We start from the raw sequence: 57,671 nt of genomic DNA on the forward strand, positions 1-57,671 counted from the left end.
GTCTACTATTATTGATTCTATAGTTTGGGATAGTTCTAGCAACACTCTTAGCATTGTTTATATGGGTGCTGACATAGATGACTTAGTTTCGTTGTCTGATAGGTCGCACTTCTGTAGTGATGGCAGAAGCAATAAGCATATCAGATAAAGTTGCAATACTATCTAAAAGACCAGCTACTATAAAAAATATTTATGACATTGAACTTAATATGGATGGAACAAAAACGCCTCTCAAAACACGTAAAGTTCCCGATTTTCAAAAGTATTTCGACATCTTATGGAAGGAGCTAGATACACATGAGGCTTAATAAAAGATCTGAAGGATATATAAACTATATTAAAGGTGTAAAAAGAGAAAAAAGAAATGTATTATTTTATCAACTATTAATTTTAATTGGCTTTATTATAATTTGGGAGATTTTAGCTGATTTAAATGTTATAAATACTTTTCTATTCAGCAAACCAAGTGATATTTACAATTTGTTTATTCAATATGCATCTAGTGGCCAACTATTTAAACACATTGGAGTATCTGTATATGAAACAGTTCTTGGTCTTGTTATAGGAACTGTTTTAGGTATTTTAGTAGCTATTGCTCTTTGGTGGTCAGAAAAATTATCAAAAATATTAGACCCATTTTTGGTAGTTTTAAATGCTCTTCCTAAGACTGCTTTGGCTCCTATAATTATAGTTTGGGTTGGTGCTGGAATAGAAGGAATTGTAGTAACAGCTGTAACTATTTCCGTTGTTGTTACCATACTTTCAGCCTATAATTACTTTATGAATATAGATGAAGAAAAAATTAAGATGTTAAAGAGTTTTGGAGCTAGCAAATCACAAATCCTATTTAAACTTATATTACCCGCAAATACAGGAAATTTAATAAACTTAACTAAGATTAATATTGGTATGGCTTGGGTAGGTGTTATAGTAGGAGAATTTTTAGTATCAAGATATGGAATAGGATACTTGATAGTTTATGGCAGTCAAGTATTTAAGTTAGATTTAGTAATGATGGGTGTATTCGTGTTAGCTGTTTGTGCATGGGCAATGTATGCTATAGTTAACATTATTGAAAAAATATATAATTCTAGATAAATAAAAAATATTATTTAGTAAATTTTAATCATTCTAGTATTTATAGGATAGTTTTCTAGAAATACTAGAATTGTACAATTAAAAAATTATAACTATATAACTTTAATATGTGAAACTGTAGGAATATTTGTGAGAAACATAAAGCAAATTTACCTACAGTTTTTAGTGTATAAAATCAGTAAAATAAGTTAGATATTTACTGATTTTATTACATAAATCCAATAGTACAATTCATCTTTCCATAATATCTGGAGATGTATCATACAATCTTATTTTTTATTGAGTATATTATAATGTAATAGAACAATTAAAATACTGATTACCCTATTTTGCAACTTACACAATTGTATATAAAAGATAAAAAATAATTATCATCAAATTCATAATTTTAAGGCTTAATGCATATAATTATATGTCGGTTAAAGGCGCATAAAAATAAAAGGAATTCATAAGTTATATGTTGTATAGATATTGTAGTAGATGTAATATGTAAGAAATTTCAGCACTATTTATATTCTGTACAAAAAGATACTTGAAGGGAGATTGAAAATGGGAATATTAGAAGGAGCTGCAATGATAAGAGAAATTGCAATTAAAATAGCCAAAGAAAAAGGTATTACAGAACAAAAGGCATGGCCTGAAGCTGTAAAAGAGTTTAAAGAAAAATATGAACTTGTGTTATAAATTTTGATTATAAAAAACTGTCTTGATTTTATTAAGACAGTTTTCATATTTTATGATGAAAATTTTATAAAAAGTTTAATGAAATAAGATTTAATTATTAAAAAAACAATTTAAAATTTATTTTATCTTTTATACTTTTAGCTATAAAACAAATTTGTTTTTAATACTGTTTTTGAGGTATAAATCTTATATATTAAAGATAAGATTTGGAGGTATTTAGTTTGGAAAGTAAACTTGAAAATAGATGTTCATGGCAAGAGTATTTTATGAGATTATGTGAGACAGTAGCTGAAAGAGGTACTTGTGACAGAGCTTATGTTGGAGCTATAATTGTTAACTCAGAAAACAGAATCGTATCTACTGGATACAATGGTAGTATATCTGGAGATAATCACTGTAGTGAAGTTGGTCATGAGATGAGAGATGGTCATTGTATTAGAACCATTCATGCCGAACAAAATGCCCTTTACTATTGTGCTAAAGAAGGCATATCAGTTAAAGATTGTTCTATTTATGTAACCCATTTTCCTTGTTTAAATTGTACTAAGGCCATAATTCAATCTGGAATTAAACATATCTACTATAAAACTGGATATAGGATGGATGAATATGCCTTGAGATTATTACAATCAAGCAATGTGTTATATACAAAATTGCAATTTTAATACTTACACATATTATTCTATAATTTTACAAAATATTTTATATTAGATAATTAAAGTATAAAAAGAAACAAAATTTTAAATTGTGCATATATTAAATAGAAGTTAAATTTAATCATAAAGGAGATGTATAATTTGAAAGTAGTAGTAATACCAGGGCACACTTTAACTGGGAAAGGTACAGGAGCTGTAGGATATATAAACGAAAGTAAAGAAACAAGAATAATGAATGACTTAATAGTTAAATGGCTTAAATTAGGAGGGGCTACTGTTTATACAGGAAAAGTTGATGCATCAAATAATCATTTAGCTGACCAATGTGCTATAGCAAATAAACAAGAAGCTGATTTAGCTGTTCAGATTCATTTTAATGCAAATGTTACAACTTCAGCCCCAGAAGGTACAGAAACTATATATAAATCTAATAATGGAAAAGCATATGCAGAAAAGGTAAATGCTAAACTAGCTACAGTATTTAAAAATAGAGGTGCAAAATCTGATGTTAGAGATCTTTATTGGCTTAATCACACTAACGCAACAGCTATACTAATAGAAGTATGCTTTGTAGATAGCAAAGCAGATACAGATTACTATGTTAATAATAAAGATAAAGTTGCTAAGTTAATAGCAGAAGGAATATTAAATAAATCTATATCAAATTCTCAAGGGGGAGATAAAGTGTATGAAAATGTAATAGTTTATAAGGGGGATGCTGATAAAGTTGCTGCTCAAATTTTATACTGGCAATTGAAAGATGCTTTAGTAGTAGAAGCATCTAGCTATAAGCAAGGTTTAGGCAAAAAAGTTTATGTTGTAGGTGGAGAAGCTAATAATCTTGTAAAAGGTGATGTAATAATAAATGGTGCTGATAGATATGAAACTGTAAAATTAGCATTAAGACAAGTAGGTAAGTTATAAAATAGATATTATTTTATAAATATATAATAAAAAGATGTATCTACTTATTATGTTTATTCATCAATAGATACATCTTTATTTATTTGTACTTTATAAAGTATTTTCTGTAAAATTAGTTTAGTAAAGTTTTAAATTCACAGAAATACTAAAGCTTATCGTATTAATATTTTTTATCCGAAAAAATATTTTTAATTATAGTTAATATATCAACTATGACATCCATATTTGATTTAACGCTGTCTTTAGTAACAAGAAAGTCTGCTGTAACTTCAGTAACAGCCTCTGTTACATCTTTCATATTCTCGCCTACTTCTCCAAAACTATCTACAACACTAGGAAGATTATTTAAAGTTGTATTTATATTTTGAGTATTTTCATTTAATACATTTCCAACAGTATTTAAAATCTTATGTAATTTAGCAAGTACAATAATTAAATAAATTAAAGCGATACACCCAAGCATAGCTAATAATACATATATTATACTAATATTAATTGTTATTGTGTTATTCATTGTTATTCCTCAGTGACACTTACTGGTTCAACAATGTCTATTACTTTATCTTCCTCGCTAGAATCTTCAACACGTTTTTTATTATCTATATAATTTCTTATCTTTTGCTTTGATTCAATGAAATTTCCTTTTCTGTCTTCTAATTTCTCAGACATCTTACCTTTTACATCCACTGTTTTCATGTTTATTTTATCCGCAATTTGTTGAGATGCATCTTTTATATCTTCTCTTGTTTCTTTTCCTGATTTAGGTGCTAGTAATACTCCTCCAACTGCACCAGTAACAGCTCCTAATACGACACCAGCCGTTGCAATTTTAGCTTGTTTGGCTTTTTCAGCTCTTTGTTTAGCTTTTCTTTTATCTTCTATTTTTTTTGATAAGCTCATATCCAATCGCTCCTTATTATAATATTTAGAAATATTATAATACATTTTTTTCCATAATGATATAGTTTCTAACTAAATTTTTAAAAACTAATAAAAAGTTCTTTCTAGTATTTATATATATAATAAGAATTCTAAACTACATTCCAAAAATTCTATAATATAAGTATCTGAAAACTCTTTAATATAAGTCTCCTACTCTTTCACTGTATATCAAAAATTTTGATGCAGTTTCTAAATACAATTCTTCATTAGCGTTTAAACATCTTATTTCTTTTGTGCTAAATATCTCCATATTTTTAACCCTTTTAAATAAATTAATTAAAAAAACAATAAGAGAGGAATTAATCCTCTCTTTTAAATTTAATTAGATTTGGCAGGGCGGCGTATCCTGCATCTCTATTAACTACCCTATAAGCAGCGTATTGGGTGCCTTTTCCAACCTCAAATCTAATAAATAAATATTTACATATATATTTATATTATAACTTATTTGATAATATTTTTCAATGCTTTAGGAAAAATTAATAATATTATGTTAACCATCATATTGTAATACTCTTCCACTACTAATTCTACTTTCTAATTTTGCTTCTTTTATGGCGTATAATGAAGAGACATATAGATATCCCTTTTTTGTATCTAGTTCTGTAGCAACTAATATATAATCATCAAGTTTTTTTACAAATTCTACACTTTTACCAGGTTTTTTAGGATGACTTCCTATATACTCAGGAGATTTTAGCACTGTTTTTATAGTTTCTAGTATATCATTAAAAATGTCTTTACTCAATTGACCTCTATGTTTTTTCTTTATATGTTTTATAACACCAGAAGAAGCATAAATTTTACCAGTATATTTAATTCCAGCGAGTTCAGCTAATTCTTCATCTATGATTCCAACAACTTTGTCTGTAGACATATAAAGCACATTCCTTTCTAAGATAATTTATTGCTAAAATTATTAAAATTAAATATCTATATTTAAAGTATAGTTTATTCGAAAAAGAAAAGATAGTATAATATAGTTTTTTCATATCTGACCTTACATAACCTCTTTTTATATGATTTATAAATGGTAACTAAGGCTCTATTTTCAAATTATTTTTGGAAAATTTTTAGTTTTTTAAGCTTATATTATATATATATATCATTTTTTACTTGAAAATATATATATTCTGAATTATTATAATAGTAAGAATTGAAATGAAATTAGGCAAGGCTGTTGAAAGATTTTATGATTAGATATGGAGAAAGTATAGTAGACTTTTGCTTGTACAGAATAATAATGCATGTTTTATTTTAAAGTGTTCTATGATAATATTATTTTTATATATCAAATAAATTACCAACAGGAGGAAATTATGAACGCTCAACAAGAAGTATATAAAAAATTGGATGAACTAAATATATCTTATGAAATTGTAAATCATCCTGCAGTCTATACAATTGATGAAATGGAACAATTAAAAACACTACAAATGGAGTTTGTTGTAAAAAATTTATTCCTTCGTGATTCTAAGGGTAAAGAGCACTTTTTAGTTGTCTTAGGTAAAGATAAAAAAGCAGATTTAAAGGATATACGCCAAAAAATTGATAGTAAACCTCTTAGTTTCGCTTCTGAAGAAAGACTTGAAAAATATCTAAAACTTACTAAGGGAGCTGTAACACCTTTTGGTATACTAAATGATACTGATGCTATTGTAAAAATTGTATTTGATAAAGATTTATTGAAAATGGATAAAATAGGTATACATCCAAATGACAATACTGCCACTGTATTTTTAAAGTTTGAAGATTTAAAAAGGATTATAGAAAAAAATGGAAATGAAATATACTATGTAGAAGTATAGTTTTATTATTTTACATATAATAAATGATAGATAAAGTGGGTACCTCAAAATAAAAATTTGAGTCATCCACTTTTTTATACAAAAAATAGAAAGGGGGGTTCATAAGAACCCCTAGTATAATTCACACTACTTCCATAGATGAACTCTGTATTTTCAATGTTTAAATCGCCTTTTGGGACAATTGTGAATCATTTGAACTCAATCACGCAGGTATCTCTTTTATTTTCTATTAAGTCATATCATCCCTAAGCGCATCAATAATATTTTCTCTTTTTATCTTACTAATGGCATACAACATTGTAATGAACACTATAAAGAGAACGACAAACACGCTGATTCCGATACTGGTCCATGGAAGTACAAAATCTATATCATCTTTGACCATTCCTTTATGAATTAGCCAGGAAGAAATTACAGCTATAGGAAGTCCAAAGAGCAGCGACCTCATGCCATAAAAGGCACACTCAAAATTCATCATCTTCTGAAAATCGCGTTCAGACATTCCCACAGAGCGAAGCATGGCAAGTTCACGACGGCGTAGCTTGATATTTGTGGAAATTGTGTTGAATACATTGGCTACTGCAATCAGCGAGATCATAATTATAAAAGTATATGCGAACACGTTGGCAATAAAGATGTAATTACGGTTTTCGTCCATCATTCCATACATATTGTACAGGTTATACTCAGCCGTAATCCCTTCGCTCTCGATGATTTTCTCCATTTCTGCAACTGACTGATTGGGATTCTTTGATTTAAAACTCAAGCTTTTAATTCCTTTAGAAATACTTGGAGTCTCAAACGAATCTTTGACCGAATAAGGTGCCAACACCCTGAAGCAGGCTTTCCTCATCTTTGAGTTTCTGACACCTGGTGGAGAATCAGGTGGCACGACTTTTACAAATGAAATGTTTACATTTTGCCTATCGACTGTGTTCGACTTGCTATCAGCTTCAGAAGTAAGTTTAAGATTTATGGAAGAATTTGTGAAGATATCAATAGTATGGTCATCCTCCACCATCATGGAAACGGCAATCATTTTTGCATTTTGCCCAGTGTACTCTTCTGTTGGCAACCCCAGACTTTTGATAATATTCAGATAAGTACTGTCATCAAGAAACTGCATATCTACTGGCATATCAACCGTTTCAGATGGCGAATGTGAACCCTCATAGTTCAAGTAATCATCTGTAAGTTCACTTACTTTAACAACACATGAATAGGTCATAAGTTCTTGATACAAGCCTTCATACACACCATTGGCAGTCTTCAGCTTATCGTATAGCTGTAGCATTTTACTGTCATTCATGTCCTGCGTGGAAAAAATGATGTCCTGGTCAGTAACCTCTGACGCCTGATTTGAAACCTGTTTCAAATCAGCTACCAAAGCACTAGTCGATATGAACAGCACTATGCTTAAAACAAGCGATAGCACAATACTACGATAGCGTTTCTTGTTTCTTTTAAAATTCTTCAGCGCCAGAGTTCCCTCCAGACCGTAAATACGCTGTGCAAGCTTTGATATCCTTACTGCTTTGGATTCAATTTTCACCTCGTTCGTCTGGCGAATACACTCCATCACTGGTTTGCTGGCAGCCTTTCTAGCTGGAATATAAGCCGATATCAAGATGGTAACCATGCTGACCACTGCCGCAACAACGATTGCTGGGATGGACAATGTCAAGGTCAAAGGTACATTGGTGTAGAGAACATTTGCGAAATTTTTGGAGATAACAGAAATAACAAGTCCAATACTAACTATACCAACCGCAACACCAATCGGTATGCCAACAGCACCAATGCAAAGACCTTCAAATAAAACTGAATTACGTAGCTGCTTTGCTGTAGCTCCAACAGATGAAAGGATTCCAAACTGCTGTGTGCGTTCGTTCAACGACATGTTAAACGAATTATATATCAGAAAAATCGAGCCGAGCATGATTATGGCGACCACAATACCACCAACTGAGTACAAAAGCATATTGAACAAGTTATTGTCGGAAATACCCATGAAACGCAACACATTATCATTTAAAACGTAAGCATGGTCTCCAGTACTGTTTGTATATGAATGAACCTGACGTGGATTTTTCAACGTGACAAACAAGCTAAGGCTGTCAGCTTTGACTTGTGCATCCGCTTTGGTTATCAATGTGTATCCTGGTGCGGAAGATTCCTCAAAGACAGGCCTTTGGCAGGTACCAACAACTGTATAGCTTCTCTCGCCTTGTGGAACAAGAGTTTCATCTCCAACAGTATATTGGTCACTCTGACTAAGCTTCTCATTTCCATTCATACGGTTTCCCACAGGCAAAGAAATAGTGTCGCCCACTGCGAATTTGACACCGCCATCTGTTGCAACTTTACCCGAAACAAGAATCTCTCCACTGTTTTCAGGTAATCTGCCAGAAATCAAAGTTATAGGCAAAGTATCAAAGGCTTTTTCGCTGAATCCAGCTATAAAAAGATACGGTTTGTTTGGGTTTTTGTTGCCATCAAGCTTTGCATAGCCAATATTTTCAAATGTTGCGGTATTTGCAACTTTATCATTTCCTATCTGTTTCTGTACGAAAGAGGAATTAACATCCAAAAACTCAACATGCCAACCACCATATTTCTCAATCGAACCATTTACCATATAGTTTTGCAGGGAAATGGCAAGTGTAGCGACTGCTGTAATCATAGCAGCAGACAGAACAACTCCGATAACTGTTACAATCGTTCGTGTGCGTCTCTTTTTCATGTTTTGCAGTGCAACTTTGTTGAAAATGTTCATGGATATACCTACCTCCTTTCATCTCGCGTCACTTTGCCATCTGATATGCAGATAATGCGGTCTGCTTGCAGGGCTATATTTTCGTCATGCGTTACAATGATAAGGGTTTGACGATATTTTTTATTGCTTAATTTCAATAGATTGATAATTTCATGTCCATTTCGGCTGTCTAAACTACCTGTGGGTTCATCAGCAAGCATTACCGCTGGGGCATTCATTAAAGCACGTCCTATGGAAACACGCTGTTGCTGACCGCCAGAAAGCTGATTTGGTAAATGCGTTTTGCGGTCTTTTAGCCCAAGTAGGTCCATCAAGTCATTTAAGCGTTCCTCATTGACCTTTCGCTTGTCCATCAGTATAGGTAAAGTGATGTTTTCCACAACATTCAGAGTTGGAATAAGGTTATGAAATTGGTAAATCAGTCCGACTTGTCGCCTACGGAAAATGGCCAGCTTTTCATTGCTTTGGGCATATACATCCTGACCGTCCAAATACACCTTTCCGCTTGTTGGTACGTCCACTCCACCGATGATATGAAGTAATGTGGATTTTCCTGAGCCAGATGAACCAATGATTGCAGTAAACTCCCCCTTTTCTATTGTAAGCGAAACATTGTCAAGTGCGGTAACTTTGTTCTCGCCCTTGCCGTAGACCTTGCATAGATTTTCAATTTTTAAGAACTCCATTATGTAAGTCTCCTTTCTTATGGTTTAACCATATAATATAACTTTCAACTTACATCTGTGTGACTTTCAGGTGAGAGATTAGTCACTTTGGGAAACGAATTACAAATATCGCGCCACCTTTTTGGTGATTTTTTGCAGTAATCGTCCCTCCCTGTCGTGTTATAATTATTTTACAGAGTGCCAATCCAATCCCATATCCTGTGGCTTCTGCGTTTTTACCACGATAAAATCTATCAAACAAATAAGGTAAATCTTCTTTTTCAAATCCTGTGCCACTGTCATGGATAGTAATCTCAGTAAATAGCGGATTATCCTCACAAACAATCTCAATCTTCCCATTATCGCCTGCACTTTCCATACAATTTTTGAGGATATTCTGAATTGCTTCTGAAAGCCAACCCGAATCACCCTGAATAATCATTCCTTTAGGCACATCTATTTGTAAAGCAATGTTATGCAGTTCAATTGGAATTAGAAATGGTCGAAGTGAGTTGTATATCAAGTTGTTCACATCTATCTGCTCGCTTTGGAAAACTACAATACCTGCGTCTAAGCGAGATAACTTCAATAGGGAAGTAATCAACCAATCCATCTTTACAAATAATTCCTCTGTTTCCCTCACCAATGCCTTTCGTTGATTTTCATCAGAGCTATTTGATAGCAATGACAGAATAATATTCGCGGATGTAAGAGGTGTGCGGAGTTGGTGGGCTATGTCAGCCAACGAATCAGCAAGATGTTCTTTTTCTTTTTTCAGCGCATCGTTTTGTTCCCGAATACATAGTGTCATTTTTGTTATCTCGCTGTGCAGAATGGAAAGTTCGCCCTCGTCCGATTCACCAATATACAGATGGTCAGCATTATGAAGCACAAGATCAATTTGATTAGAAATCTGTGCAATATTTTTATATCGAGCTTTGGTAAAAGAGAAAAACGCTAAACCAAAGGCAGTAACAGAAATAATAGAAAGGATTCCCGCCACCATATTTATTGTAAATCCAAGCGTTACAGTGGTGACAGCCATTAAAGAGAACAAAATAGCAAACTGCTTAAACTCTCTATTTCGAAGCATAATCGTCCCCCAATCTATACCCTGTCCCACGAACAGTCAGAATTATTTGTGGGCTTGCTGGGTCGCTCTCTATCTTCTCCCTCAAGCGCTTTATGTACACAGTTAATGTATTATCATTGACAAACTCACCCGCCGCGTCCCATAATTCATCAAGGAGCCTGCTCCTCGTGATAATACTTTTGGGGTTATTAATAAACACCAACAACAAGCGGTACTCTAAAGCTGAAAGAAAAACCTCATTGCTGTTTTTTTTCACAACGCCACTTGCCATATCGACATGAAGCCCACAGATTTCAAAAGTCGCTTCTGAACGTCCGTTTTTTCGTAGGGCAGTTCCAATTCGCGCAATCAATTCACGTGGACGAAAAGGTTTTGTTATATAGTCATCTGCGCCTATATTCAGCCCAGTAACAACACTCGCCTCATCGCCTGAAGCTGTCAGAAAGATAACAGGAACATCTTGCATTTCTTTGATTTCTGTGCAAACTGTAAAACCATTTCCGTCAGGTAAGGAAATATCAATTAACGCCAAGTCAAATTTATTACTGGAAAGTATGGCAATAGCTTCACCTCGTGTAGGAGCGTGAGTGACTTCAAATCCTTCTGAGTGCAGCAAAAGCATAAGATTTTTAGCGATTGCTTTATCGTCCTCAACCAAAAATATTCGTTTCATTTGTTTTCACCATCCTTTACTTTACTATTTCTATATCGTCCATCAGCTGAAACAAATCACATATTCTTCATTTTTTTGTTTACTTAATCCGCTCAGCAGAGTAATTTCATATCACTATTATGTATGCAATTTCCCAATTTTTCAAGGGTTCTTTTGTTGTTATATAGCTCACGCGTAACACCTCCATTGCTATATTATATTTCTTTTGATGGAAATACACAAGTTGAGGTCTTGGTAAAACTGCTTTAACAAGCATCTTTACATTTGAAAATAGTTCTCCATAATGAAATCAATTTTCGAAAGTTCTCATTTTGCATTGTTATAGAAAGTAACCATATTCCTGTAAATACAGGTTTGATAAATGCCTTACCTATATTTACAGTGTCAAATGTACATGTTTATAGTGTAATAAAGAGGGTGAAAGCAACAAGTGCTTTCACCCTCTTTGAATATATAGCTTGTGTCACCCAATAGAATCCCATAATCACTTGCAACCAAAATTCCACTATTTTTTATTACTTTTTCCTTGCAGAAACAAGTAACATCATAGGTCTACGTAATTCATCTTTCATTTCAGGAATCGTATTTAATAATTTCCCTTCTGGTTGAGGTTCGATTATTTCTAATATCTCAAATCCAGTTTTAGCTAAAGTATTTAGATAAGTAGTTAATGTTTTATGATATTTTATAACTTCTTCCCCTAAAAAATTTGATTTTCGAAGTCCCTCTATAAAATAGTTATCTACTGGCCAGTGTAAATTGTTTCCATCTTTATCACAGTACCATTCTTGAGCTCCATATGCAGTGAATATAGGATGTTCAACTGAAAATACAAAATCTCCTCCGCTTGAAAGACAATTGCTTATATTTTTACATATATCTTCAAATGATTGAATATAATGAAAAGCCAAAGAACTAATTACTACATCAAAGCAATCTTTTGGGAAGTCTATATCTTCAATAGGCATACATATGTATTTTATATTATCAAATTTGGTTTTATTTCTTGCTTCTTTTAGCATCTTTTCTGAAATATCAATTCCAATAGCAGACTCTGCACCATTTTCAACTGCATATTGACAGTGCCATCCAAAACCGCACCCTAAATCTAATACTCGTTTCCCCTCAAAATCAGGTAACATTTTTTTTAGAGTATGCCATTCTCCAGCACCTTCAAGACCTTTTTTAGAGCGTTCCATATCACTGTATTTACAAAAAAATTCATCATTATCATATTTATTTTGTTTCATTTAATTTCCTCCATTTTAACTGTACTTGTTTAACTATATTTGCCAAAATATAAAATGCAAATCTTCACTACTTTACACAATAACATTTTTTAAATTTATAAAATTAAATTATTATTTATATGAATTAATTTAATATCTATTATTAATAAATTTTGTGCCTATATAATTTATATAAAAACATTACTGTTTTAATTTTATATCTTAATTTACAAATAATCAATACAATCTATTTAATATAATCGATTACTTGAAAAATTCAAATATAAAAATTATTTTTAAATTATTGTAGAAATAAATTCTATAGGTATATATTTTTGTAACAACTACAACAAATATTTAATATTATATATTATTCGGATGTCTTATGGGAGGTATTTATTATGTTTAAAAAAATAATCGCAATTGCAAGTTCTATTGTTATGAGCACAATATGCTTAACTGGATGTGATTTTAACTCTAATGATGAAAATGATAAGTCTGCTTCATCTAAAGACTTAGATAAAGTAACTATTGCAGAAGTTACTCATTCTGTTTTTTATGCCCCACAATATGCTGCTATTACAAAAGGATTCTTCGAGGATGAAGGAATAAAGGTTGACCTTATAAATACTCAAGGTGCGGATAAAACTATGGCAGCTTTAATTTCAGGTGAAGCAAATGTAGGCTTAATGGGTCCTGAAGCTTCCATATATGTATATAATCAAAACAAAAACGATTATGCTGTAAACTTTGCACAATTAACTAAAAGAGATGGTAGCTTTTTAGTTGCCAGAGAAAAGATGCCTAATTTCTCCTATGATGATTTAAAAGGAAAAGAAATATTAGGTGGTAGAAAAGGTGGCGTTCCACTAATGACTTTTGAATATGTTCTAAAAGACAAAGGACTTACTATTGGAGAAAATTTAAAAACAGGCAATGTCAACGTAAGAACTGATGTACAATTTGGAGTAATGGCTGGGGCTTTTGCAGGTGGTGAAGGTGACTTTACAACAGCGTTTGAACCTACAGCAACTGCCATGGAAAAAGAAGGCAGCGGATATATAGTAACATCTATAGGAAAAGATTCTGGAGAAATACCATTTACAGCTTACTCTACTACTAGATCTTACATGAAAAATAATAAAGATTTAATTCAAAGATTTACAAATGCTGTTTATAGAGGTCAATTATGGGTTCAAAAAGCTCCTAGTAAAGAAATCGCCGAAGCTATGCAACCTTTCTTTGAAGATATATCTCTAGAAGATTTAGTAACAGTTGTAGATAGATATAAGTCAATAGATGCATGGTCTCAAAACCCTGTATTAAAAGAGGAAGGTTTAAATAAACTAATGGATGTTATGAAAGAAGCTAAGGAATTAGACAAAGAAGCCCCTTACAAAGACATAGTAAATACTGAATTTGCAAATAATGCAATAAAAAATATAAAATAAATATGCATCAGTTTTAACTAAAAACTTACAAAAATTATAAAAAGAGTCTTTTAAAAGACTCTTTTTATAATTGAGATTAAAGTTTATATTAAAAAATAGAAATTAAAGTATCGTAAAGATACCTATATATCTATCCTCTGTATTCTGCTCCAGCATTGATTTTTGTAATTTGAACAGCAACCATTTCCTCATTGCTTCCATTAGTAATTTCATGCCATTCTCCTGTTGGTACAAAAACAGTATCACCTTGTTTTACATCACACTCATGTTCTCCAAGTTTCATTTTCCCTTCTCCTTTTAAGAACACAAATATTTGTTCACCATTAGGATGTCTATGGGCATTAAGAACTTGATTAGGTTTAAAATAATAAACTTCTGAAGTTATATCATTACCAGCAAATACTGGTATTTTTGGTACTGCTGCATCATTATATTGAGCTAAGCTTCCATCTAATAGATTCTTTTTATTTTCATGCATACTATAAATACCTCTTTTCTATATTATAGATTTACTATTATTATTCCAATATAAAAAAATAGTATTCTCCTTATACATAATAGGAATAAAATTCTTTTCTAAATATAATGAATATATGTTATTATATTTTAAATAGTATATATCCCTATGTGTATATAAAAAAGGCATAAAATATATTATTTTATGCCCTTTTTTAATAGTATAGTTTTTTCAATGCTTGTATAAATATAAATCGTTTATTTGTCAGTGAAATGTCAGTAATTTTTTTTGTTTTTTTTATTATTTTTTCATCTTTTTAGGATTCTCATAAACATTATATTTGTATTTATATTTTTAAAATTTATAGAAATCAAGCATATTAATTTACCACTCTAAATAGTTTTCACATTAAATTATTTAAACTTTATATTTTTTGTTTTAGCTATACCATATTTCTACCACAAAGAATTTATCGAATTTTATTTTCATTCAAATCCTTTTCAAATTAAAGACTCGTTGTATCGCATAAATTTCCATTAAAAATATTTGCGTTTCTATTTTTTATTTTAGCAAACTTTTCTTTTATTTTTTTAATTAAATTCATAAATTTCATTTTTATAAATTTCAGCCAAAATTTATCTCTCCGCATTTTGGATTTTAAATGCACTCTATAAAACCACGCGATGTTTTATACATATTTCATACAAACTTCCTTAAAATCTATTTAAATGTGTAATTTGATGTTTAAGCTACAAGCGAATCTAAAAAGTTAACTATATTTATATTATGTAAACTAAATTGATTTTTGAAAGCTTCATTTATATTTTTAAATAATCAAGATAAACTTGAAATTATTTTCATAGTGATTTATATTAATATTATGAATATTTACCAATAGTACTTTAAAGAAAAAAGGGAAGCATTACAATCTATTTAGATTAGTGCTTCTCTTTTCACTTCTTTTCTTCTTTGTTGAGTTAATAATACTTTCGCAGTTATAGTTATGAATAGGCATACTATTATTCTCATAAATTAATCCATCCTAAAAGAAAAATAAATCTTCAAACTTTTTATCTAATGCAATGCATAAAATCAATGCAAGTTTAGCAGTAGGATTGAATTGTCCTGTTTCTATTGAACTAATAGTATTACGTGATACTCCAACCATTTTTGCTAATGCTGATTGAGATAATTTTGCTTCTGACCTTGCTTCTTTCAAACTATTTTTTAATATCAATTCTTCTTTTTCCATATCACTTCTACCTATAACGTATAAATGAATTTAAAAATACATAGTGCAAAAATAATTAAAGCCCCTATACTTATCAGCAAATATTTTTTCTCATTTATCTTTCTGTAAACAACAAAATAAACAACTGATACATAGCCAGTTAATACAGCTAAAATATCATAGAATGGTGTTACTTTTTCAAGACCTCTCATGTCAGATACAACTACTTTGACTGCGAAAACAACACCACAAATAATCGCTAAAGCAATTGAACCAATTGCAGTAGCTTTTTGACTTACTGTGTTTTCAAATTCTTCGTTTTTTTCCAATTTTGCCTTGTTTAAAACAGCTTCTTTATTCATATCAATTCCCCTTTCTTAAAATACTTGTGTAATGTAATAGATAAAACTACTCAATGTTATAATAGAAGAGAGAAGGATAATAAAGCCACTCTTTTTATTTAATGCCTTAAAACTCCCATAATAGTTCCCAGTTAACCAGCCCCATAATATAGTTAATAATAAGGATAAATCAGTTGTTCTTAATTTTATAAGATTTAAGATAATGAGCGGTACTATTATACCTACAAATAATAAAGTTCCATATCGTTGACCTTTATTTAATATGAATAAATATCCCTCATTTGATTTTTCTTGTCTACTTCTTTCTAAAATTTCTTCTTTATTCATCTATATTCTCCTTTTATTGCCAAGTTTACTTGTCATTTATAATATAACACTGCAAAGTTTTATTGTCAAATTAAAAGTATGCAAATCTTATATAGAAATGCACGCTTTTATGATTTACCTTACTATCTTCCAGTTATCGCCTTTCTTCAAGGTCAATTCATACTGTGAAATCTGCATTGGATTTTTACATAAAAAATACTAGATATAAATTTATGATTTATATCTAGTATTTTTATTTGTCACATATCACTTTCACCCATCAAAAACAATTGTTTTCCATATTGCAAAAAATTCTCTTGTATAATATGTTGGAACAAATGAAAGCTTTGACTTACTAGCGTAAAAAGAAATATTTTTATATTCATTTCTAGATGCTAGTATTTTACTCCTAAGAACATGAAAATCAGTTGTTACAATTTTTACTTTTATATTTTTTATTCTTTTTCTACTATGCTCTTCTATCTTTAGCTTTGAATATTTAAAGTTTTCATAAGTATTTGTAGATTTATCTTCTTCTATTATTCTATTGCTATCTATACCATTTCTAACAAGATAATCTTTCATAGCTTTTGCCTCAGTTATATTTTCTCCATTACCCTTACCACCTGATACTACTACATAGCATTCACTATTAACTTTTGAATATTTTAAAGCAGTGTTTAATCTTCCCTTCAATGTAGTACTTGGTGTAGTCTTTTTTACAGAAGCTCCTAAAATCAAAAGATAATCACTTTTTGTCTCAAAACTATTTTTAGGATAAAAGATTATTAAGCTTTCAGTAATCATGAATACTATTAAGAAAACACTAATTAGTATTTTTAGCACTTTATAAAAAACCTTCTTTTCTTTAATTTTCTTTTTTAAGATTCGATAAACAATTAATAGTATTCCTATAACTAAGAAAAATCCACTAAATGAAATACCACCAAAAACTATTTTAAGATAAAAATAGTAAATTATAAATATTAAACCCAATATTAAATTAATCATATTTATATAATCCTTTTTATTTGTTTTTATATAAAGAAATATCTATGCACTCTATAAGACAGTTATATTCTCCATCTATCCAATTAATCCAACTTGCAATTGATACATTTTCTCCAAATATATTTGTCTCTGTTTTAAATTTTGAATCTCTATTTTCTTTTAATCCATTAATCGGGCAGTTATTACAAGGAATATTAGATTTTAATAATGATTTATAACATTTATCTCCTATTTTTATTTCTAAGTCTAAATTTGAGACCTTATTATTAATAAAAATAAGGTCATAAGTATTCGGATTTACTATATATATATAATTATCAATAGAATCAAGAACTTCTTTTAGTGATAGATTAGAATCTTCATATTCAATTTCACCTTTTAGACTTTCTTCTTTCACACTACCATTACTTATATCGGTTTCAAGTTTATTTTCACATATACAATCATTATAAAGTGAATACTTATCTTTTCCTTTATTCTTTGCATAATAAAGTGCCATGTCTGCTTTTTTATAAAGTTCTTCAAATACAGCTCCATGTTCTGGTACGAATGAAATTCCAACTGTACCTGATATCTTATACGTTTTTTTATTTCCAGTATAAGAATTTCTAAATATATTACATATTTTTTCTGCTTTACTTTTAGCATTTTCAAAAGATTGAATATTCTTTAAGAATACTATAAATTCATCACCACCAATACGCCCCACTATATCATTATTTCTAAATATAGGCTTTAGTTGTTTAGAAACTTCATACAAAACTTTATCTCCAAAAACATGTCCTAAATTATCATTTATTGATTTAAAATTATCTATATCAATAATTAAAAAGGCATGAATTCCTGAATTTGATTCTTCTGAATTTAGAAAATCATTAATAAGATTTTCTGTAGTACCCTTATTATATAATCCTGTTAAAGTATCTCTTTCAGCTTTTAATTTTAATTTAATTTCTTCATTTTTCTGTTCGTCGATATCTTTAATATAAGCAAGTGCTTTTATATCATTCGTAATAGAGTCTTTTATTAAATGCATTGTACAAAGTACCCAAATCATTTTATCATCTTGATTCATTCTTCTATATTCCAACTTTATTTCACTTATATTATTTTTATAGGCTTCTAATAAATGTCTACATAAAAATGTATTTAAAAAGACTTCTTTATCATCTTTATAAATAACAGTCTCTGATATAGATTTTACCATTTCAGAGTAGTCATTGCTTGGTTTAATTCCAAATTGTCGATACCAATTTTCATTACCCCTTATAAAAATATCCTTTGATACATTTATTTCATAGGTTATTATTGCTTCTGATAATATAGCGGAATGATATTTGTATGCTTGATTATATCTTATTTCTGCTTCTTTTTGTTCACTTATATCTTCTTGTATCCCAATAGCTCTTATAGGTTTACCATCTTCATCAAAAATAGTAGTTAATGTAATTTTGTTCCATATGTAGCCTTGATCTGGAACTCTTATTTTAACAACACAACTTGCAGTTTTTTCTCCACTTATTATCTTCTCATACATTTTTATAAAATCTTCACTAAAGTCTTTATAAATAATTCCTGCTTCAACTAAGGAATAAGGAACATTTTCATTTATTTTATCAATATTATAATTTTCCATACTCTTATTAGTATTTACAAGAGATTTTGTATTTATATCATACTCAAATATAATATTTGATGTTTGATTTAATGCAATTCTAAATCTTTCTTCATTAATTCTAAGTTTTTGTTCTGCATTTTTTAAATCAGTTATATCAGTTAAAATCCAAATTCCTTTTTTGCTATCATCACTATCAGTAATAAGCCTTCCTTTTAAAGAAAACCATATCATCTTGCCATCACATTTCTTTATTCTATATTCACCTACAGCGATATTTCCAATAATCAACTGATGTCTTAAATTTTCAAGAATCTTTTTTCTATCATCATAAAAAACAAGATTACATGATTTATATTGGAGTTCATCTTCTAACTGTTTACGTGTATATCCAATCATTGATAGATAACCAGAGTTAGCATATTGTATAGTAAAATCTTCATCAAATTCTGTTATAAGTATTCCGCCTAATATATTTTCTGATACCATTTCAAGTTCTAAATTCTTTTGTTCCATTTCTTTTTCTAATTGTTTTGTTTTGGTAATATCTACTGTAACACAATAAAGATATTTTTTACCATCAGGTTCTACTATAAGTTCCCCCTTATCAGATATCCAGACTATATCACCACTTTTAGTTCTAACTCTGTATTCCAATTCAATAGTTTTATTTTTATAAAGTTGTTCAGAGATTTCTTTTTTTACTCTTTCAACATCATCTTTGTGTATTATTTTATAAAAACTATTATTAAATTGCATTTTTATTTCTTCTCTTGTGTAACCAAACAAATCAACAAATCCATCACTTAAAAATTCAAACTCAAATTTTTCATCAACAGTACATTTTTGAACTCCTCCAGGAATGCTATTTGTAATAGATGATATTTCCTTATTGGCTTTTAGAATATGCTTTTGTGATTTATTATTTTTATAGAAGATATATATTATTAGTGCAATAAATAATAAGAACACCTTACAAATTAAAGAAAATGCTAATTGATTTATTTTATCAATATTTTTTCTTACAGTATATTGTGGTATTACTGAGAGAACATACCAGTCATTTACACCTATTGGTGTGTATGTTGCATAACGTTCTTTACCTTTGTATTTATATGAAATAAATCCACTCTTTTTATGTTTTGTATCTTCATATACTTTTTTATAGCTATAACCAGCATCAAAAGAAGCTTCCTTGAATATATCGTATATATTACTACTTGCTCCAACTATAGCATTTGTATGTGAAGATTTCAAAACAAATTGTCCGCTAGATTCAAATATATCTATATATCCTTCACTGTTGAAACTTGTTATGTCAATGAATTCAGCTAATTTATCATTATAGTATGAACCATATAAAACACCAATCACTTTATTTTCTTTGTATACAGGTGTAGCTATAACAAAAGTATCTTTTCCATCAATAGGAGATTTTACTACTTCAGATATGTTACTGTCTCCACTAATAGCTTTCTTAAAATATTGGTAATTTGATATATCAACAACTTTCCCATCGCTAGTACGACTTATTCCATTAGGAGAAGCAATTGATATTCTTTGAAAATCAGATTCTTTTGATATTTTAGCTAATAACGGGATTATCTCAGGATTATCTATAGTATCAAAATATGAAACCATATTCGCTATACTCTTAACAAATGATAATGAACTGTCTAGCTTTATTTTTATAGCATTAGAACTTTGTAAAGATATTTCTTTTAAACTAACTTTATTGTTTTCTTCTTCTTGAACATTAGTTTTAAATGCAAAATCAGAAAAAGAAATTATTGTGAATAAAAATATTAATATAATACTCATTACGCTTTTCAACGATTTTGCTCTTATCACTTACTTACCACCTCCAAATTAAAATTTATTGACCTATATTTTATAGACTAATTTCTCAAACTCTTTAACTGGTAATGGTTTTGAAAAATAATAACCCTGAATAATGTCACAATTTGCTTCCCTTAACATTTCCACCTGACTTTTTGTTTCAATTCCTTCAGCAACGACTCTTATTCCCAATTGTTTAATAAGCGAAACTATACTTTTTATAACAATTTGACTTTTATCAATATTCTTATCATCAATAAAAAAGCCTCTATCTAATTTGATTACATTTAAAGGTATATTTTTAAGCATATTTACAGAAGAATATCCTGACCCAAAATCATCCATTGAAATTATAAATCCAATATCTTGAAGTCTTCTACTTACATCAAATAGAGTGTCCGTATCACCAAACATACTAGATTCAGTAATTTCAATTTCTATTAAACTATATGGTATTTTATATTTATCACATATATTAACTATTTTTGTGATAAAATCTTTTTTTAAAAAATCAACTCTTGAAAAGTTCACAGATATAGGTAAAGGTAAAATACCTTTGTCAAATAAAGTTCTAATTTCTTTGCAAGCTTGTTCTAGTATGTACATATCAATTTTTGTAATAAAACCATTCTTTTCAAATATAGGAATAAAATCACTTGGATATATAAATTCTTTTTCTGTGTATTGCCATCTAACCAGTGCCTCACTTCCACAAAATTTATCTGATTTAATATTGTATTTTGGTTGTAAATACATTATAAATTGATTATTTTCAAGTGCATATTCCATCTCTTTCTCTATTTTATCTTCAAGTAATAACTTATCCCTTAACTTATCGTTAAAAAAAGCAAAATTTATATCTCTATTGTTTTTTATTGATAATTTCGCAAGTGAAGCTCTATCACTATATGCACTTATAGATAAGTTCTTATCCTTAATTTCATAGATTCCAAAAGACAAATTTACAAAGTCATTACTAATAATGATTTTTTTAATAGTATTTACTATATCTTCTTTTGTATTATATTTTAATAAGATATTAAAATTATCAGAACTAACACGAGCAAAAGTCTCATTATCATGAGTCATATTATTTAATGTATCTGCAATATCTTTTAAAATTGAGTTGCCTTTTTTATGGCCATATATATCATTAATTGCTTTGAATTTATCAATATCAAATGTTACCATTGCATGTTTATCATTTTGTGATGCTTTCTTTAGTAAATTTATAGCATCTGATTCAAATTTTCGCCAATTTGAATAACCAGTTACAAGATCTGTATATGCTATTTTTTCTATAGTCTTTTGACTCTTTGCTTTTGAATATAATATGTACAGTATAACACCTAAAAACAAAAATGAAAGTATAATCCATCCAATAATTGTAATCATCATTAAATTGTTTAGCTTTTTAGATACAACTATCTTTGGAACGATTGATATTATAAACCAGTCATTTATTCCTAAAGAAGTATATGCCATATAAATTTCTTTTCCTGATTCTTTAGCCTCTACTACTCCTTTATCTGATATTTTCATATTTTTAAAAGTAAATGCTTTTTTAAAATTAACTTGTGAAAGATTTGTAATATTTGAATTTGAATTTTTGTGATAAGATGGTATAATTATTTCACCATTACTATCACATATAAGTGAAAAACTTTCACCATTAAAAGTTGAAATAGACAAAAACTCAGATACAAACTCAACATCATAATCAGCTGCAATAACAGCAACAATTTTACCATTATTGTATAATGGGACTGCATATGTTTTCGTCAATTTTCCAGTATCTTTATCTATTAAAGGCTTTGATATATTAGCTGTACCTTTAATGGCCAACTTAAAATAATCCCTATCTGAAAAATCTGTTCCAAAAATACCTTTAGCATAGCCTTTGCCATTAGGTAAAATCATACCAATATTATTATAGTTACTATTTTTATTATATGATTCCAAGATTTTCAAAGTTTTTTCTAAATTAAAATTATCTTCTATTTCTAAAAACTTAGAAATACTTTCTAATTCATTTAAATTACTTTTCAACTTACTATTAATTGCAATCTTACTCTCTTCACTAATTTCTGATAAATAATTCTTTGTCTCATATTCTAATACATTATCCATATTACTTATATAAAAAAACGCAAATACACTAAAAAAGAATAGTACCATAAATGCTATTAATATACTTTTTAATATTTGCCTACTATATTTCAAGTAGCTACACCTCACCCTCTCCACTAGTTATATTTAGTTGATTCACTTTATTTTACTATTAAAAACTCTTTTTTACAATTGAGTTTTATAAATTGTTAATAAAGAACATATTAAATAAGTATTATTTATAGGATAATAAAATTAAGGGTATAAATACAGCAATAGCATATTTAATTACATTAGTAACAATAAGACTAATATGATTAAATATGTTATTGTTTATATTTATACCCACTTACATGTAATTTTAAATTTATATAATTTAAATAAGAGTCTATTTTTCTAAATACTCTCTTCTGACTGAAGATGTTTTAAAATATTCAACAAGTTTATTTTTATCATTATTAAAGATAGCATCTTTTATTAAATTCACTTCCATCTCAAAATTTTCTATAGATTTTAATAAATTATCTCTATTTCCTAAAAAAAGTTCACTCCATAGGTCTTCATTCATATTTGCAATACGAGTTAAATCCCTATAGCTATCTCCAATAAATTTGCCTGTATCTCTACCTTCTTCATCACTATTTATAAGAGCAACTGCCATTACATGAGGTAATTGAGATGTAAAAGCTATCATTTCATCATGTTTTTGTGCAGTTAATTTTTTTACTCTTTTAAATCCTATCTCTAAAATTAAATTCTCAACAAACTCCAAGTTTTTTATATTATTTCTGCCAGTTGGAGTAATTATATAATTTGCTTCTTTAAATACCTCATCACTCGCAAAATCAATTCCCTTTTTTTCTCTACCTGCCATTGGATGACCAAATATAAAATCTATATCATCTGGAATAATTTTTAAGACATCATTTATAAGAACTTCTTTTATTCCTGTGGTATCAGTAATTATAGTTCCTCTTTTAAAATACTCTTTATTATTTTCTAAAAAAGTTACAATTAATCTAGGATATATAGATAATATAATCAAATCAGCTTGTTTGAAAAATTCCTTCCCTGTAGTACATCCTTTTTTGATGATTTCTAACTCTTCTGCTTTTTTCAGAGTTTCAGAATCTATATCTACTCCAAACACATCTTCATATCCAGCTTTTTTCAATGCCTTAGCAAAAGAACCTCCTATAACTCCTAATCCTACAACAACAATATTCATTATTCTTATTTCCCCCTAGATTATTTTTTCATTAAATTCAAATTTAAAATTTTTATTAATTGCATTTTTGATATTATATACAGCATCATTTAATGATTTATCATTTAAAATTTCTATATCCGCAGCATTTTTATAAAGATTTATTCTTTCATTATAAAGATTGTATAATTTCTCTTTTCCATCTTGTAATAAGGGTCTTGAATTAATATTTATATCTTCTAAAATTTTTTCTATAGGTCTATTAATAAAAAGTATTATTCCTGCTTCTTTGAGTATTTCTATATTAATATCTTTTTTTATTACACCACCACCAGTAGAGACTACTGTTTTATCGCTAGTAGAAAGTTCTCTACATGCTTGAGTTTCATAATTTCTAAAAACCTCTTCTCCTTCTAAAAATAATTCTGCTATACTTTTTTGAGATATTTTGTTTATATAATCATCCATATCACAAAAACTACAATTATATTCCTGTGCTAAAAGTTTTCCAATTGTAGTTTTTCCACTACCTGGCATACCTATTAATATTACTTTTTCTTTGTTTATCATAATCAATCCCCCTATAAAAAGTTTAATTTTATTTCTTCATATATAATATTTAAAACACCATTATCTATTTTAGTATTCTGCCATATTTCTTGAGATTTTATTGCTTGCCCAACCAACATATATAATCCATTACACGTTTTTTTACCTAGATTCTGACCAATTTCTAGAAAAGAAGTTTTTTTAGGATTGTAAATCAAATCTACTAATATATCAAAATTTTGTATAATAGATTTTGAGACAGGTGATAATCCTATATTAGGGTACATTCCTACTGGAGTTGCATTTAATATTATATCTCCTTTTATATTCTTAAGTTCTTCATAATCTATTAATATAGCTGAATTATTTGATAGCTTTTTATTATCTTTTTTTCTACTTGAAACATAAACTTTATCTATTCCAGAATCAAGAAGGTATGTTATGGCTGCTTTAGATGCACCTCCAGTACCTAATATAACAGCTGTCTTTCCTTGAATATCAATATTAGCTATTTTGAACATAATGTCAAGTCCAAAATAATCTGTATTATAGCCATATAATTTATTCTCTTTAAGTAAAATTGTGTTAACTGCCCCTATACGCTTTGCTTCTGGAGATATAAAATCTAAAAACTCCATGACTCTTTCTTTATATGGGACAGTAACATTTACACCTTTGATTCTTAATAATTTTATAGCATCATCCAACATTGGTATATTTTCTTTTGAAATCTCAAAGTTCTTATAAGCACCTTCAATATTCAATACTTCAAATAACCTCTTATGAATTTGAGGTGAAACGCTATGAGATAGCTTTTCACCTATTAGACCAAAAAAATTCATCTTTCCACCTCCAATCATTCTGTTTTAAAGAAAAAATTACATTTATCTATTCAATTTTATTTCTATATACACCGATAAATTTGAAGTATGCTGTATTACGTTCTATCATGTCTAATAAGCTACATACTTTTGAATCATATATAGAACATTCAAAATCTATATAAAAGAAATATCTCCAAGAAGCATTTTTCATTGGTCTTGATTCTATTTTTGTCATATTTATATTGTTTTCAGCAAAGTATCCAAGTATTTTATAAAGCTTTCCAGCTTCATGCTCAACAGAAAATACAATACTCATCTTATTTGACTCTTCTTCAATGTGTATCTCATTACTAATTACCACAAATCTAGTATAATTATCTGTTATATCATTTATACAAGGACTTATTATTTCTAATCCATAAATCGTTGCGGCTTTTTTACTAGCAATTGCTACCTTTGTTTTATCTTGAAGCCTTTTAACAAGTTCAGCACTAGTTGCTGTATTATTAAAAGGTATCAATTTCCATTGACTATTTTGTTTTAAAAATTCACTACTCTGACCTATTCCTTGTGGATGTGAATATATTTCTTTAATATCTTCAAGGTTTGTGCCCTTTATTCCAATTAAATTTTGATTTATTTTTATACACTCTTCCCCAACTATATAGAATCCATATTTTCCTAAAAGGTCGTAAGTTTCAGAAATTGCTCCTGTAGAGGAGTTTTCTATAGGTATTATTCCATAATTTATTTCTTTATTTTGAAGTGCTATAAAGACATCTTCAAATTCTTTAAATTGTTTTTTTGTGATTTGAGTGTTAAAAAATTTTGTTAGTGCTTCTTCTGTGAATGAACCTGATATACCAGGAAATCCTACTAGGATATTTTTTTTATTAAGTTCACTTTTTAATGACTTATATTTATATAGATTTAACAAATCAAAATTTTCATTTGATGAATTTGAACTGTTTTCATTTTTTTCCTCTACATCATTATCTATTAATCTTTTTTGCAAATTTCTACTAACTTCCATTACTGAATTGAAAAATTGTACAGTCTCTTGTGAATATTTTTTATCTTCTAGATTATCTACTGCTTTACTCAATACTTTTTCTTCTCTATCTTTTTGAAGTATAGTAGTATTATTTTTCATTTTATATCTAGCAATTTCGAGAACTATATTCATCCTTTTTTCAAATAGTTGAACAAGTTCCTTATCTATATCATCAATTTTATTTCTATATCTCGTTAAATCCTCCATTATTATCGTCCTTTCATCAAATCAAAAATTCCAATAGCTGTTACTGCTTCTATTACAGGTACAGCTCTTTGAACTATACAAGGGTCGTGTCTACCTTTAATAGCTAAAACATCATCTTTTTTATCTTTTATATTAACAGTATTTTGTTGTTTACTAATTGATGGAGTTGGCTTAATTGCTACTTTAAAAACTATTGGCATTCCAGTTGTAATACCTCCAACAATCCCACCATTATTATTAGTTTTACTTTTTACTGTATCTTCATCATAGTACATTTCATCATTACTTTGAGAACCATACATGTCTGTAATATCAAATCCTAATCCAAATTCTACACCTTTTATAGATGGAACAGAAAATAGTAAATGTGATAGAGTAGATTCAACAGAATCAAAAAACGGATTTCCAACACCTACATTAACACCTACTACTGCACATTCAATTATACCACCAACTGAATCTCCCTGATTTTTTGCATCTAGAATAGTATTTTTTATAGCTTCTTCTTTTGATAAATCAAGCAAAGGTAATTCTAAATTTTGTAAATTTAATAATTCTTGTCTTGAGATGTCTATATAATTAAAACCCTTATCCTCTATATTCTTGATTTTTTTTATGTGGGCTCCTATCTCTATACCTTCTTGTGATAAAATTTGTTTACATATAGAACCACAAAATACTAATGGAGCAGTTATTCTTCCTGAGAAATGTCCTCCTCCTCTATAGTCATTAAACCCAGAATATTTTATATGACCTGTATAGTCTGCATGACCTGGTCTCATCAAGTTTTTAACTTCTCCATAATCTTTTGAGCGAGTATCACTATTTCTTATAATTGCACATAATGGAGTTCCTGTAGTTTTTCCATCAAAATATCCACTTAAAATTTCTGGTATATCACTTTCATTTCTTGAAGTTGATATAGAATTTTTTCCTGGTGCTCTTCTCTTCATTTCTTTATCAATCTTATCAAGGTCTAACTCAATGCCAGCTGGAAGACCATCTATATTTATACCTATAGCATTTCCATGAGATTCTCCAAAGATGGATATTTTTAAATTATTTCCCCATATTCCACTCATCAATTCTTCCTCCTAACATCTCAAAATCTTTAAAAAAATGTGGATAAGACTTTGATACACACTCAAAATCTTTCAATATGATTGGTTTATCACATCTACAAGAAGCAATTGCAAGTGTCATGGCAATCCTGTGGTCTTTGTGACTCCATACCTCTACACCTCCATTTAATTTGCTTACTCCCTCAATTATCAAACTATCCTCTTTTTCTTCTATATTTGCCCCAAGCTTACTTAACTCAACATTTATTGCATGAAGTCTATCACACTCCTTAATTCTAAGTCTTCCAGCATTGATTATAGTCGTCTTCCCTATACTTAAAGCTGCTACCACAGATAAAACGGGTATTATATCTGGGCATTGAGATGCATCTATCAAAGTACTATTTAGACAATTTGTTATTCCTTTAATTTTGTTGTCTTCTCTTAAAATTTCCACACCCATCCTTGATAAAATCTCAATAACTTCACTATCTCCTTGAAGAGAATTTTCTTTAAGGTCAAGTATGTTAATATCTTCTCCAATAGCATCTGCTGATAAATAAAATGCACCTTGAGAATAATCTCCTTCAACTTTATAATCTATAGCTTTATAAGTTTGATTTCCTTTTATGATAAATTCTTTATAATTATTGTTTACAATTTCTACCCCAAAATCTTTCATAGTTGAAATAGTTAAATCTAAATACCCTTTAGATTCCAGTTCAGTGGTAATTATTATCTTTGAGTCACTATCTAATGTAGGTAATATAAATAATAATCCTGTTATAAATTGAGAACTTATATTTCCTTTTACTCTAAATTCGTCTGGTTTAAGTTTTCCTGATACGATTAAATCCAGTTTATTTTCTTTGTAGTTGTATTCTATGCCTTGTCTGTCAAATATCTCATAATAAGTATTAAGTGGTCTTTTTCCAAGATTACCTCTTCCTATAAATCTTTTTACTCCATCAAAGGCTAAAGATATAGGTACCAGAAACCTTAAAGTAGAACCTGATTCATTACAATCTATAGTCAATTTAGGTTGATTCAATTGATTCTCTTTATTTAAGATTGCTTCTTTAGAGTAGATTCCTGTAATTTCTAAAATGTCTTCTTTTTTTTCTATGGTTGCTCCTAATGATATCATTGCTCTTATAGTAGCTATGATATCATCAGAAAAATCTATATTAGAAATTCTACTTTTTCCATCACTTAAAGCAGCACAAATAACTGCTCTATGTGCCATACTTTTTGATGGAGGAATTTTCACATCTCCTGATAATTTGCTTGGATATATTTTTAAGCTTCCCATCATTTTACCTCCTGAAAAAATTTAGAAGTAGTATCATATATAATACTTTCTCCAATATCCTTTAAAAGTATTATTTTTAGTGTATCACCTAGATTTTTTTTATCAAGAGATATAGTATCTATTATAGATTTATTATCTCCTAATTCAACATCATAAGGTAAATCATAATTTATTAAAATTGATTTTATAAGCTCTGATGTACCTTGTTTTGTAATCCCTTTTTTTTCACTCTCTAATGTTATCTTATACATGCCTACACCAACAGCTTCTCCATGAGTATAACCTGTAAAGTTATAGTGTTTCTCAATAGCATGACCTAGTGTGTGTCCAAAATTTAAAAGCATCCTATCTCCTAAATCTCTCTCATCAGCTTCAACTACAGTTTTTTTGATAAGGCAACATTTGTGTATAATGTATTCTATATGTTGCATCACTTCTTCCCTATTTTTTAAGTTTTCAAGCTTATTAAAAAAAGTTTTATCTTTTATACATCCATACTTTATAACCTCTGCCATTCCATCTCTATAAAATTTTTCTGGAAGAGATGATAATACATCTGGGTCAATAAATACTGCTTTCGGCTGATAAAAACTCCCTACTAAGTTTTTTCCCCTTTCAAGGTCAACTCCAACTTTTCCACCTACAGAACTGTCCACTTGAGCTAATAGAGATGTTGGAATTTGAATAAAATTTACACCTCTTAAAAAAGTTGCTGCTGTAAATCCTCCTAAATCTCCAATTACCCCTCCTCCCAATGTGATAATCAAATCTTTTCTAGTTAACTTAAAGTCAAGTAAACTTTCATATATTTTAGGTAGAGTATTAAATGACTTTGTCTCTTCACCAGCTTCTAATATTATAGCTTTCGTTTCAAATCCAGATTCAATCAAATTATTTTTAACTTCATATAAATATAATTTTGCTACATTTTCATCTGTAACAATAAAAATCTTATTTCCAGAATATATTTTTTTAATTTCTTTACCTATATTTTTTAATATACTTTTTTTTATAAATATATTGTAACTATTCTCTTTTAGATTAACTAATAATTTTTCTTCCACGTTTAACCATCCTTCTATAGATTATATTTCTCTTCCAACTGCTGATGCGATAGTTTTTAGTTCATTTATTAATCCTTCATACTCATCTGGTTTAATTGATTGTTTACCATCACAAAGTGCATGAGCTGGGTCATTATGAACTTCTATTATTAAACCATCTGCTCCAACCGCAATTGCTGCTTTAGATAGAGAGTCAACCATCCATGATTTTCCTGCTGCATGACTTGGGTCAACTATAACTGGTAAATGGCTAAGTTTTTTTACAGCTAAGATTGCACTTAAATCCAAAGTATTTCTAGTGTATGTTTCAAAAGTTCTTATACCTCTTTCACAAAGAACCACACTTTCGTTTCCTCCAGCCATTATATATTCAGCTGACATTAGCCACTCTTCAATTGTAGCAGATAATCCTCTTTTTAAAAGTATTGTTTTATTTGTTTTTCCTAATTCTTTCAATAAATCGAAGTTTTGCATGTTTCTTGCTCCAACTTGAATTACATCTACATTTTCTTCAAATACATCTATATCTTGTGTTGACATTATTTCTGTAACTATAGGAAGACCTGTTTTTTCTTTTGCTTTTTTTAATAAATCTAATCCATCATATCTTAATCCTTGGAAAGCGTATGGAGATGTTCTTGGCTTGAATGCTCCTCCTCTTAAAAATCCTGCTCCTGATTTTTTTACATCTTCAGCTATAGAAACTATTTGTTCCTCTGTTTCAACAGAACAAGGACCAGCTATCATAGTAAGTTTTTTTGACCCAATTTCCATACCATCTACATTTATAATTGAAGGTTCTGGATGAAATTTTCTATTTGCTTTTTTAAAAGGTTCTACTACATGCATAACTTTTTCAACCACCTTATTTGCTTCTATTCTTTTGGCATCTATTTTACTAGTATCTCCAACTAACCCCAAAACAGTTAATTCTTTTCCATCTATAGGATTCACTTCTACACCTTCTTTACAAATAGCTTCTATTAATTTCTTAACTTCTCTCTTATCTGCTCCTACTTTTAATACCACTATCATCTTTACTACCCCCTAATGTTATATTTTTATACTTGAGTTTAAAATAAAAAAGAGAACTCATTAATGAGTTCTCTAAAATAATCTATTAAGCATCAAATCTTACATGACCATATAAAATAATCATTTTTATAAAATTGACCTATGCCCAAGGTTATTAAAATCAAGGCCTCACCAGAAAGGAATTACATGTATTTTTGTAAAAGAAATAGCCAGCGCTAAAATAAAAGCCCCAGAACATAAAATAAAAAAAGCTATAAAGTTTTGCCACTAGTTCTTTTAAAATCCCTTTCATAGTATTATCCTCCATTTTTATAATTTATTAATCTTCTTGTTTAATAATTATAGCAAAGAAAATATAATTGTCAATATTTTCTATAAATATTTTCAATTTAAAATATTTTTTTATTTTCTTAATACACTTTTTCTTTTAATATATTTTTCTAAAATCGTTTAAAAAGCATCTTATTTTTACAATAATTTTTTTATTTTAAATATTATAATTCCAACAAAAACTATGCCTAACATCAAAAGTAATGTTGCTGGATATCCATAAAGCCAGTTTAGTTCTGGCATATACCTAAAGTTCATTCCATATATTCCTGTTATAATTGTAAGTGGTGCAGAGATAGCCGTAAGTAGGGTCAATTTTGTAATTAAGTGATTCGTTTTTTCACCTACTCTAGAAGAATAAATATCTAGGAGTTTATCTGCTAACTCACGTGTTGATAGTGCAAAATTATATAATTTATCAATACCAAAATCTATCCCTTGAAAATTTTCAAGATTATATTTTTTTACATTCGAGTATTTTAAATATCGTATATTTTCTTTAACTATTCTATCTCCAATATATAAAAGTGGTCTGGTGTTTTTAACTATAGTTCTAGTCAATCCTCTTACATCACTTATTCTAGAAACATGATTTTTATGAATATTGTCCATCATCTCATCTTCTATTTCAAGAATTAATTCTTCAACTTTTTCTAAAGATTCAAAACCATTTTTTATAACTTCTCTAAAAATTAAATAATTTATCTTAAAAAGGTTTATGACAGGATTTTTTTCAAGTTGAGAGTTTTTTAAAATAAGATTCTTTACAAATTCAAATAGAAAATGCTCTTCATTTACAACAACTAATATAAAATTATCTGATAAATACATATTTACTTCTTCTATAACAGCTTCTCCATTTCTCAATTCAAAAGTATTTAGGCTCAAAAAATCATAATTATCAAATAAATCAAGCTTTGTTATTTCATCAAATTTAAGACAATCATTAAATGTTATTTCATCTATATCCAAAGTTTCCTTGAGTAATTTTAAATTTTTTGGAGCACTTAATATAAGATATGAATTTTCTGGTATATAAAATTTTGTTCTAAAATCTTTTGCAATCTCTCTTGTATTTAAATTCAATATATACATAAATCTACTCCTAAACCTCAATTTACATTTTTAAAATTATATATATTTATTACTGTAATTATTTTTCACTATTTCAGTAATTATTATTTAATATTTATTTATATTAAATTTATTAGAAAATAAATATTAAATCTTTTATTTTTTAACTTAGACTTTTCTTACAAATTATACCATACTTTTATTTTAAAATGTGTTTAATATTATCAATGTTAAAAAAGTACTAAAAAATGAAATGCATATACTTAAATTAATAATAGCATACACACTTCATTTTAACTTAATCTAAATTATACAATTTTAGAATCCATTTTGCCTATTCATCATTTAGTCTATATCCAACACCAACTTCTGTAATTATATACCTAGGGTCAGCAGGTTGCTTCTCTATTTTTCGTCTTAATGTTGCCATAAAAACCCTTAAAGACTTAGTTTCATTGCCTATAATACTACCCCATATTTCTTTTATTATAAAATTATGAGTAAGTACTTTTCCATGATGCTTTGCAAGTAATGAAAGAATATTATATTCAATTGGTGTCAAATGTACTTCATTATTGTCAACAATAACTTTTCTTTTATCAAAATCAATAAATAATTCACCTACTTCAAACGTAGACCTAATCTCTTCTTTTTGTTGTAATTCTACTTGTGAGTGTCTAAACGCTACTCTGACCCTAGCTAATAACTCTACTATAGAAAATGGTTTTGTTAAGTAATCATCTGCACCTGCATCAAACACTTCTACCTTTTCTCTGTCTTGTTCTCTCGCTGAAACTACAATTATTGGTATATTTGAAAACTGCCTAATAGCTTTTATTACCTCTATTCCATCCATATCTTCTAACCCTAAATCTAATAGAACGACATCTGGAGAATATGATACAGCAATTGATATTCCTTCTTTACCAGTTATAGCCTCTTTAACATCATAATCTTGAGTTGCAAGTGCAGTAGATATAAATTTTCTTATTGTTTTATCATCCTCTACTAACAATATAAGTTTTTTACTCATTTCTTCCTCCAAAACTAAATTTCAAAATTTCATACTATTCATTTTCTTTTGGCAAACTAAATTTAAAAGTTGAACCTTTATCTTTATTGTTTACTACTAAAATTTCACCTTTATGAGCTTGAATTATAGATTTACAAATTGATAATCCAAGTCCAACACCTTTTCTAGAATCCTTAGTACCTTCTTCTCCAGTAAAAAATCGATCAAATATATGCTCTTTCAATTCTTTTGATATTCCAGGACCATTGTCAGACACTTCAAACCAAACATAATCTTCTTTTTCATATACAATTATATTTATCTTACAATCCTCTTTTGAATATTTTAAAGCATTATCTATTAGATTAATTAAAACCTGTTCTATTAATTTGGCATCCATAGGAACAAATAATATTTGCTCTGGTATATTAATATCTATAATTGCATTTTCAATTCTTTTTTTAATATTTTGCAATGACTCTGATATAATTTCCTCAACAAGTTCAGAACGTTTTTTGACTTCTAACTTTCCTTCATCTATCTTAGTCATGCTAAGCAAATTTTCAACAAGTCTTATTAACCACTGAGTATCTTCATATACACCACTAAGTAATTCGTCTATTATATCCTGACCTATAGTATCCTTATTTTTTATAATTGTACTAACTGCTCCAGATATTCCTGCTAATGGTGTTCTGAGGTCATGTGAAACTGCTCTTAAAAGATTGCTTCTAAGCCTCTCTCTTTCTATCTCAAGATTAGTGTTTTCTTTTGCTTCTGATAGAATTTCTCTATCAAGAGCTATTGCCATTTGAGCAGTTATTGTTTCAATTAAACTTATATCTTCTGTATCTAATTTTGAATCAACACATGATATACCAATGACTCCCAAAGTTGAATTCATACCTATAATTGGTATATAATATCCTTTTGAACCAGGAAGTGTATCTGTATCACTACCTGCTACTGTTGAATTAGACAATACCCAACTTGCAACAGCCTTTTCATCTTCTATATCTAAATCATTTTTGTCCTTATTAGCAGTATTTTTTTTATAGAACTTTGATTTCTTATCCTTATCCACATTTAAATAACAAACTATATCTCTACTTAGACTAAGACATAAAAGTTCTATACCCTTATTTACTATATCATCTTTATTCGACAATCTTAAAAATCCCTTAATGATTTGATATATCATTTTTGTATTTTCTTCTCTTTTAGCAGCTGTATCTGCTTCATGTTGTATCTTAGATGTAAGAGTACTAGTTATTATACCAACTATTGAGAATACAACTAATGTTACTATATAATTTGAATCAGCTATTGACAGTGTATATAAAGGTGCTGTAAAAAAATAATTTAACAGTACTATGTTAAATACAGAACTTATTATACCTGTACTATACCCTTTAGTCCACATAGAAACCAAAACTACACCTAACATATATATTAGTAATATATTTTCTCTTATAAATCCCATACTTTGTACTATATATGCCAAAATGCTTATCACTGAAGTAATAATTATAAGTTTTATAAAATCAGTTTTACTAATTTTAAATTTTGATTTTATTGATGAGTTATCTTTTTTAGGTCTATATTTAACCTCTGAAGCAAATTTATAAGGGATTATATGTATATCTATATAATCAACTTCATCTATTAATTTGTCAACTATATCTTTTTTCAGTTTTTTACTCAATTTTTTAGTATTTGAATGATTTCTGCCTATTACAATTTTTGTTACATTTCTTATCTTGGCAATTCTAAGTATCTGTTCTATTACATTTTCACCATGTAAAACAATTATCTCAGCACCCAACTTCTTAGCTAGTTTTAAATTGTTTTGTAATTGTTTTTGCTCCTCAAAAGGCAATTTTGCTGTATTTGGAGTTTCAACATATAAAGCTATCCACTTAGCAAACGTACTATCTGCTATCCTAGATGCAGTTCTAATAACCTTGGCTGAAGATGGAGATGGGCTTATACATGCAAGAAGTGTATCTGATGTAGGTATTACTGTTACATCACCCTTTGATAATCTAGTCATTTGAACTTCTTTATTTACTCTTTCGGCTGTTTTTCTAAGTGCAATTTCCCTAAGTGCAACTAGATTGTCTTTTATAAAAAAATTATCTTTTGCTCTAATTGCCTGTTCCTTTTTATATATTTTACCTTCATTAAATCTTTCAAGAAGTACGTCAGGTTCAACATCTATAAGCTCTAATTGTGTACTTGTATCTAAAAATTTATCTGGTATAGTTTCTTTGACTGATACATTTGTAATTATCTCCACAATATCATTTAAACTTTCTAGATGTTGTACATTTACAGTAGTATATACATTTATACCTGCTAGTAATAATTCTTCTATATCCTGCCATCTTTTAGTATGCCTTAACCCAGTGACATTAGAGTGAGCAAACTCATCAACTAATATAACTTCTGGCTTTCTTGCTAATGCTGCATCTAAATCAAACTCTTTTAATTTTATAGATTTATATTCTATTTCTTTTACAGGAAGAGTCTCTAATCCGTCAAGTAATGCTAATGTTTCTGGTCTAGTATGTGGTTCAATATATCCAACAACTACATCAACCCCTACTTTTTTTAAATTTTGTGCAGATTCCAACATAGAATAAGTTTTACCTACACCTGCTGCATACCCAAAAAATATTTTTAACTGACCTCTATTTAGTTTTTTTTCTTCATTCTTTATTTTTTTTAATAGAATATCAGGATTTGGTCTGTCCATCAAACAACCTCCTTGTACATTTCATTACTATTATAATATCAATTCTAGTATAAAAATGTAGTTAAGATGTATTTTTAATGATTAAGATTATGTAAAGATACAAGTATGTAGTTTAATTGTAAAATAAAAATGCCTATTATTTAGGCATTTTTATTTTTTACACAGTCATTTTTATCGATTCTCTTGTTTTGATTTATATAGATATTTATTTATATTTTATTGAAAATACATTAACATTTTTAAATATACAAATATATCTTTAAATAAAACTATTACTACAATCTTTATTTCAACATGGTTACTTTAAATTCAGTATTTCCATGAACTCATCACCTGTAATTGTCTCTTTTTCTAATAAATATTCAGCAAGTTCATGTAGCTTATCAATATTATTCTCTAAAATCTCAATTGCTTTTTTATGACAAGTCTTTACTATTCTAAATACTTCTTCATCAATTTTAGCTGCAGTATCTGAAGAACAAGCAAGAGAAGAGTCTCCTCCTAGGTACTGATTACTTACTGTTTCAAGAGCAACCATATCAAATTCCTCACTCATACCAAGACGAGTAACCATAGCTCTTGCAATCTTAGTAGCTTGCTCTATATCATTTGATGCACCTGATGTACAAGTATCAAAAATAACTTCTTCAGCAGCACGACCACCTGTAAAAGTAGTTATTTTATCAATGGCTTCCTCTTTGGACATAAGTACACTTTCATCTTCTGCAACTTGCATAGTATAACCCAATGCACCTGAAGTCCTAGGTATTATTGTAATTTTATGGACAGGTGCAGAATGTTTCTGCATTGCAGCAACAAGTGCATGACCTATTTCATGGTAAGCTATGATTTTCTTTTCTTTATCAGAAATCACAGCTCCTTTACGTTGATATCCTGCAATTACAGTCTCAACAGATTCCTCAAAATCTTGTTGCTCTACTACATCTCTGCCAGACTTAACTGCTAAAAGTGCTGCTTCATTTACAATATTTGCAAGTTCTGCTCCAGATGCACCTGATGTAGACCTAGCAATTGCATTATAATCTATATTTGAGTCTACATTTACATTTTTAGCATGTACCTTTAAGATAGCTTCTCGTCCTCCAAGGTCTGGAAGTTCAACTGGTATACGTCTATCAAATCGTCCTGGGCGAAGTAATGCTTTATCAAGACTATCAGGTCTATTCGTTGCAGCTAGTATTACTACACCTATTCCACCATCAAATCCATCCATTTCACTTAATAATTGATTTAAAGTTTGTTCACGTTCATCATTTCCGCCTATTCCACTTCCATTATCACGCTTTTTACCTATAGTATCAATTTCATCTATAAACACTATACATGGAGCTTTTTCTTTAGCTTGTTTAAATAAATCACGTATTCTAGATGCTCCCATACCTACAAACATCTCAACAAATTCAGAACCAGATATTGAGAAAAATGGTACATCTGCTTCACCTGCCACAGCTTTTGCAAGTAGTGTCTTTCCTGTTCCTGGAGGCCCTACTAAAAGTGCACCTTTTGGCATTTGTGCTCCTATTTTTTTGTATTTTTCTGGATTGTGTAAGAAATCTACTATCTCGCTTAGAGCTTCTTTTGCCTCATCTTGACCAGCTACATCATTAAATCTTTTTCCACTTTGAGCAGATACATACATTTTGGCATTACTCTTTCCAAATTGCATACTATTGCCACCCATTCGTTTTTGCATTGATTTCATCATTAAATTACCAAATAGCATAAGAATACCTATAGGTACTATCCATGTAAGTAAAATACTCAAAAGAGGTGAATTTTCTTTAGGAATAATCTTAGTAAATTCTACTTTTGCATCTTTTAATCTATCAACTAGTTCTGGGTCATCCATTCTACCAGTTATGTATATATTTTTATCCTTACTACTAGATGGGCTTATTGCAATTTTATTACTTTCTATTTCAACAGATTTAACCTTTCCTGAATCTAACATTGTAAGAAATTTTCCATAATCAATCTCAACCATTTTTTTATCCATTAGACTTGGAAATATTAAAGCATTTAAAAACATTACTACTATTATTATTATTGTATAATAATAGAGTATTGACCTCTTTTGTGGTTTGTGTTCATCCATAATTTTGTTCTCCTTTAAATTAATTTTATGTTATTTGCAATCAATATGAGTTAAAAGCTTATTTAATTTTTCTAAGCCCTCTATTATATCTTCCATATCTTGCAATTTTTCACTAGTCATATTTTCAAAATAGTCATCAAAAATACTACTTGAAATATTTTCTTGTATATCCAGCGATTTTTCTGTAACTTTAACTTTTACAATTCGTTGGTCTTCTTTATCTCTTATACGATTTAAAAATCCATTTTTTTCGAGTCTTTGACATATTACTGACACATTGCTATTTGTCATATTCAAATTTTTACCTAAATCACTTATTTTTTTCTCTCCATGTTCACATAGTTCTGATAAAATCAAAGCTTGTACTGCTGTAATCCCAAGTGGTTGATAGAACTGACTTAATGAAGTTGTAAATTTGATATTTATATCTCTAGTTAATTCTAGCAGTGCTTTTTTAAAACTTATCTCATCCATATAAATTCTCCCTGTAAAAATACTTTATTTTACTAATATTTTTAACTTTAAATTCAAAAATATTTTATAAATAATCCTTAACACTATAAATATTTAATGTATTAAATATTATAGTATTAAGGATTTATTGTCAATAACAATATTGTAACTTCAGTTATAAATAGTTTATCTTATCTTATTGAAATTTTTGAATAAGATATTTTTAATAAAAAATCGATGTATTTATTTTACACCGATTCCTCTCATTTTAATCTTATTCAAAAATAAAAATCTAAAGTTATTTACTATTACAATAAATTTAATCTTCTGTTAACATATTATATACAAAATCAAAACTTCCTTTATGTGCTCCCAAGGTCGTTTCCATAATACAAACAAATGCCTTTGCTTTTTGCAGTATTTCATCATTATCCCAATCAAACATGCCTTTATCAAATATACACTCAGAAGAAACAAGTAAAAACTCTATTGTCTCTTTTGGATATTTTGTATTGAATACACCTTCTCTTATACCTTGTTCTACTACCTCTGTTAATATAGGTGTAAAATTTAAAATAGTTTTGACTATTGTCTTTTGATGCATCTCAGCATTGTTGGGTTGTTGAAATTGGTTAATCACTTTTTCTTTACTTCCTCCAACTTTAGGTCTTTGAGATATTAATATCTGAAAGAACTTTTCAATAACTGGAATATCTGGATTTGAAGCAATTTCTTTCAACATCTTTATATCATTATCTATAATTCTAGTTATAATTTCATCCATTACCTCTTCTTTAGATTTAAAATAGTAATAAAATGTTCCTTTTGCAATTCCAATCTCATTTAAAATATCATTTACAGTAGTTTTTGTATAACCTTTAGTACAAAAAAGCATTTCAGCTGTATCAAGTATTTCATTTTTACGTTCTTCAGGGTCTTTTATAATTCTCATATACTTTCTCCTTTCAATAGACCAACAGTCGGTTTAGTTTTATTATATAAAACTACTTTTATAATGTCAATTTTATAAAATAAAAATAAGGTATAAAGAAGTATGATAATTACTTTTATACCTTATAGATTCTCATATTTTTTAGTTGCGTTTTATATTATTAGATAGTTTTTTATCCAATTTCTAAACAAAAGTTCTGAATGCTTTTTCCATTTAACAGTTGGTTCTTTTGAAGGATCATCATTTATATAATAATTTTTAGGTATTGAGATTTTATCACCTCTATCTACATCTCTTTTATATTCTTTATCTAAAGTGTATTTATCATACTCACTGTGACCCATTACAAATACATCTCTTGAATTTGTAATTATATAAGGACCAGCTTCTTTAGAATGGCTTACAATGCTCAATTCATCATTATTTTTCAAAGTTTCAATATTTACAGTAGTGTGTCTTGAATGTGGAGCAAAAAACTCTTTTTCAAATCCATCTACTATCTTACTATTTTTATCCACTTCATGCTTAAATACTCCAAAACATTTTTGACTTAATGGAAGTTTTTTTACATTGTAGTATTTGTAAAGACCTGCTTGAGCTGCCCAACATATATATAATGTAGATTTAGCCTTTCTTTTAGAATAATCCATAATATCTTTTAGTTCATCCCAATAATCAACGTCTTCAAACTCCATTTGTTCAACTGGAGCTCCTGTTATTATAAAACCATCAAAAGATTCTTTTTTTGCTTCATCAAATGTTTTATAAAAATTCTTAACATATTCATTACAACTTCTTTTACTCTCTCTTGTTGAGATTTTAATAAATTCTACAGATACATTAAAACCTGTCTTGTCTATTCTTCTAAGTAAATCTAACTCTGTATCTATTTTTATTGGCATTAGATTTAATATAGCTATTTTAGTATCTATATTTTCTTTGTATTCTAAATCTTTATTAAAGTCTTCTTTACAAATTACATCTATTCCTTCATCTAATAATTTATTAATAACAGGTAGTCCCTTTGGTAGTATTAAAGCCATATCTTTTCACTTCTCTTTCTCTTATACTATTAGAAATTTAAAGCTTGATTTAAATCAGCTATTAAATCCTCTACATTTTCTATTCCAACAGATAATCTTATTAGGGAAGGTAATACTCCAGACGCAATTAATTGTTCTTCTGTTAATTGTCTGTGAGTAGTTGAAGCTGGATGTATAACACAAGTTCTTACATCTGATACATGAGTTACTAATGCTGCTATTTGTAGTTTTTCCACAAATTTTTTAGCATTTTCAAGTCCTCCTTTTACTCCAAATGATAAAACTCCACTACATCCTTTTGATAGATATTTCTTGGCATTTCCATAATACTTATTATTTTCAAGCCCTGGATAGTTAATCCAATCTACATTTTTATGTTTTTCTAAAAACTCAGCTATCTTAAGTGCATTTTCACTATGTCTCTCCATTCTAAGATGTAGTGTTTCAATATTTAAATTAGTAAGATATGCGTTAAATGGGCTCAGGCAATTTCCATAGTCTCTAAGTAATTGAACTCTTGTTTTAGTAGCATATGCAGCATTGCCAAACTTCTCAGTATAACTTATTCCATGATATGTTGGGTCTGGCTCAACTAATTCTGGAAATTTTCCATTGTCCCAGTTAAAATTTCCACCATCTACTATAATTCCACCAACACTTGAAGCATGGCCATCTAAGTATTTTGTAGTAGAATGAGTGACTATGTTTGCTCCATATTTTAGCGGATTACAAAGTACTGGTGATGCTAATGAGTTGTCAACTATAAATGGAACATTAATTCTTTTAGCTACATTTGCTATTTTTTCAAAATCTATAACTTCAAGAGTTGGATTTGCAAGTGTTTCTGCAAATACAACTTTAGTATTTTCATTTGCAAGTTCTACTATTTCATCTTCGCTTGCATCTAAATCAAATGATATTAAATCTATTCCAAATTTTTTAAGACTAGGCCCTAATAAATTAAATGTTCCTCCATATACTTTTGAAGAACAAAGTATACTATCTCCAGATTTACATATATTTAAAACTGCTAACATATTTGCAGATTGACCTGATGATACAGCAACAGATGATACTCCTCCCTCTAACAAACTTATCTTTTCTTCAAAAGCTTGAACTGTAGGATTACTTATTCTGGAATACATATGACCATCAGCTTTTAAATCAAATAAGTCAGCAAGTTGGTCTATACTACTATATTTAAAAGTTGTACTTTGATATAAAGGTAAAACTCTTGGTTCTCCATTTCCTGGCTTATAATTTCCTTGCACACATATTGTTTCTTTGTTATACATTTTTGTATCCCCCTTAGATTTTAATTAAGAAAATTAAACTATTTGTCAGATGAGATTTAAAATAAATAAAGCCTGAGTATATAACTCAGGCTCTGTATAAGCTTAATTATACTCATCTCTCAGCTTTCGCCGCAGGATTTAGCACCAATGTATATAAATATACTGGTTGCCGGGTTTCATAGGGCCAGTCCCTCCACCTCTCTGGATAAGATTTATTTAATTTTTCTATGTTTTATATCTTATATTTTTTTCCTAATTTTGTCAACTATTTTTTATATAATTTTCTTTTAAGAAATTTTCCAACCTCTACTTGAACTACAGACATTATAGCTAAAATAACTGTTACAAGCCACTGTGAACTATTTAAAACAGTTAAATTAAATGCATCTCTAAAATTAGGGACAAATAATATAACTGCCATAAGCAAAGCAGAAGTTAAAAATGAGATTAAAAGAAATGGGTTTTTACCACTATTTCTAGTAAACATAGAATCTGTATTTGAACGCTGGCTAAATGCACGCAACATTTGTGAAAATGCTAATACACAGAATGCCATTGTTTGACCTACAGTATGGTTTCCTATATTAAGACCAATTTTATATGCTAAAATGGTCATTATTGCTACAAATATCCCCTGAGTAATAACTCTTTGTACAAGGTTTTTTTCAAACAAACTTTCTGATTTAACAGGCTGATGCTTCATTATATTTCTACTTGGTGGGTCAACTCCAAGAGCAAGAGCTGGAAGAGTTGCTGTTGCAAGGTTTACCCATAGAATATGCACAGCAAGAAGTGGAGTATCCCAGTTTAACAATATTGCAACAAATAGTGTAAGTATCTCTGCTATATTTCCAACAAGCAAGAATTGTATAACCTTTTGTATATTTCTATATACACGTCTACCTTCTTTTATTGCATATGCAATTGTGGTAAAACTATCATCCATTAAAATCATATCTGAAGAATCTTTTGCCACATCTGTACCACTTATACCCATAGCTATACCAATATCAGCAGACTTTAATGCAGGGGAGTCATTTACCCCATCTCCAGTCATTGCTGGTACTTCTCCAATTCTTTTTAGAGACTGTATAATTCTAAGTTTATCAAATGGTGATACACGAGCAAATACTGTCACATTTTTAACAGCTTTATCAAGTTCATCATCACTTAAATTATCAAGTTCATCACCAGATATAACAATATTTCCTTCATTCCAAATTCCAAGTTCATGAGCTATTGTTGTGGCAGTGACTTTATGGTCACCTGTTATCATTATGGTTCTTATGCCCGCTTCTTTACAAGTTTTTACTGCATCAGTTACCTCGGTTCTTGGTGGGTCAATCATACCAACCATACCAATAAATGTCAAATCATATTCTATGTTTTCACTATCTTCCTTTGGTATCGATAAAATTTCACGCTTAGCAAAACCAAGTACACGTAATGCATCTTTAGACATAGTAAGACATAATTCGTGTATGTTTTTTTTGTCCATCTCTGTAATGTTTCTTTCACCTTTTGATGTTAATATTTTGGTACATAAATGGAGAAGTTCATCCACTGCACCTTTAGTATATGCTGTGATTTTTCCATCTATATCATGAACAGTTGTCATACATTTTCTGTCAGAATCAAAAGGTTGCTCAAATACACGTGGATATTTCTCTTCAAGAGCTTCTTGATCTATTCCAAATTTATTAGCCATAAAAATCAATGAACCTTCTGTTGGATCACCTAATATTTCATCTTTTTTATCTGGATTTATACATGCATCGTTACAAAGTGCACCAGCATAAACAAGCTCTTTATATACTAGTGGATGTTTCTCAGACGCAGTATCTATTGATGTTACTTTTCCAGATTCAAAATCGCCATTTACAGCAATATGTGTAACAGTCATTTTATTTAAGGTTAATGTACCAGTTTTATCACAACATATTACTGTAGCTCCTCCTAATGTTTCAACTGCTGGCAACTTTCTAATCAAAGCGTTTCTTTTAGCCATACGTTGCACACCTAGAGCCATTACAATGGTTGCTGTTGCAGGTAATCCCTCTGGAATGATTGATATAGCAAGTGAAATTGCAATCATAAACATTGGTAAGAGAGGTCTCTGATAAAATGCACCTATTGCAAATATAATAACGCATACAATAATACCTATAACACTTAATGTTTTTCCAACAGTATTAAGTTTACGTTTTATAGGAGTATCAAAATCATTTTGTGAATCTAAAAGATGTGCTATATTACCTACTTCTGTGTCCATCCCAGTTGCAACTACAACACCTACACCTCTACCATATGTGACAATTGAAGACGTATAGGCCATATTACTACGGTCTCCTAATACACATTCTTCAGGTAAAATGCCATCTGAATCTTTTTCTGATGGGACAGACTCTCCTGTTAAAGAAGCTTCTTGAATTTTTAAACTAGATGTATCTATTAAACGAATGTCTGCTGGAATCATCGCTCCATCTTCTAAAAAAACAATATCTCCTATTACAAGATTACTTGCTTGAATAACATTTTCTTCACCATCACGTATAACACGTGCTGTAGGTGAATTCATATTTTTTAGTGCTTCCAATGATGATTCTGCTTTTTTTTCTTGAACAATACCAATAACTGCATTTACTGTTACAATTATTAGAATTACAAAAGCTTCTGTAAATTCTCCAAATGCTAAAGATAATACTGATGCACCTATTAATATCAATACCATAGCATCTGTAACTTGGGTCCAAAGCATTTGTAAAACTGTTCTAGGTGGTCTTTTTCTCAGTTCATTTAAACCATACTCTTTAATCCTGTTTTCCGCCTCGGTATCGGTGAGCCCCTCCTCTGATGAGTCTAAACTCTCTAATACTTCATGTGTTGCCATCGAATGCCAAGGCATCTGTTTGTGATTTTCCATTTTGGAAGATCACTCCTTTCTTTTTTTGATTTAAGAATAATTATATTTTAAAATCCAATTCAATTCAATACTCAGTAATTATATTTTACCTAAATTTAACAATTCAATTTAAAGTCTATATAAAAATATCTACTCTTTTACAAACACATACTCCTTATTATTAGATAAATCTTCTCGATATTTATACCCTCCTAAGTTAAACTTTTTTAAGTCGTTAATATCTTCTATTTTATTTTTAACAATATATTTTACCATCATTCCTCTAGCTTTCTTTGCTTGTGTAGATTCGACTTTTAACATATTATTTTTATTTATTTTAAAATTACATGTTACATATGTATGATTGTCATCAATAAATTTTTCCACAGTTTTGCTGTATTCACTTGATGCAAGATTGACAATAGCTGTATTTTCTTTGTTTAATTCGTTATATATACTGTCTCCCCAATATTCATATAAATTTTTAAATTCTCTTATCTGTAACTTTGTCTGCATTTCTAATCTGTATTCATATATACTATCATAGGGTTTTACGACCCCATACAATCCACTTATGATTCTAATACAACTATTTGCAAATTCCTCATCTTGCTTTGTAAAATTCTCTGCTTCTATATTTTTATATTGTATTCCAGCATAAGTTAAGATTGCAGGAGTACCTAAACTGTCAAATTTAAAATTATCAAATCTACTCTTGTTTAATATAGCTAATTTTTCGTTGATTTTCATTTTACTTTTGAAATCCTCTACACTAAAGGTTTTTATATTCTTTGATATTTCTTTTGCTTTATCTATGAAACAGGGCAAGCTTAAATCTCTATCAAATTCTTGTACATTCTTCATATTTTTAGCTGGTGATAACATTATAATCATAAATTTCTACTACTCCTATTTTTCCAAATATTCAAGAATCTCTTGTGCATTTGTATCTGGTTTTGCTTTTTCAAAAACTTTTTCAATAATTCCACTTTCATCTACAATATAAGTTGCACGAACAACTCCTAAAGCAGTTTTCCCATACATTTTTTTCTCTTTCCACACATCAAAAGCCTTAATAGTAGTTAAATCTGGGTCAGAAAGTAAAATAAAAGGAAGCTCATGCTTTTCTGCAAATTTTTGATGTGATTTAATACTATCTTTACTTATCCCAATAACTGGTATATCATTATTTTTAAATCCTTCATATGCGTTCCTAAATGCACATGCCTGACGTGTGCATCCTGGTGTATTATCTTTAGGATAAAAATATATTACCACTTTTTTCCCCTTAAAATCAGACATACTGACTTTATTTCCATCTTTATCTTCTAATGTAAATTCTGGTGCTTTTGTACCTATACTTAACATAAATATCTCTCCTTTTGTTTTTAATCAATAATTTATACTATATTTATATTACTACCCTATATTTCTATATATAAATAAAATATTTTACTTTTTATATAGAAAATTTCATGAATATGTAAATCTTATATACTGAAAATTTCAAGCTTTATTTGATTAGAACATTTAAACTGGAATTTATGTTAAGTAATTAAAATAAGCAGGATTTAATTTATGTATTAAATCCTGCCTATTTATTTTTATTCTTCTAATACTCTAATCTATATAAATTTAAATTCTTCTACATCAAACAGACCTAAATCAGTAAGTCTTATTTTTGGAATAACAGGAAGAGCCATAAATGAGAGTGTAATAAAAGGGTCTACATACTTTGGAACTCCCATTTTTCTTGCTATTTTTAACATATTATCAGTTGTTTCTTGCACTTCATCTGCTGGAAGAGTACTAATTAATCCAGCTACTTTAAGACTTAAGTGAGCAAGTACTTTTCCATTTGATACAATTACATAGCCACCCTGTATATCTCTCAAGTAATTTACTGCAACTATAATATCATCATCATTATCTCCTGCAACTATGATATTATGTGAATCATGAGCTACAGTAGTTGCTATTGCTCCATTTTTTATGCCAAACCCTTTTAATGGTGCAACTGATATGTTTCCAGTCATTCTGTGTCTCTCAACAACACAAAGCTTTGAATATTCTTCATTTGGATTGAAATATCCATTTTTGTTTGGTATAGATTCAAATAATTTATTTGTCAGAATTTGATATGGTACAATTTCCATTACATAATTTTTTTCATTTGACTTTAATTGTATTTTTTCTCTATCAACGTCTTTAAATTTGACTGTATTAAGTAAATCTTTATCCTTAATTTCATAATTATAATCAGAAAAAACTCCCTCATCTATCAATTTACCATCTTTATAAACACTACCTACCTCCATGTTTTCTAAATTGTTTAAAACAACAATATCCGCTTTATATCCAGCACCTATTGCTCCAATTCTATTTAGACCATATGCTCTTGCTGAATTGTAAGTTGCAATTTTAATAGCTTTAATTGGCTCCATACCCAAATCGATTGCACACTTTATATTCCATCTTATATGACCTTGTTTTTCTATATCATCCAAATGTTTATCATCTGTACAAAACATAAATTCTTCAATTGGTAAGTTGTGTTTCAATAATCCCTTTATTATGGCTTCTAAGTTTTTTGCTGCACTTCCTTCTCTTATAAAAATTTTTAAACCTGCTCTTAATTTTTCATACACTTCATTAAAAGTTATACATTCATGGTCATTTTTTATTCCTGCACATACATATGCTTGAAGTGACTTCCCACTTATATTTGGTGCATGTCCATCTGCAATTTTATCTTTAAAAGCCTCTAATTTATCTAAAATTTCCTCTTCCGCAGATATAACATCATTAAAACACATTACCTCTCCTAATCCTAAGATTCTAGGATTATTTATGTAAGCATCCATATCTTTTGCACTAAAAGTTCCTATTCCATTAGTTTCAAATCTTGTTGCAGGGACAGATGATGGTAGCATAATATATACATTTAAGGGTATTTCTTTTGTTGATTCTAGTAAAAAGTCTATTGCACTTGCTCCTTTTACATTGACTAGTTCATGAGGGTCAGCTATAACAGTTGTTGTACCTGACTTTAGTAATTTTTTTGATAATTCAATTGGCATTACCATTGTAGATTCAATATGCATATGTGCATCAATAAAACCAGGTGATAAGTATTTACCACTACAATCAATCTCTATTTTACCACTATATTCGCCGATTCCAACAATTGTATCATCTACTATTGCTACATCTCCTACTATTAATTCTTCTGTGAATACATTTATAATTGTTCCATTTTTAAGTACAATATCAGCTTTATCTCTTCCACTTGCAACATCACACTTTTTTTTCAAATTGCTCATTTTTACAACTCCTCTTAAATTTTTTATATCAATATACTTGTTGTATCATATATTATAGTTTGATTTATTAATATATATTATATATGAGTTTCAATAAAAAGTATTGATTGAAATTTATTCCATAGCTTATTAAATTAAACAAAAATAACATAAGAAACAATAATATTATTTCTCATGTTATTTATAAATATTTTAATTATATTAAATTTTATTTTTTATATTTTTAATACTTGTTACTATATCCATAGTATAGATTTATGTATTTTTATCATTTATATTAAAATCTACTTTCAATTAACCTAAAAAAGCATAAACTATAATTCCTACGATTATAGCTGGTATAGTAGTAATAATCATAGCCCATAAGGAAGATTTTTTATCCATTGCTAAAAGCGGAAAAAGTGCATCTCCATCTTGAGATATGGAATTAGCTATTACTGCACCAAGTGGTATAGTTCCTTTCAAGTAAAATGACATAAGTACAATTTGTATACCGCACCCTGGAATAAGCCCAAGACCTGCACCTATAAATACACTAATTACACCTGTTGATAAAACTAAATTAACTAAGTATTCATCTCCACCTAAAACCAATATTATCAAATCGTAAATAAGATATGCAATAAAAATCCATGTAATAACAAATGAAATTTCACCTACAGAATGTATAAGCATTTCTCTTAGGGAAATTTTCTTATTTTCTTCCTCTTTTTGATTAGAATTTTTAAATACCTTTTTAAAACACCACATATAAACTATTGAGAATAGTATTCCTATAACTGCTATTGCTTCTTCTAGTGAATGTAATTTTTCAATAATAGGAAGATTTATTCCAGAATGAGCAAGAGACATAAATATAAAACCTATTAATACAATTCCTATATAAATTTTGTACCCTTTACCATGTGTTATTATAAATGCAAGTCTATTTGTATTTCCATGAGATTTAGCTAAATTATCCAAAATTATATCATCATGATTATGCGATTCTTCATTATCTTTATGGTAATTTTTATCTGTATTATGTTTTTCTGATTTTCCATATTTATTTAATTTCAATTTTTCTTCTAACTTAAAATAATCTACTAGTTGTCCTGTTATTACTCCTGTAATTGTACTAACTATAGTCACAAAAAAATACATTTTAATATTTGATGAAATAAGTATAAATGCAGCATCTCCCATACTTGCTATTAAGCTTGCAATGATTGCTCCAAAGCTTAGTTTTCCACTTATATATAATGGCATTATTGCCAAACTCCCACCACAACCTGGTATAGCTCCTATCAAAGCTCCTATTAAAGGTTGATATTTTCTATTTTTTGATATAATATTAGTAAAATTACCACTAGTTTTATAGTTTATATATCCAAATAGCAAAATAAAAAATCCAATCATAGAACCCACATGTAAAAATGCTTCTTCAGAAGCAGATATTAACATTTCCATTAATTTACCTCCTATATTAATTTCGCAATAATTATATTATATTTCATTTATTATTGATAATCAATATCATTATATCTTTTAAATTTCTAATATTAAAAAGTGCATATCTTATATTGTTAATTTCTTGCATATTAAGATACACACTTTCTGATATTAGGTTATCTAGTTGCCATATGTAATTTTATATTATAATATAAAATTACATATAGATATTACAACAAATTTTATATATTATACCGATATTACACATTTTTTCATCGTTTACTATATTTATAAATTTTCAATAAATGTTATTACTTCCTCTATTATCCAATCTGGTGTAGATGCTCCTGCTGTCACTCCTAAAGTTTTATACTTCTTAAGCATATTTACATCCAATTCGTCTTTAGTTTCTATTGCAAAAGTTGGAACTAAATCTTCACAAACTTTTACTAACTTTTGAGTATTAGAGCTGTGTTTTCCACCTATAACTATCATACAATCAACTTCTCCTGCTAATGCTTTAGCTGCTTCTTGTCTAGTTTTTGTGGCTGAACAGATTGTATCATTAAATACTATATTTTCTAGTTTATCAGCTAATTTATTAACTATATTTGAATATAAATCTGGATTTATTGTTGTCTGTGCAACAACACAATATTGTTTTGAATTATCAAATTCCATATTCTCCATTTGCTCTACAGCTTTTATTATTATTGCTGAGTTTTCGCACCATCCATTTATACCTATCACTTCTGGATGTTTCATATCTCCAATAACTATTATTTCATAACCCTTATTATGATACTCACTCACTACTGTATGTATTTTCTTTACAAATGGACATGTAGTATCTACAATTTTAAGTTTTTTATTTTTAGCTTCTTTGTATACTTTCTCAGGAACTCCATGAGATCTTATTATCATATTTTCATAATCTGGTATTATATCGATTTCATCTACAGTTTTAAGACCTTTTTGTTCATATCTTGCTACTGCTTGCTTGTTATGAATAAGAGGTCCTAAAGCATATATTCCAGAATCATTTTTCTCTACTTCATCCCATGCCATTTTCATTGCTCTCTTTACTCCAAAGCAAAATCCTGCATTTTTTGCTATTTTAACATTCACAAAATCCCCCCCTTATTTTGAATATTTAAAGTAATTCTGTTTTATTATTTCTAAAACTTCTTGCGACATTCTTTCATGGTCATCATTACTTAACTTTTCTTTAAAATGTTCTTCAAATGATATTGGCTCTCCAAAGTACACAATTACTTTACTAAAAGGTTTATACTTAGATATTATCGATACTGGTACAACCTTAGATTTACTCTTTATTGTAAATAGAGAAAGACCTGCCTTAGCTTTGCCAAAGTTGTCTCCTTTAATTCTTGTTCCTTCTGGAAATATTCCTAATATATAACCATCTCTAATTGACCTTAAAATAGTTTTTATAGTGGATACATCTGGCTTTTCTCTATTTATAGGCATAACATGCAATTTTTTTAATATAAAACCTAGTGGCTTCACTTTAAATAATTCTTGTTTTGCAATAGCTGCTATCTCTCTATTCTTTATAGCTGCAGCTAAAAATACAGGGTCAAGATTTGATTTATGATTTGAAGCCACCACTATATTTCCTCTGTCTGGTATATTTTCGGCACCTATAACTTCATATTTAAAAAACACTTTAGAAAAACATCTAAAAATATTTATTGCAAATCTATAAAAATTCACGTTTATCTCCCTTCAATACTACATTATATTTTCATTTTAGATACATTAAGCTTAAAAACTTATCTTAGATACAACTTCTTGTACAACCTGATCTATAGTCTTTCCTGTTGTATCTATTTCTAGTGCATCCTCAGCTTTTACTAGTGGTGCAAATTCTCTATTTGAATCAATTTCATCTCTCTTTACTATATCCTCAATTACTTCTTTTAAAGTAGTATTATATCCTTTATTGCAAAGTTCTTTATAACGTCTATTTCCTCTTTCTTCTGGTGTAGCTACTAAAAAGAATTTATAATCTGCATTTGGAAAAACATATGAACCTATATCTCTACCATCTAATATTACTGAACTTTTTGTTCCAATTTTTCGTTGAACTTCAACCATCAACTTTCTTACTTCTTTTATCTTAGCTACATTGGAAACATTATTGCTTACTTCTATTGTCCTTATTTCATTATTTATAATTTTTTGGTCTAAGTATATGTTATTATTTTCAAAATCTATATCTGAATTTTTAGCTATTTTAATAACCTCTTTTTCATTATTAACATCAATATTATTTTTTAAACACTTATAAGTAACAGCTCTATACATAGCACCTGTATCTATATAATTTATATTTAGTTTTTCTGATACTATCTTAGCTATTGTACTTTTACCAGCCCCTGCTGGTCCATCCACAGCTATAATCAAATTACTCATATCTACACCTCTATTTTATTTATATTTAATAATCGACTTATCAAAAACTTATACACTAATCCCTGCAAGATATCCAGTTGAAAATGCTATTTGTAAATTATATCCACCAGTTTCTGCATCTACATCTATCACCTCACCTGTAAAAAATAAATCCTTTATTAACTTAGACTCCATTGTAGAAGAATTAATTTCTTTAACTGAAATACCACCAGAAGTAACCATTCCAGTGTTTATCCCTGTAGTTCCATTACAAGTTAGTTTCATATTTTTTATATACTCAATAATTTTAATCTCATCAGCCTTAGATAAATCATTTGCTTTTTTATCACTTAAAGATAATATAGAAAGAATTTCTTTTAAGAAGTTTTGAGGTAATATCTGTTTAAGATTATTTAAGATATTTTTATTTGGAAATTCTCTAATTATATTAGAAATTTCATTGACATCTAAGTTTGGTAAAAAATCTATATTTAATTCTATCTTATCTTTTTCAATAATCTTGTTGATATAAGAAGAGATTATAAGTACACAAGGACCTGTTATCCCAAAATGTGCAAATAACATGTCTCCTGATTTTGATATTTTCTTTTTCTTAATCTTACAAGATATTTCTACATTTCTCATAGATATTCCTTGCAAAGCTTTAATCCATTTTTCTTCTATTGTAAGTGGCGCTAAAGCAGGATATAGTTTATTTAATGTATGTCCATGATTTTGAAGAACCTTATACATTGAACCATCTGAACCTGTTTTTGAATAACTAACTCCTCCAGTTGATATAATGACTTTATCTCCTAATATCTTATCTCCATTATCTAAAATGACACCTTTTATTGAATAATTTGTTTTATTATTGTTATGGTCATCTTGTTCAGTAATTTCTTCAGTTATAATATCCACAACTTTTTTATTATACATTATCTTTACATTATGATTAATTAAGTCCTTATTTAATAATTCTATTACTTCTATAGATTTATCATTCTTAGTATAGACTTTGTGGTCATTTTCTTCTTCAATCTTATATTCTAAATTTTTACTTTCAAGGTACGATATAAGATTTTTATTTGTAAATGTATAAAAGCTACTGTATAGAAATTTTTTATTGTTCACAACCTTATCAAAAAAATCTTCTATCTCTCTATTGTTGGTAAAGTTACATCTACCTCCACCAGTTGCTCTTAACTTTCTCCCTAACTCTCCATTTCTTTCAATCAATATTACTTCATTATTATTTTTCGAAGCTGACAAGGCTGCCATCATGCCAGATGGACCTCCACCAACCACTATAACTTTACTCATAAACTTCTCCTTATAATTTGATACTTACTCAAGTGCAGAATTATTTATTTTTACATGATTTTTTATATGACTTGTATCATTCATCTTTATTACTACTGGACCATAATCTTTAAACTCTACTATATTTAAAGCAGTATTATCTTGCTTAATTCTGTATATATTTTCCATACCTGACTCTAAGAATGATAGTAACATAACCCTCAATGTAATTGAATGTGTAACAAGAACTATATTTTTATCATTGTATTTTTCATTTAATTCCTTTATAAAAGTATCCACTCTTTCTTTTATAATTTTAAGAGTTTCTCCTTCTGGTATATTTACTAAATGTGGCTCATTTCTCCATGTTGAATATATATCTGAATAGTCTTTTTGAATTTCTTTTATTAAAAGACCTTCCCAAACTCCAAATCCCATTTCTCTAAGTGCTTCAGTTTTTTGTACTTCAATATTGAGCTTATCACCTAAAATTTGAGCTGTTTGCATTGCTCTTCCTAAATCACTACTAAAAATATAATCAATCGAATACTTACCAATGTCTTCAGAAAGTTCTCTTGCTTGTTCTATCCCTTGTGGTGTAAGGTCAGAGTTACCATGACCTTGTGTTTTTCCTAATAAGTTCCAGTCTGTTTGTCCATGTCTTACTATATAAAAAGTATTTCCCATATTTCCTCCTAATGTATCTGTCTATTTTTTATTAAATATAAATTGTCACTTCTCAAACTTTAATTATACCATATAATAGTTTACTATGTTTCTATTTTATAACTTAATCTAATATATCCTTCTTAGCTCATACTATTTATATTTACCACAATTTATTATATAATAACAGGTTTTTTCTCAACTTATAAAAAATAATCATCATATTTTATTTATAAAATTCTTCAAATCTATATTCTTGAATTGGATTAAAATACCTATCTCTATCTACTTTTGATAAAAACATATCTAATGGCCTTGCAAATATCCCTGTATCATCATATAGAGTTTTATATAAAACCAAATTATTATTATCTTTTTCTTTTTTATGATAAAAACTTCCATTCATGTCTATATATATATAAATATTTTCATCTAGTTCAGTATGCTTAACATCTAGCTTATACCTAATTTTGTTTTTAGTTGAACCTTTTTCATTGTATGTTTCACAGATTTTTTCTATATCATTATTATCAATGGCTTTGCTCAATCCCATTGTAGCATAATATTTTCCTTTAAAATGTTTATAAATACAAGGACATTTTAATTTTCTTTCATCAATGTTTAGACTATTTTTTGGTTTATCCATTTTACTATCCTCTCCTATATGTATTTTTTAAAAAATATGCTTTATCTTATTATTTTTTATTTTAAAATAAATTTACAAACTAAGTTATTTAAACTTTTTCAAAATACAGCAATTTTTAATATTCAAATTATATATTATAATTTGTCTAATATTTTTACACATCATATAATATATTTAGTTGTTTATGAATTTAATTTTTATTTATATAAATATATTCTACTTTTCTTATTATGTAGTTATATAAAATCATATAGTTATATAAAACTTATCCTATATTTTATTTATTAAAAGCAATGCTTGTCTTATATTTTATCATAATTTAAAGTTTATTAATAATACAATAAAATAAATAAAGAGGCTGTATAAAATACAGCCTCTCAAAGTTAATATTTATAATCATATAATTTTTCTAACTTCTTTTCTAATTTCTTTTTTCTATCTAAACCTAAAACTCTTATAAAATTATTTCCTACAAAAATACAATTATTGCTGAGATAAAATTCACACTTATCTAAATTTACAATATAACTGTTACTGCATTTGAAAAAATTTTCTTCTTTCAGTAGTTTTCTTACACTAGAAGAATTTTCTCCAATATAATAAGTTCCATTTTCTGTATAAATTTTTGATTCATACTCTTGCTTTTCTATGTACAAAATTTCTTTAATGTTAATTGAAAAACGTTTATCTTCGTATTCAATATTAATAAAACATTCCTCTTTCATTACCATCCCTCCAAGTATTCTTATTAATTTAATTTTAGTGTTTTTTATCAATATAATCTATCGGAAATATATGTAAGATTAGTCTATTTGAGATATTTATAAAGTTATTTTTGATACTGACCTACAGACTCTTTTTTTAACATTAATTTTTAAAGTTAAAATAGCTTATTATAAATAACATCAGTAATTATAAATACATATTTCTTTAATAAAATAACTTTTCAATAAAATTGTGTAAAATTATACATATAAAAGTAAATATTGACTTTTATATGTATAATTTAAAAAATTAAGATTTAATTATGAATTTGTTAAAATAATTTTATACTTCTTAATTATCAATTAAAATCTCAATAGACATATTATAAATATATATGTATATTTATGTATTTCTTTTTTGATATTCTGTTACTCCCTCAAGTTATATCTAAGCAAATTTAATAATATAATCTTTTTACTATAAAAACTTGATAAAAGTGTTCCCATATATTTTACACATACATTTCATTTTTTCAAAAAAACAATGAAGTTCATATTTGTAAATTTTTTTAATTTCTGTTGAAAGAATTCGAACATTTGCTTGTTCTGAACTAGAAGCAAATGGAAAACGTAAAACACCTTGCAGAGTAACTGGAGTCTGTTCAGAGTGTTTTTCACTTGAGTACATGTGTTGCAATATAGTTGTTACACATATGTCTAGATATAAAGAACGCATAAAAGTGATTTTGGTTGGTACATAGCTAGGATGTTAACATTACATTTTCTTATATTTACTAATATCTCTCCTTACAAAATAGGCATTTCTTGAAGTTATTAAAAAGTCTATAAGTAATTTTACAAATGTTACATGGTATAGTTATAGACATAAAAAAACAGTCTATATGTTAAAATAAACTGCTCTATAAACTAAAACTTGATAATTTTTTAAATATTATCAGTTCTTCTACCATACAACTTGAGAATACATTTATGTAATCTTACTTATGTCACTAATACGCTCATTTTAGAAAGTCTTAGCATAATCAACTTTATCTACTTCACCAGATAATTCAATTTTCAATCTTTTAAAACAAATAAGCTATAATATATCAATTAGAAATATATACTAAGCTATTTTTATATGTATTAATTAATTTATTATATTATCTTTTTTCTCTTTAATTTTAAGTATTATACGTATTAATGCAAATATTGAGATATTGGATAATATCAATAGTAAAACTATTGCTAGAAAGACAACTCTTCTTTCAGGAGAAATCTTTATAAGATTAATAATATAATCGTAAAGTATAAAAAATGATAATAAATTTGCTATCATTGGAACACATATATACAATTCTTTTGTACTAATTTTAAAATTAGTACAAGAAATTTTATAAATGTATAATAATATAATTAAAATCAATTTTCCAAAAAAGATAGCTTCATACCTGTATAAATTTCCACTAAGTAAAATATTCATATTATCTAAATTGTTCATTGAAACTACTAATAGCATACTCAATGCATTTATACCTATTAACACCATCCAATAAAAAAACAAAACCACTAAACATTTATATATATTGACCTTATAATTAGACTTATAAAAAATAAAAGTTATAAGAATACATATCCATATTCTATCATTAGCTCCTACATTTATATAAAAAGAACCGATAATAAGAAAAATAGAAAATAAGAAAGATATATTTAGCTTCATTAAATTAGTTTTTACTTTACTTGTATAATCAAAAACTTTCTTGCATGCCCATATCTCTATAATAGAAGAAACAATTGTTATAAACGTGTCTAACATAATAACTCCCCAAAAATAATTAATTTATATCTTCACAATAAAATATACCATTAAAAATACATACTAATTATAACATAAAATGGCACTTAAATTTGATATTATCACTTAATGATTTTAATAATAGTATAAAATCAACTAACGAAATATTAACCACTAAATTGTTAACATTACAATTAGAAACAATT

Annotated in this window: 53 protein-coding genes, 1 pseudogene and 1 riboswitch; of the genes and pseudogenes, 7 read left to right on the forward strand and 47 right to left on the reverse strand. The window is 28.3% G+C overall.

Translation table 11 applies throughout. The annotated features are described in order from the left end of the window. Positions 1-116 precede the first annotated feature (116 nt). The 5 genes from IC173_RS16380 to IC173_RS16395 all read left to right on the forward strand — a co-directional run bounded on the left by IC173_RS16380 (position 117) and on the right by IC173_RS16395 (position 3,362). Positions 117-308, forward strand: coding sequence for a hypothetical protein (locus IC173_RS16380; protein ID WP_255287799.1), 192 nt, complete (start codon positions 117-119; stop codon positions 306-308). After that, a complete protein-coding gene (locus IC173_RS16385) occupies positions 298-1,098 on the forward strand; it encodes an ABC transporter permease (protein ID WP_227435206.1) in 801 nt (266 codons plus the stop codon). The genes IC173_RS16380 and IC173_RS16385 overlap by 11 nt, the downstream gene beginning before the upstream one ends. Positions 1,099-1,647: 549 nt before the next feature. Next, positions 1,648-1,782 carry a hypothetical protein gene (locus IC173_RS20775; protein ID WP_009889851.1) on the forward strand — a complete coding sequence of 45 codons (135 nt, stop codon included), beginning with the start codon at positions 1,648-1,650 and terminating at the stop codon, positions 1,780-1,782. 221 nt (positions 1,783-2,003) lie between these two features. Further along, the gene (locus IC173_RS16390) at positions 2,004-2,447 is read left to right on the forward strand and encodes a deoxycytidylate deaminase (protein ID WP_227435208.1); all 444 of its coding nucleotides are present in this window, start codon (positions 2,004-2,006) and stop codon (positions 2,445-2,447) included. Between the two features lie 123 nt (positions 2,448-2,570). Further along, a complete protein-coding gene (locus IC173_RS16395; protein WP_227435210.1) occupies positions 2,571-3,362 on the forward strand; it encodes an N-acetylmuramoyl-L-alanine amidase in 792 nt (263 codons plus the stop codon). Between the two features lie 160 nt (positions 3,363-3,522). Here the strand turns inward: IC173_RS16395 and IC173_RS16400 are convergent, their stop codons facing one another. The 3 genes from IC173_RS16400 to IC173_RS16410 all read right to left on the reverse strand — a co-directional run bounded on the left by IC173_RS16400 (position 3,523) and on the right by IC173_RS16410 (position 5,181). Next, positions 3,523-3,876, reverse strand: a complete 354-nt coding sequence (locus tag IC173_RS16400) for a hypothetical protein (RefSeq protein ID WP_227855872.1) — start codon at positions 3,874-3,876, stop codon at positions 3,523-3,525. A 2-nt stretch (positions 3,877-3,878) separates the two neighbouring features. Next, a complete protein-coding gene (locus tag IC173_RS16405; RefSeq protein ID WP_227482660.1) occupies positions 3,879-4,262 on the reverse strand; it encodes a YtxH domain-containing protein in 384 nt (127 codons plus the stop codon). Between the two features lie 535 nt (positions 4,263-4,797). Continuing rightward, complete coding sequence (locus IC173_RS16410; protein WP_227830545.1) at positions 4,798-5,181, reverse strand: PBECR2 nuclease fold domain-containing protein; 384 nt, start codon at positions 5,179-5,181, stop codon at positions 4,798-4,800. A gap of 442 nt (positions 5,182-5,623) precedes the next feature. On the opposite strand from IC173_RS16410, the gene IC173_RS16415 reads away from it, so the two are divergent. Beyond that, positions 5,624-6,112, forward strand: coding sequence for a prolyl-tRNA synthetase associated domain-containing protein (locus IC173_RS16415; RefSeq protein ID WP_255613419.1), 489 nt, complete (start codon positions 5,624-5,626; stop codon positions 6,110-6,112). A gap of 229 nt (positions 6,113-6,341) precedes the next feature. Here the strand turns inward: IC173_RS16415 and IC173_RS16420 are convergent, their stop codons facing one another. The 6 genes from IC173_RS16420 to IC173_RS16445 all read right to left on the reverse strand — a co-directional run bounded on the left by IC173_RS16420 (position 6,342) and on the right by IC173_RS16445 (position 12,569). Continuing rightward, a complete protein-coding gene (locus tag IC173_RS16420; protein WP_227855873.1) occupies positions 6,342-8,888 on the reverse strand; it encodes an FtsX-like permease family protein in 2,547 nt (848 codons plus the stop codon). An 8-nt stretch (positions 8,889-8,896) separates the two neighbouring features. Further along, positions 8,897-9,574 (reverse strand): ABC transporter ATP-binding protein, encoded by a 678-nt coding sequence (locus tag IC173_RS16425; RefSeq protein WP_227437334.1) that lies wholly within the window; start codon positions 9,572-9,574, stop codon positions 8,897-8,899. 82 nt (positions 9,575-9,656) lie between these two features. Beyond that, positions 9,657-10,646 (reverse strand): sensor histidine kinase, encoded by a 990-nt coding sequence (locus tag IC173_RS16430; protein ID WP_227437332.1) that lies wholly within the window; start codon positions 10,644-10,646, stop codon positions 9,657-9,659. Then, complete coding sequence (locus tag IC173_RS16435; protein ID WP_227855874.1) at positions 10,633-11,319, reverse strand: response regulator transcription factor; 687 nt, start codon at positions 11,317-11,319, stop codon at positions 10,633-10,635. Before IC173_RS16435 ends, IC173_RS16430 begins: the two co-directional genes overlap by 14 nt. 106 nt (positions 11,320-11,425) lie before the next feature. Beyond that, a complete protein-coding gene (locus IC173_RS16440) occupies positions 11,426-11,575 on the reverse strand; it encodes a hypothetical protein (protein WP_227855875.1) in 150 nt (49 codons plus the stop codon). 259 nt (positions 11,576-11,834) lie between these two features. After that, positions 11,835-12,569, reverse strand: coding sequence for a class I SAM-dependent methyltransferase (locus IC173_RS16445; RefSeq protein WP_227855876.1), 735 nt, complete (start codon positions 12,567-12,569; stop codon positions 11,835-11,837). A 380-nt stretch (positions 12,570-12,949) separates the two neighbouring features. On the opposite strand from IC173_RS16445, the gene IC173_RS16450 reads away from it, so the two are divergent. Continuing rightward, positions 12,950-13,999 carry an ABC transporter substrate-binding protein gene (locus IC173_RS16450; protein WP_227855877.1) on the forward strand — a complete coding sequence of 350 codons (1,050 nt, stop codon included), beginning with the start codon at positions 12,950-12,952 and terminating at the stop codon, positions 13,997-13,999. A gap of 130 nt (positions 14,000-14,129) precedes the next feature. On the opposite strand, the gene IC173_RS16455 is transcribed toward IC173_RS16450, so the two are convergent. The 38 genes and pseudogenes from IC173_RS16455 to IC173_RS16635 form a co-directional block, all read right to left on the reverse strand. Beyond that, positions 14,130-14,477, reverse strand: a complete 348-nt coding sequence (locus tag IC173_RS16455) for a cupin domain-containing protein (RefSeq protein WP_227436116.1) — start codon at positions 14,475-14,477, stop codon at positions 14,130-14,132. Between the two features lie 1,021 nt (positions 14,478-15,498). Then, positions 15,499-15,708, reverse strand: coding sequence for a helix-turn-helix transcriptional regulator (locus IC173_RS16460; protein WP_227436112.1), 210 nt, complete (start codon positions 15,706-15,708; stop codon positions 15,499-15,501). 11 nt (positions 15,709-15,719) lie between these two features. Beyond that, positions 15,720-16,049, reverse strand: coding sequence for a DUF6442 family protein (locus tag IC173_RS16465; RefSeq protein WP_227436111.1), 330 nt, complete (start codon positions 16,047-16,049; stop codon positions 15,720-15,722). 15 nt (positions 16,050-16,064) lie between these two features. Then, on the reverse strand, positions 16,065-16,376 hold the full coding sequence (locus tag IC173_RS16470) for a DUF6442 family protein (protein ID WP_227855878.1): 312 nt from the start codon (positions 16,374-16,376) through the stop codon (positions 16,065-16,067). 252 nt (positions 16,377-16,628) lie between these two features. Next, on the reverse strand, positions 16,629-17,366 hold the full coding sequence (locus IC173_RS16475) for a YdcF family protein (protein ID WP_227855879.1): 738 nt from the start codon (positions 17,364-17,366) through the stop codon (positions 16,629-16,631). A 16-nt stretch (positions 17,367-17,382) separates the two neighbouring features. After that, positions 17,383-20,832: a diguanylate cyclase domain-containing protein gene (locus IC173_RS16480; protein WP_227855880.1), complete on the reverse strand. Its 3,450-nt coding sequence runs from the start codon at positions 20,830-20,832 to the stop codon at positions 17,383-17,385. Between the two features lie 33 nt (positions 20,833-20,865). Further along, positions 20,866-22,218 (reverse strand): putative bifunctional diguanylate cyclase/phosphodiesterase, encoded by a 1,353-nt coding sequence (locus tag IC173_RS21045; protein WP_413927116.1) that lies wholly within the window; start codon positions 22,216-22,218, stop codon positions 20,866-20,868. Positions 22,219-22,272: 54 nt separating this feature from the next. After that, positions 22,273-22,998, reverse strand: a pseudogene (locus tag IC173_RS21050) (cache domain-containing protein); the annotation flags it as partial. A gap of 319 nt (positions 22,999-23,317) precedes the next feature. Beyond that, positions 23,318-24,157: a prephenate dehydrogenase gene (locus IC173_RS16490; RefSeq protein ID WP_227483105.1), complete on the reverse strand. Its 840-nt coding sequence runs from the start codon at positions 24,155-24,157 to the stop codon at positions 23,318-23,320. A gap of 15 nt (positions 24,158-24,172) precedes the next feature. After that, positions 24,173-24,706: a shikimate kinase gene (locus tag IC173_RS16495; protein ID WP_227483106.1), complete on the reverse strand. Its 534-nt coding sequence runs from the start codon at positions 24,704-24,706 to the stop codon at positions 24,173-24,175. A gap of 11 nt (positions 24,707-24,717) precedes the next feature. Then, on the reverse strand, positions 24,718-25,527 hold the full coding sequence (gene aroE / locus IC173_RS16500) for a shikimate dehydrogenase (RefSeq protein ID WP_227436087.1): 810 nt from the start codon (positions 25,525-25,527) through the stop codon (positions 24,718-24,720). A gap of 46 nt (positions 25,528-25,573) precedes the next feature. Then, complete coding sequence (pheA, locus tag IC173_RS16505; protein WP_227855881.1) at positions 25,574-26,770, reverse strand: prephenate dehydratase; 1,197 nt, start codon at positions 26,768-26,770, stop codon at positions 25,574-25,576. Between the two features lie 2 nt (positions 26,771-26,772). Beyond that, positions 26,773-27,852, reverse strand: a complete 1,080-nt coding sequence (aroC, locus tag IC173_RS16510; protein WP_227855882.1) for a chorismate synthase — start codon at positions 27,850-27,852, stop codon at positions 26,773-26,775. After that, complete coding sequence (aroA, locus tag IC173_RS16515; protein ID WP_227823870.1) at positions 27,830-29,143, reverse strand: 3-phosphoshikimate 1-carboxyvinyltransferase; 1,314 nt, start codon at positions 29,141-29,143, stop codon at positions 27,830-27,832. Before aroA ends, aroC begins: the two co-directional genes overlap by 23 nt. Continuing rightward, complete coding sequence (aroB, locus tag IC173_RS16520; RefSeq protein WP_227823869.1) at positions 29,143-30,207, reverse strand: 3-dehydroquinate synthase; 1,065 nt, start codon at positions 30,205-30,207, stop codon at positions 29,143-29,145. The genes aroA and aroB overlap by 1 nt, the downstream gene beginning before the upstream one ends. A 21-nt stretch (positions 30,208-30,228) precedes the next feature. After that, entirely contained in the window at positions 30,229-31,242 is a 1,014-nt protein-coding gene (gene aroF / locus IC173_RS16525) for a 3-deoxy-7-phosphoheptulonate synthase (RefSeq protein ID WP_227436070.1), read from the reverse strand. Positions 31,243-31,710: 468 nt separating this feature from the next. After that, on the reverse strand, positions 31,711-32,667 hold the full coding sequence (locus IC173_RS16530) for a CorA family divalent cation transporter (RefSeq protein WP_227436068.1): 957 nt from the start codon (positions 32,665-32,667) through the stop codon (positions 31,711-31,713). A gap of 313 nt (positions 32,668-32,980) precedes the next feature. Further along, positions 32,981-33,679 (reverse strand): response regulator, encoded by a 699-nt coding sequence (locus IC173_RS16535; protein WP_227436066.1) that lies wholly within the window; start codon positions 33,677-33,679, stop codon positions 32,981-32,983. 34 nt (positions 33,680-33,713) lie between these two features. Beyond that, positions 33,714-36,416 carry a sensor histidine kinase gene (locus IC173_RS16540; RefSeq protein WP_227823868.1) on the reverse strand — a complete coding sequence of 901 codons (2,703 nt, stop codon included), beginning with the start codon at positions 36,414-36,416 and terminating at the stop codon, positions 33,714-33,716. A 298-nt stretch (positions 36,417-36,714) separates the two neighbouring features. Further along, entirely contained in the window at positions 36,715-38,532 is a 1,818-nt protein-coding gene (ftsH, locus tag IC173_RS16545; protein ID WP_227436062.1) for an ATP-dependent zinc metalloprotease FtsH, read from the reverse strand. A 30-nt stretch (positions 38,533-38,562) separates the two neighbouring features. After that, the gene (locus IC173_RS16550) at positions 38,563-39,006 is read right to left on the reverse strand and encodes a MarR family winged helix-turn-helix transcriptional regulator (protein ID WP_227823867.1); all 444 of its coding nucleotides are present in this window, start codon (positions 39,004-39,006) and stop codon (positions 38,563-38,565) included. 298 nt (positions 39,007-39,304) lie between these two features. Then, positions 39,305-39,937, reverse strand: coding sequence for a TetR/AcrR family transcriptional regulator (locus IC173_RS16555; protein ID WP_227436059.1), 633 nt, complete (start codon positions 39,935-39,937; stop codon positions 39,305-39,307). Positions 39,938-40,089: 152 nt separating this feature from the next. Beyond that, positions 40,090-40,980, reverse strand: coding sequence for a homoserine O-succinyltransferase (locus IC173_RS16560; protein ID WP_227436057.1), 891 nt, complete (start codon positions 40,978-40,980; stop codon positions 40,090-40,092). Positions 40,981-41,009: 29 nt separating this feature from the next. Next, complete coding sequence (locus IC173_RS16565; RefSeq protein WP_227436055.1) at positions 41,010-42,275, reverse strand: O-acetylhomoserine aminocarboxypropyltransferase/cysteine synthase family protein; 1,266 nt, start codon at positions 42,273-42,275, stop codon at positions 41,010-41,012. Positions 42,276-42,384: 109 nt separating this feature from the next. Beyond that, positions 42,385-42,487: riboswitch (SAM riboswitch) on the reverse strand. Between the two features lie 53 nt (positions 42,488-42,540). Beyond that, positions 42,541-45,198 (reverse strand): calcium-translocating P-type ATPase, PMCA-type, encoded by a 2,658-nt coding sequence (locus IC173_RS16570; protein WP_227836241.1) that lies wholly within the window; start codon positions 45,196-45,198, stop codon positions 42,541-42,543. A 129-nt stretch (positions 45,199-45,327) separates the two neighbouring features. After that, positions 45,328-46,071, reverse strand: a complete 744-nt coding sequence (yaaA, locus tag IC173_RS16575; RefSeq protein WP_227436050.1) for a peroxide stress protein YaaA — start codon at positions 46,069-46,071, stop codon at positions 45,328-45,330. Positions 46,072-46,086: 15 nt separating this feature from the next. Next, complete coding sequence (bcp, locus tag IC173_RS16580; RefSeq protein ID WP_227823865.1) at positions 46,087-46,545, reverse strand: thioredoxin-dependent thiol peroxidase; 459 nt, start codon at positions 46,543-46,545, stop codon at positions 46,087-46,089. 257 nt (positions 46,546-46,802) lie between these two features. Next, on the reverse strand, positions 46,803-48,500 hold the full coding sequence (gene ade / locus IC173_RS16585) for an adenine deaminase (RefSeq protein ID WP_227823864.1): 1,698 nt from the start codon (positions 48,498-48,500) through the stop codon (positions 46,803-46,805). 294 nt (positions 48,501-48,794) lie between these two features. Next, positions 48,795-49,949, reverse strand: a complete 1,155-nt coding sequence (locus IC173_RS16590) for a putative manganese transporter (protein ID WP_227483118.1) — start codon at positions 49,947-49,949, stop codon at positions 48,795-48,797. A 270-nt stretch (positions 49,950-50,219) separates the two neighbouring features. Then, the gene (locus IC173_RS16595) at positions 50,220-51,059 is read right to left on the reverse strand and encodes a 4-hydroxy-3-methylbut-2-enyl diphosphate reductase (protein WP_227436045.1); all 840 of its coding nucleotides are present in this window, start codon (positions 51,057-51,059) and stop codon (positions 50,220-50,222) included. Positions 51,060-51,071: 12 nt separating this feature from the next. After that, on the reverse strand, positions 51,072-51,668 hold the full coding sequence (locus IC173_RS16600) for a lysophospholipid acyltransferase family protein (RefSeq protein WP_227436043.1): 597 nt from the start codon (positions 51,666-51,668) through the stop codon (positions 51,072-51,074). Positions 51,669-51,719: 51 nt separating this feature from the next. Next, complete coding sequence (gene cmk, locus IC173_RS16605) at positions 51,720-52,370, reverse strand: (d)CMP kinase (RefSeq protein ID WP_227483119.1); 651 nt, start codon at positions 52,368-52,370, stop codon at positions 51,720-51,722. A 48-nt stretch (positions 52,371-52,418) separates the two neighbouring features. Next, positions 52,419-53,672, reverse strand: coding sequence for an NAD(P)/FAD-dependent oxidoreductase (locus IC173_RS16610; RefSeq protein WP_227436030.1), 1,254 nt, complete (start codon positions 53,670-53,672; stop codon positions 52,419-52,421). A gap of 24 nt (positions 53,673-53,696) precedes the next feature. Further along, on the reverse strand, positions 53,697-54,338 hold the full coding sequence (locus IC173_RS16615) for a histidine phosphatase family protein (protein ID WP_227436028.1): 642 nt from the start codon (positions 54,336-54,338) through the stop codon (positions 53,697-53,699). Between the two features lie 205 nt (positions 54,339-54,543). Then, positions 54,544-54,963: a DUF1653 domain-containing protein gene (locus tag IC173_RS16620; protein ID WP_227483122.1), complete on the reverse strand. Its 420-nt coding sequence runs from the start codon at positions 54,961-54,963 to the stop codon at positions 54,544-54,546. A 383-nt stretch (positions 54,964-55,346) separates the two neighbouring features. Continuing rightward, positions 55,347-55,688 carry a LytTR family transcriptional regulator DNA-binding domain-containing protein gene (locus IC173_RS16625; RefSeq protein ID WP_227436024.1) on the reverse strand — a complete coding sequence of 114 codons (342 nt, stop codon included), beginning with the start codon at positions 55,686-55,688 and terminating at the stop codon, positions 55,347-55,349. A gap of 457 nt (positions 55,689-56,145) precedes the next feature. After that, positions 56,146-56,403: a hypothetical protein gene (locus IC173_RS16630; RefSeq protein WP_227855883.1), complete on the reverse strand. Its 258-nt coding sequence runs from the start codon at positions 56,401-56,403 to the stop codon at positions 56,146-56,148. Between the two features lie 414 nt (positions 56,404-56,817). Next, positions 56,818-57,486: a histidine kinase gene (locus tag IC173_RS16635; RefSeq protein ID WP_227855884.1), complete on the reverse strand. Its 669-nt coding sequence runs from the start codon at positions 57,484-57,486 to the stop codon at positions 56,818-56,820. Between the last annotated feature and the right edge of the window lie 185 nt (positions 57,487-57,671).

This window comes from Clostridioides sp. ES-S-0048-02, from assembly GCF_020658495.1.
Lineage (GTDB): Bacteria > Bacillota > Clostridia > Peptostreptococcales > Peptostreptococcaceae > Clostridioides.

Bases quoted from the DNA above. Each gene is read 5' to 3' on its own strand.
- IC173_RS16615 (WP_227436028.1), bottom strand. From the start codon at position 54,338: ATGGGAAATACTTTTTATATAGTAAGACATGGACAAACAGACTGGAAC.
- aroA (WP_227823870.1), bottom strand. From the start codon at position 29,143: ATGGGAAGCTTAAAAATATATCCAAGCAAATTATCAGGAGATGTGAAA.
- IC173_RS16415 (WP_255613419.1), top strand. From the start codon at position 5,624: ATGAACGCTCAACAAGAAGTATATAAAAAATTGGATGAACTAAATATA.
- IC173_RS16495 (WP_227483106.1), bottom strand. From the start codon at position 24,706: ATGATAAACAAAGAAAAAGTAATATTAATAGGTATGCCAGGTAGTGGA.
- IC173_RS16550 (WP_227823867.1), bottom strand. From the start codon at position 39,006: ATGGATGAGATAAGTTTTAAAAAAGCACTGCTAGAATTAACTAGAGAT.
- IC173_RS16425 (WP_227437334.1), bottom strand. From the start codon at position 9,574: ATGGAGTTCTTAAAAATTGAAAATCTATGCAAGGTCTACGGCAAGGGC.
- IC173_RS16565 (WP_227436055.1), bottom strand. From the start codon at position 42,275: ATGTATAACAAAGAAACAATATGTGTGCAAGGAAATTATAAGCCAGGA.
- IC173_RS16610 (WP_227436030.1), bottom strand. From the start codon at position 53,672: ATGAGTAAAGTTATAGTGGTTGGTGGAGGTCCATCTGGCATGATGGCA.
- aroC (WP_227855882.1), bottom strand. From the start codon at position 27,852: ATGAGTGGAATATGGGGAAATAATTTAAAAATATCCATCTTTGGAGAA.
- IC173_RS16430 (WP_227437332.1), bottom strand. From the start codon at position 10,646: ATGCTTCGAAATAGAGAGTTTAAGCAGTTTGCTATTTTGTTCTCTTTA.
- IC173_RS16465 (WP_227436111.1), bottom strand. From the start codon at position 16,049: ATGAATAAAGAAGCTGTTTTAAACAAGGCAAAATTGGAAAAAAACGAA.
- IC173_RS16540 (WP_227823868.1), bottom strand. From the start codon at position 36,416: ATGGACAGACCAAATCCTGATATTCTATTAAAAAAAATAAAGAATGAA.
- IC173_RS16405 (WP_227482660.1), bottom strand. From the start codon at position 4,262: ATGAGCTTATCAAAAAAAATAGAAGATAAAAGAAAAGCTAAACAAAGA.
- IC173_RS16400 (WP_227855872.1), bottom strand. From the start codon at position 3,876: ATGAATAACACAATAACAATTAATATTAGTATAATATATGTATTATTA.
- IC173_RS16460 (WP_227436112.1), bottom strand. From the start codon at position 15,708: ATGGAAAAAGAAGAATTGATATTAAAAAATAGTTTGAAAGAAGCAAGG.
- IC173_RS16470 (WP_227855878.1), bottom strand. From the start codon at position 16,376: ATGAATAAAGAAGAAATTTTAGAAAGAAGTAGACAAGAAAAATCAAAT.
- IC173_RS20775 (WP_009889851.1), top strand. From the start codon at position 1,648: ATGGGAATATTAGAAGGAGCTGCAATGATAAGAGAAATTGCAATTAAA.
- ftsH (WP_227436062.1), bottom strand. From the start codon at position 38,532: ATGGATGAACACAAACCACAAAAGAGGTCAATACTCTATTATTATACA.
- bcp (WP_227823865.1), bottom strand. From the start codon at position 46,545: ATGTTAAGTATAGGTACAAAAGCACCAGAATTTACATTAGAAGATAAA.
- IC173_RS16530 (WP_227436068.1), bottom strand. From the start codon at position 32,667: ATGTATATATTGAATTTAAATACAAGAGAGATTGCAAAAGATTTTAGA.
- aroF (WP_227436070.1), bottom strand. From the start codon at position 31,242: ATGATAGTGGTATTAAAAGTAGGAGCAGATAAGAGAGAAGTTAAGAAA.
- IC173_RS16475 (WP_227855879.1), bottom strand. From the start codon at position 17,366: ATGATTAATTTAATATTGGGTTTAATATTTATAATTTACTATTTTTAT.
- pheA (WP_227855881.1), bottom strand. From the start codon at position 26,770: ATGGAGGATTTAACGAGATATAGAAATAAAATTGATGATATAGATAAG.
- IC173_RS16630 (WP_227855883.1), bottom strand. From the start codon at position 56,403: ATGCGTTCTTTATATCTAGACATATGTGTAACAACTATATTGCAACAC.
- IC173_RS16435 (WP_227855874.1), bottom strand. From the start codon at position 11,319: ATGAAACGAATATTTTTGGTTGAGGACGATAAAGCAATCGCTAAAAAT.
- IC173_RS16385 (WP_227435206.1), top strand. From the start codon at position 298: ATGAGGCTTAATAAAAGATCTGAAGGATATATAAACTATATTAAAGGT.
- IC173_RS16560 (WP_227436057.1), bottom strand. From the start codon at position 40,980: ATGGCTTTAATACTACCAAAGGGACTACCTGTTATTAATAAATTATTA.
- IC173_RS16420 (WP_227855873.1), bottom strand. From the start codon at position 8,888: ATGAACATTTTCAACAAAGTTGCACTGCAAAACATGAAAAAGAGACGC.
- IC173_RS16635 (WP_227855884.1), bottom strand. From the start codon at position 57,486: ATGTTAGACACGTTTATAACAATTGTTTCTTCTATTATAGAGATATGG.
- IC173_RS16450 (WP_227855877.1), top strand. From the start codon at position 12,950: ATGTTTAAAAAAATAATCGCAATTGCAAGTTCTATTGTTATGAGCACA.
- IC173_RS16410 (WP_227830545.1), bottom strand. From the start codon at position 5,181: ATGTCTACAGACAAAGTTGTTGGAATCATAGATGAAGAATTAGCTGAA.
- IC173_RS16555 (WP_227436059.1), bottom strand. From the start codon at position 39,937: ATGAGAATTATAAAAGACCCTGAAGAACGTAAAAATGAAATACTTGAT.
- IC173_RS16455 (WP_227436116.1), bottom strand. From the start codon at position 14,477: ATGCATGAAAATAAAAAGAATCTATTAGATGGAAGCTTAGCTCAATAT.
- IC173_RS16535 (WP_227436066.1), bottom strand. From the start codon at position 33,679: ATGAGTAAAAAACTTATATTGTTAGTAGAGGATGATAAAACAATAAGA.
- IC173_RS16620 (WP_227483122.1), bottom strand. From the start codon at position 54,963: ATGGATAAACCAAAAAATAGTCTAAACATTGATGAAAGAAAATTAAAA.
- IC173_RS16395 (WP_227435210.1), top strand. From the start codon at position 2,571: ATGTATAATTTGAAAGTAGTAGTAATACCAGGGCACACTTTAACTGGG.
- IC173_RS16590 (WP_227483118.1), bottom strand. From the start codon at position 49,949: ATGGAAATGTTAATATCTGCTTCTGAAGAAGCATTTTTACATGTGGGT.
- cmk (WP_227483119.1), bottom strand. From the start codon at position 52,370: ATGAGTAATTTGATTATAGCTGTGGATGGACCAGCAGGGGCTGGTAAA.
- IC173_RS16490 (WP_227483105.1), bottom strand. From the start codon at position 24,157: ATGAATATTGTTGTTGTAGGATTAGGAGTTATAGGAGGTTCTTTTGCT.
- IC173_RS16570 (WP_227836241.1), bottom strand. From the start codon at position 45,198: ATGGAAAATCACAAACAGATGCCTTGGCATTCGATGGCAACACATGAA.
- IC173_RS16440 (WP_227855875.1), bottom strand. From the start codon at position 11,575: ATGCTTGTTAAAGCAGTTTTACCAAGACCTCAACTTGTGTATTTCCAT.
- ade (WP_227823864.1), bottom strand. From the start codon at position 48,500: ATGAGCAATTTGAAAAAAAAGTGTGATGTTGCAAGTGGAAGAGATAAA.
- yaaA (WP_227436050.1), bottom strand. From the start codon at position 46,071: ATGATTATAATGTTATCACCAGCTAAAAATATGAAGAATGTACAAGAA.
- IC173_RS16445 (WP_227855876.1), bottom strand. From the start codon at position 12,569: ATGAAACAAAATAAATATGATAATGATGAATTTTTTTGTAAATACAGT.
- IC173_RS21045 (WP_413927116.1), bottom strand. From the start codon at position 22,218: ATGATGATTACAATTATTGGATGGATTATACTTTCATTTTTGTTTTTA.
- aroE (WP_227436087.1), bottom strand. From the start codon at position 25,527: ATGAATTTTTTTGGTCTAATAGGTGAAAAGCTATCTCATAGCGTTTCA.
- IC173_RS16625 (WP_227436024.1), bottom strand. From the start codon at position 55,688: ATGAAAGAGGAATGTTTTATTAATATTGAATACGAAGATAAACGTTTT.